This window comes from Vibrio sp. T9 (genome assembly GCF_003123985.1).
GTDB classification, from domain to species: Bacteria; Pseudomonadota; Gammaproteobacteria; order Enterobacterales; family Vibrionaceae; genus Vibrio; species Vibrio diabolicus.
Genome location: NZ_NIGY01000011.1, coordinates 1 through 57,671, shown reverse-complemented (window position 1 = coordinate 57,671; position 57,671 = coordinate 1). Strand labels below are relative to the sequence as shown.

Below are 57,671 nucleotides of genomic sequence, written 5' to 3'. Positions count from 1 at the left end.
ACCACAATGATTGGGTCTGATTTGTGGTTTTCAAGGCTACCAAAGTTACCCGCTTTGATATCTGACGGTAAAATGTGAAGTGAGTCGGTGATATGACCTTTTTTGAACTCGTCCTTTGTGCGGATATCCACTACAACGCCGTTTTCACGGTTCATAAGATGAGTCAGTTGGTTTACGTTGATTTCTTTGTATGCGGCTGTCGCTGACTTCACGATGTTCATGATAAAGGCGACAAGAAGACCTACCCAAACCAAAGATAGAATCATGTTCTGTTGGAAAAATTCAATGTACTCTTGCATGTCTTGAGCTCTTACGCTGTTGGCGGAAAAATAAAGCAGGAGTATAGCGGGGTTAAGCTTCTTAGGCGAGAGGGTTAAAATTTTCTAACGAATAATTGAGATCTCTATAAACCCTTTATGTTATTGCCATCCGTGCATTGGACTATGGTAGCTTGATTGTTTTTGCCTATTGGATTTATCGACTTAAGTGACTTTTGTTTTACCGAAAAAAGCGAACAATAGGTACTAACCAATCTTGTTCGATAATGCTTTAAATAAGCGCTGTTTCGGGTGCAAAAACAAGAATCAGAAGCGTAAGAAAACCGAACCTAGACTGGGGTGTACAAAGCGTATTAGGAATGACTATGCTTGTGGAACACGTTTGTCGGCACTGACTCGTTGTTCGCTTAACTTGTAAGATAGCAACAATAAATCGCAAACATTATTTGATCTTAACCTACAGTTTTGGTTAAAAAGTGTAGTAAAATTACGCTAGTTTTGTTTCAAGGTTAGATAGGGCAGCGAGGCCCTACGCCAAAAGTTACTTAAATTTGATGAGGTCATCACTATGTCAGCTAAGAAGCCACTGGCTCTAGTTATCCTTGACGGTTACGGTTACCGTGAAGACACAGCAAGTAACGCAATTGCGAATGCGAAAACACCAGTAATGGATGCTCTGATTGCGAATAACCCACACACTCTAATCTCTGCTTCAGGCATGGATGTTGGCCTTCCTGATGGTCAAATGGGTAACTCAGAAGTTGGTCACACTAACATTGGCGCAGGTCGCGTTGTATACCAAGATCTAACTCGTATCACTAAATCGATCGCTGACGGTGAGTTTGCTGAAACACCAGCGCTTGTTGAAGCAGTTGATGCTGCTGTTAAAGCAGAGAAAGTGGTACACATCATGGGTCTGATGTCTCCAGGTGGCGTACACTCTCATGAAGACCATATCTACGCAGCGGTTGAAATGGCAGCGGCTCGTGGCGCTGAGAAAATCTACCTACACTGTTTCCTAGACGGTCGTGACACGCCACCACGTAGTGCAGAAAACTCGCTACAACGTTTCCAAGATCTATTCGCGAAACTAGGTAAAGGTCGTGTTGCTTCTCTAGTAGGTCGCTACTACGCTATGGACCGTGACAACAACTGGGATCGCGTTCAAGTGGCTTACGATCTTCTGACTCAAGCGAAAGCTGAGTTTACAGCAGAAACCGCCGTTGCTGGTCTAGAAGCCGCTTACGCTCGTGAAGAGAACGATGAGTTCGTGAAAGCGACAGCAATTAAAGCGGAAGGAGAAGAAGACGCAATCATGCAAGACGGTGATGCGGTTATCTTCATGAACTACCGTGCTGACCGTGCTCGTCAAATCACTCGCGCATTCGTGCCTGACTTTGATGGTTTTGAGCGTGCGGTATTCCCGGCAGTTAACTTCGTTATGTTGACTCAATACGCGGCAGATATCCCTCTAGCAATCGCATTCCCACCAGCGTCTCTAGAAAACACGTACGGTGAGTGGCTGTCTAAGCAAGGTCAAACTCAGCTACGTATCTCTGAAACAGAGAAATACGCACACGTGACTTTCTTCTTCAACGGCGGTGTTGAAAACGAATTTGAAGGCGAAGAGCGCCAGCTTGTTGCTTCTCCAAAAGTAGCCACTTACGACCTTCAGCCAGAAATGAGCTCCCCTGAGCTTACAGAGAAACTGGTTGCGGCGATCAAGTCTGGTAAGTTCGACACTATCATCTGTAACTACCCGAACGCAGATATGGTTGGTCACACTGGCGTTTACGAAGCAGCTGAGAAAGCAATCGAAGCGCTAGATGAAAGTGTTGGCAAAGTAGTTGAAGCAATCAAAGAAGTTGGCGGTCAGCTACTGATCACTGCGGACCACGGTAACGCAGAAATGATGGTTGACCCAGAAACGGGTGGTACTCACACAGCGCACACTAACCTACCGGTTCCTCTTATTTACGTAGGTGATAAAGCGGTTGAGTTCAAAGAAGGCGGCAAACTGTCTGACCTTGCACCAACCATGCTTTCTCTAGCGGGTCTAGAAATCCCAGCAGAAATGACGGGTGAAGTGCTAGTTAAATAATTAACTGACAACTCAGAATGACAAAAGCCCGAGTTTAAACTCGGGCTTTTTTGTATCTGGCAACAAGGGCTGGTCTGTAAGGTTATTGAACCAAAATGCCAGCACCAATCACAGCTAGGGCTGCGCCCAACCATGCAAATCGATTTGGTCGGCGTTTAGTGTAAATCCAGAGTAGCGGTAGCAACATAATTGGCGTGGTTGAAGATAGCAGTGCAACCATACCTACATTTCCTTCTTGCAGTGCGTATAAGATCAGCGTCATGCCGACGGCCATCGCCAAGAAACCGTTAAGCGCAGTAATACCAAATATTCGCCAAGTAATGTGTTGTGTCGAGCGAGCGATTTTGACCCCCAGAACTAACAACATGCTGTGGGCGAAAAATGCACTGATCATTCGAATAGCAGAAGCCGCAACGGGGTCAATGCTGGTTTGCATTACTGGCTTGGCGATGATGCCGCCCGATGCTTGGCACATTGCTGCGGTTAAGCCAAGTCCAATGCCCACCCAGATGTTACCTTTAATGTCTTCCAAGACGTTATTCACTTGGCCTCTTCGACCAAAGAATATCGCCATCACCACGCCGCTAAATACCAATGATGCGCCCAGTAGTTCTATTGTGGTCATGACTTCGCTAAATAAGAAGTAGCCCAAAATGGCAGAGAATACCGCATGGCAGGAAAACAGTAGTCCGGCTTGTCTTGGTCCCATACGATTCAAGCACGCAAACAGAGCGGTATCACCGATGAAAATTCCAATCAGACCCGACGCCATCATTGGCGTTACATGTTCCCAAGAAACCGTTAACCAGCCGCCAGTTATCCAGGCCATTGTTGATAAGATCACGGCCGTACAGCCCATGCGCCAGCGGCTGTAAGAAAATGCGCCTAGGTGTTGTGCAGGAATGACAGAAATAAGGCTAGAAACTGCCCACAAAAAAGCGGCACATAAAGCAAGCCATTCGTAACCCATGATGTGTCGACGTCCTTGTAGATTTGAGGAGTCTTAATATGCACGAAATTTAATGAATGTAAAAGCTGCTCTGTGAGGGCAATAGTTGGCGAACAGCTCCATGACAGCAAGCTCTGTCACGGAGCTTATCGATTAAAACAGCACCAGAACTGCGCCATACACGATAAATAGACCAATCAAACCAAGAATCAGCCCCACTTTCGCCATGTCTTTGCTCTCGATTAGGCCTGTTGAATAAGCCAAAGAGTTTGGTGGCGTGGAAACCGGTAAGATCATGCCAAGTGATGCGGAGAATGCGACGACAACCAGTAAACCTTGTAGGCCACCAACCGCAATAAGGCTTGGCATGGATGTACCAATAGCGGCAGCAATAGGCATTAATAAGTTTGCCGTTGCGGTATTAGACATAAAGTTCGCCATTAACCAACATACGACCGATAGGGCAAAGACAACGGCAAATGGTGATAGTAAGCTGTAATCAATGGCGTGTGCCAATGCTTCGGCTAGACCCGTTTTGTCTAAGGCAATACCAATTGCGATACCACCGGCAACCAGCCATAGCACGTCCCAGTTAATCAGCTTGAGTTCTTCTTTTCCCATAATGCCCGTTAACGTGAACACCGCCAGCGGGATAATCGCAACAACATACGTGTTCATGCCGTGCACTTTTGTCGTCATCCAAAGCACAATGGTTAGTGCAAAAGTGATGTAGACGACGATCGCGCGCCAGCTCTTTTTGAATGTACCATCCAGCTTTAGTTTCATTTCTGGTTCGCTGGACGGAAACAGCTTCTGCAACAAAAACCAAGCAACAGTGAGTTGTATCAGCACAAATGGTAGGCCCATTGTCATCCAAGATAGGAAGTCTATGGCGTTTTCTCCGGTGAGGTATTGGAGCGCTATTGCGTTAGGTGGCGTGCCTATCGGAGTTGCAATGCCGCCAGTATTCGCGGCAATTGGAATGCACAGCACCAGCGCTTTAATCCCTAGATCCCCTTTAGGTGCAGAAGCGACGATTGGACCGAGCAGCGCCAACATCATGACCGTCGTGGCAGTGTTGGACATGAACATTGAAAAAACGGCGGTAATGAGCATCAAACCCAGCATGATGAACTTAGGTTGTGTGCCGAATGGTTTTAGTAGTACTCGGGCGAGATTGTTGTCGAGTTCGTATTTGGAAGCCGCGATGGCGAGGGCAAACCCACCCATAAAAAGAATAATGATCGGTGAAGAGAAGGCAGAGAAAATATCGGTGTAAGCAATTAACTCTCCCAAATCATGCCCCGCTGGTGGATTGCGAAATAGATGCAAACCTTTATCCGATATCATGATCAGTTCAAGAGCGATAATAAGAATGGACGTAGCAAAAACGGGTACCGGCTCAAGAACCCAAAGTAGGGCAGCAAGAAGAAAAATAGCCAACAGGCGATGCTGAATTAAAGTGAGATCATCAATAGGAATAGCATCAATCGGCATCATCAAAACACCGAGCGGAATTAAAAAGCACACCAGCAATTTCGCCAGCGTGTTTACACTCATCTTTGGCATTGGCTGCCCCTCTAAATATTCATCCTAAGTGCAGGATAATTGATTGTGGAATGAAGGTCTTAGAGGCAGGTATGAGTTTGAGAAATAGAGGCTAAATTTTGAACGGGATTTTGCTTTTTATCAATAAAAAGAGCCCTGGAGAAAGGGCTCTTTTAACGGGATTTTGCTTATTTTTTCAAGGCGTAAGGTGTGCCCATTACGGTTGGCTTACCGTTTTCCATGCTTGCGTCAAACTCAATCGCGTCTTTGGCAAACAGGTTAATAACAGTAGAACCCAGTTTGAAGCGGCCCATCTCTTCACCTTTTTTCAAGATCACGGCCTTGTCACCCTCAGCTGGGTAATCCCATTTGTAGACAGTATTGCCACGAGGCGGAGTGATCGTGCCAGCCCACACTTGCTCAATGCTGCCAACAATTGTCGCACCAACAAGCACTTGCGCCATTGGACCAAACTCAGTGTCAAAGATACACACCACACGCTCGTTACGTGCGAATAGATTTGGAACGTTTTCTGCCGTAAGTGGGTTTACCGAGAACAGGTCACCAGGCACGTAAATCATTTGGCGCAGTGTGCCGTCACACGGCATGTGTACACGATGGTAATCGCGCGGAGACAGGTACAGCGTAGCAAAAGATCCATCTTTAAATTCGTTTGCTAAATTCGCGTCACCGCCCAGCAGTTCTTGCGCTGAGAAGTGATGACCTTTTGCTTGGATAAGTTGACCATCTTCAATAGGGCCAAATTGGCTAACACAAGCGTCGGCTGGGTGAGTGATGACGTTTTCGCCTTCAGAAATTGGGCGTGCGCCCTCTTTTAGCTCACGAACGAAAAACTCGTTGAACGTTTTAAAATGCTTAGGATCTGAGTGCTTCGCCTCATCCATGTTCACATTGTATTGTTTGATAAACCAACGAATAACTGCTGTTGTTAGACCGCCAGCTTTTGCTGAAGCCAGTTTACCCATTAGGCGAGTGAGGCCGTGTTGTGGGATCCAGTACTGCAGTCCAACTTTAAACTTGTCCATCTTTAATTCCGATACTTCTGTTAGATTCGCGCTTTAGGGCGCGTGATGTTACTGAAATTTAATTTGCTTGTCAGTATTAGGTGAAGACTTTTTACACAGTTACAGTCTTAACTTAATTACAGATCGGCTTTCTTATTGCGTGAGTACTGACGGTTTGCTTTGTTTTCAACCATGCTTTCCAAAATGCGATGGTAGTTTTCAAAGCGAGTTTCGTTGATTTCCCCTTTCTCAACAGCTTCACGTAGAAGGCAGCCAGGGTCGTCATTGTGCTTACAATCTCTGAACTTACAACCGCCTAAGTATGGTCGGAATTCAACGAATGCTTTCGTTACTTCTTCTGCTTCCAAATGCCAAAGCCCAAATTCACGCACTCCAGGAGAGTCGATCAAGTCGCCACCCGTCGGAATATGATACAAGCGCGCTGCTGTCGTGGTGTGTTGGCCTAAACCTGAGTTCTCGGAAACTTCGCCTTCTTCCACTTCGCTCTCTAGTTCTGGCATTAACGCATTGACTAAGCTAGATTTCCCTACGCCTGATTGACCAACAAAGATATTAATTCGGTCACGCAGCAGAGTTTCTAATTCAGCAATGCCTTCTCCAGATTTCTTGCTGACCAGAAGCACTTTATAGCCAATGCGTTCATATTCTTTGAGCCATTCTTCATACATTGCACGATCATCGGCTTCTAGAAGATCGACTTTGTTTAAGATCAGCAATGGTGCGATATTCAGTGTTTCTGATGCTACGAGGTAACGGTCAATAATATTCAGTGATAGCTCGGGCAGTACCGAGGAGACAATGACCATTTGATCAATATTGGCAGCTACGGGCTTTAGGCCATCGTAGTAATCTGGCCGAGTGAGCACTGAAGAACGAGGTTCTACCGCTTCAACAACGCCAGAAATGCCAGCCATAGACTCCAAGCCTTCGCGCCATAAAACTCGATCGCCAGATACTAAAGATTCGATACCACGGCGAAGGTTACAGCGTTGAATCTCGCCTGTTTCAAGGTCTTCAATATCCGCATGCTGGCCAAAACGAGTGATCACGAGACCTTGTTTGCTTGCGCCTAGCATGTTTTCATCCCACTGGATGGACTCTTCTTGCTTTTTTAAACGCTTTTGTTGGTTGCTGCGTACGCGTCGCACTTGACCTTTGGTTAACTTTTTCTTCTTTGCCACAATTCTGTACTTTATGTGAATTTACTCAAATGGTTGAGCCGTGATCTTGGCTCTGAGTGAGTATCGTGTTTCCCGTATTTTGAGGTATAGTACCTCTTTTATCGATAAACAAATAGGCGGCGTAACCATGTCCTTTAGCGATCAAAACCTAATTTGGGTTGATTTAGAGATGACAGGGCTTGATCCTGAAACGCACAAAATCATTGAAATTGCTTCTATTGTCACGGATAGCGAACTAAATATTTTGGCTGAAGGTCCAGTATTAGCGATTCATCAGCCGGAAGAAGAGCTAGCGAAAATGGACGATTGGTGCACCAATACGCATACGGCAAGCGGCTTGGTGGAACGCGTTCGCAACAGTAAAATCTCAGAACAAGATGCGGTCGCACAAACCATTGAATTCTTAGAAAAATGGGTGCCGAAAGGGGCGTCGCCAATATGTGGTAACAGCATTGGGCAGGATCGTCGCTTCTTGTACAAACACATGCCGGAGTTAGAAGAGTTCTTTCATTACCGATATGTTGACGTCAGCACTCTTAAAGAATTGGCGCGTCGTTGGCAACCTGAAGTATTAAATGGGTTCACAAAACAGGGAACACATTTGGCCTTGGACGACATTCGCGAGTCGATTGCAGAACTTAAGTACTATCGTGGTACTATTTTCAAGATTTAACTGTTAAGGTTGCGATCCAAATTGTTGTAATTTATATCGCTTTTGATTGCTTTTTCATCGTTCAGTAAAAAAATAAAGTTTTTTTGAAGGAAGGACTTGCATCACAAAAAAATGCTCTTATAATTCGCAGCCCTAAACAGCGGAAACGTTGTTGATGCGACACTAGCTCAGTTGGTAGAGCGCAACCTTGCCAAGGTTGAGGTCACGAGTTCGAACCTCGTGTGTCGCTCCAGTTTCATAGTTCTCACGGTACTTAACGGTGACACAATACGGACGCGGGGTGGAGCAGCTTGGTAGCTCGTCGGGCTCATAACCCGAAGGTCGTCGGTTCAAATCCGGCCCCCGCAACCAAATTCCATTAATAGCGACTGCTGTTAATATGCGACACTAGCTCAGTTGGTAGAGCGCAACCTTGCCAAGGTTGAGGTCACGAGTTCGAACCTCGTGTGTCGCTCCAGTTTCATAGTTCTCACGGTACTTAACGGTGACACAATACGGACGCGGGGTGGAGCAGCTTGGTAGCTCGTCGGGCTCATAACCCGAAGGTCGTCGGTTCAAATCCGGCCCCCGCAACCAAATTCCATTAATAGCGACTGCTGTTAATATGCGACACTAGCTCAGTTGGTAGAGCGCAACCTTGCCAAGGTTGAGGTCACGAGTTCGAACCTCGTGTGTCGCTCCAATATATAGCCCTCATCGTGCTTAACGGTGACGAAATGCGACACTAGCTCAGTTGGTAGAGCGCAACCTTGCCAAGGTTGAGGTCACGAGTTCGAACCTCGTGTGTCGCTCCAATATATAGCCTTCATCGTGCTTAACGGTGACAAAAGCGACACTAGCTCAGTTGGTAGAGCGCAACCTTGCCAAGGTTGAGGTCACGAGTTCGAACCTCGTGTGTCGCTCCAGTTTCTTTTTTATAAATGAAAGCAAAGCCTTCATCATCAACAAAGATGAAGCACTCGGACGCGGGGTGGAGCAGCTTGGTAGCTCGTCGGGCTCATAACCCGAAGGTCGTCGGTTCAAATCCGGCCCCCGCAACCAAATACAAGACGATAAATTGAATGCTTATTTATTAGCACAATCCTAAGTCGTCGACGGATGCGCCGCTTGATTCAATTCCTGCTTCTCGCAACCAATCACATCGCTCTTTTCATAATGCTGCGAAGCATGAATCCCCAAAAACTAAATTTTATCCGCATCATATGATGTCGGACGATTTCGTTTGTGTTTAAAACACGATATGAATCGGCTGGCGTACAAGCATGATGAGGTTCTGCATGTTTTATCTACTTTAATTAACAGAGTTATCCACATACGTCGTTCTGTGGATAAGTTAGTTGATAAAGTGTTTTTAGCTTGACTTTTTGCGATGGAGAAGAAAGATCTTTTCGCTGAAGGAAAGTCGAAATAATAACGAAATATTGATTAAGCCTTTGTTAAATAAGAGAAAAATAAGTTTTTTGTCGGATCGGATACGTTAAAATACGATCATTAACTGGTATTTTTTTGATCCTAGTCATTTCTCCAAGCTGTGTTTAACTTTTTTCTGCTAGCTTGTTTTTCTTGAATCTCAAATTTTTTTCCACATTACAAAATTGAGAACAAGGTCATGAATTGAACATGTAAAAGTGCTTTCAATCTCTTGCATATAGACTACGCACTATGCGTCTCTTGGTAGCCCCTTCTCGACTATTCTTATTAAGCGCTGCTTTTTCGTCTCTGTAGATGCTTTATTCTCAATGGGGAGTTGATTCAGTTGCTCGGCCAAAGCCCATTTGATGTGTTCATCAAGTAATTTATTTTCACCTTGTCGACTTTCTAACGCATCAATGACTCGTTGACTGTATTCTGCATTACCAAGTGCGACAGCAATATTACGCAGCCACTGTATATGACCAATGCGACGAATAGCGGAGCCTTCCATATTTTTTAGAAAAGTCGCTTCATCCCAGTTAAACATGTCTACGAGATCCGGGTTTTTGAAACTATCGCGACGATGGAAATCACTCTGCTCCGTTATGTCGGCGTAGCGATTCCATGGGCAAACCAATTGGCAGTCATCACAGCCATAAATGCGGTTACCCATTGGCTTGCGAAACTCTTCAGGGATCACGCCATCGAACTCGATGGTGAGGTAAGAGATGCAGCGTCTAGCATCAACAACTTTGTCTTCAACGATGGCTTGTGTTGGGCATGAGGTAATGCATGCTTTGCATTTACCGCACTGATCAACGCTTGGCTCGTCAACGGGAAGTGGCAAGTCGATAAGTAACTCGCCTAAAAAGAACCACGAGCCACAGTCTTGATCTAAAATCAGGGAATGTTTCCCTGTCCAGCCTAAGCCTGCTTTTTGGGCAAGTGGTCGCTCCAATATTGGTGCGGAGTCGACGAAAGGTCGATAACCATACTGACCAACTTCTTGTTCAATAAGTTTGCCAAGTTTATTCAGTTGTTTTCTGACGAGCTTGTGATAATCACGCCCTAATGCATAGCGACTAATATAGGCATGATTTTTATTCGCTAGGTTCGAAGCGAATTGTGCTTCTGGTGGTAGGTAGTCCATCCGAACGCTGATCACACGAACGGTTCCCGGGAGTAGCTCATTGGGTCTAGCTCGCATCATACCGTGACGAGCCATCCAGTCCATTGAGCCGTGATAGCCTGCATCGAGCCATTTTTGCAGTGCGGCTTCATGCTCACTCAGATCAACGTCGCAGATCCCAACTTTTTGGAAGCCGAGCTCTTTTCCCCAAATTTTGATTTGTTGTGCGAGTTGTTCGTAGTTCATGCTAACCACCGGAATAAAAGGGGGGCGGATCTTAACGGATCTCTGGCTTTGGTGCTACCCAGTTAGGGACGTTTTTGATGCTGTGAATACTGCTTATTGAAGTCATTTGCATATATTCTAAATCTAGGTCGATACTAAGGTGATTAAGATACCGTTCCTTGGATACTTTTTTCGCACATATGACATTTGAAAGCTTGTCTCTCAAAACCAACACGGTTTACTATTCCTGTTCTTTTGATTTTTATATAGTCAACGATCATTAGTTAGAGAAGCATCAATGAGCACGAAACAATTCAATTTAAAAGATGAGCACGAAACGGTTGCACTAGGTACCGCTCTGGCTCACCTTTGTTCGCAACAAACCACAATTTATCTGCATGGTGATTTGGGTGCAGGTAAAACAACCTTTAGTCGTGGTTTTGTCCGTGCTCTTGGCCATCAAGGTAACGTGAAAAGCCCAACTTATACTCTAGTCGAACCGTATCAGTTGGATCAGTGGCAAGTGTACCATTTCGATCTTTATCGTCTTGCGGATCCTGAAGAGCTTGAGTTCATGGGGATTCGAGATTACTTCACAGATGATGCAATTTGCTTGGTTGAATGGCCTGAAAAAGGGCATGGTTTGTTGCCACAACCGGATCTTGATGTGAACATTCGCTACCAAGGTGAGCAGCGTGTAGCCGAACTAACAGCTAATAATGATTATGGTGTGCAGTTACTCAGTCGATTGGAGCTATGTTGAGTTTTTCAAATTTTAGAGTAGTGGCGACGTTTGTCGCCACTTTTCTCCTTCTCATCCCCAATTTAGCATTTGCTAACGTCGTTAAGAGTTTTCGAGTTTGGCCTTCTCCTGATGAAACGCGTGTTGTCATCGATTTAGGCTCGGAAGCTGACTATTCCTATTTCTCTTTATCCGGACCGGATCGTCTTGTCGTGGATTTAAAAAGCACGACCATGCAGGCCAAACTGCCTGTTACTGTTACGGACAGCCCGGTTTTAAAGCTAGTTCGAAAAAGCTCTCCGCCAGAGAAGGGCACCTATCGTTTGGTGTTTGAACTGAAAAAGAGCGTTCAAGCGGAATTGTTTAAATTAAGCCCAACACCTGGCGGGCAATATGGTCACCGTTTGGTGATTGACCTGCCGCACGGTAAGAAAGCATCGACTTCAGCCTCTAAACCGAGCAAGCCAGCGGCGACCAGTAAAGACATGAGTTCAGTTCAACGAGCTCAAGAAGTCTTGATCGTTATCGACCCTGGTCACGGTGGTGAAGATCCTGGCTCTATTGGCCCTTCACGCCGTAAGTATGAAAAAGATGCAGTATTAAGTATTTCACGAAAAATCGCCGCTCAGCTCGATGCTACGCCTGGGATTAAAACGCGTATGACACGTACCGGAGATTACTTTGTGAATCTAAACCGTCGTGTGGCCATTGCCCGTGAAAATGATGCGCACTTACTGATTTCCATTCACGCTGATGCGTTTACCTCACCGAAGCCTCGCGGAGGTTCGGTTTTCGTACTGAATACTCGTCGTGCAAATACTGAAATTGCTCGCTGGGTTGAGAACCATGAGAAACAATCTGAAATATTAGGTGGTTCGGGTAATGCGTTCTTCACTAAGACCAAAGATCGTAACGTGAACCAAACTTTGTTGGACTTGCAGTTTAGTCATTCACAAAAAGAAGGGTATAAACTGGCAACAGAAATCCTTGGTGAGATGGGGCGTGTTGCGCACCTGCATAACACCAAACCGATTAATACTAGCCTTGCTGTTTTACGCTCTCCACAGATTCCGTCTGTATTAGTGGAAACGGGCTTTATTTCTAACCCAACAGAAGAGCGGTTGCTGTTTCAACGAGCGCACCAAGATAAGTTAGCTCAGGCGATCACCAAGGCGGTCGTTAAGTACTTAAAAGATAATCCACCAGAGGGTACGGTATTCTCGCCTTCAGCGAAGCCAATAGTGCATATCGTAAAACGTGGCGAGTCGTTATCGGTGATTGCGAATAAATATGGGCTTAGCTCTAAAGCGCTGATGTCGGCAAACAACTTGAAGTCGACTGGATTAGCAATTGGTCAGAAGCTCAAAATCCCTTCTGCTGGCACGATTAAAGTGCCAAGTAAACCGATTACTGTTGAGACAGAAACCATTATTCACAAGGTTAAGTCAGGTGAGTTCTTAGGTAAGATCGCGAGTCACTATAAAGTGAAGGTTTCAGATATCCGCCGTGAGAACAACTTGAAGTCAGATACCTTGTGGGTAGGACAGAAGTTGAAGATAACCGTCGCTGTCAAAGATAAGCCGATCCGTAAGCACAAAGTTTCTCGAGGTGAATACCTTGGTAAAATAGCGTCCAAATACGGCGTCAGCGTTTCGAGCATTCGTAAAGCGAACAACTTACGCTCCGATCAGCTGGCGGTTGGGCAAGTCCTTATCATTCCAAACAAATAGGTGAGCTTTTAACTCATTATGACGATTAAAATTTTGCCAGCTAGACTTGCAAACCAAATTGCAGCAGGGGAAGTGGTCGAAAGACCCGCCTCTGTGATTAAAGAACTGGTTGAAAATAGTCTTGATTCTGGCGCAACTCGAATCGATATCGATATCGAGAAAGGAGGCGCAAAGCTGATTCGTGTTCGTGATAACGGCAAAGGTATCGCGAAAGATGAACTCGGCTTAGCGCTCAGTCGTCATGCTACATCTAAGATACATACCTTGGATGATCTTGAAGCCATCATGAGTCTAGGTTTTCGTGGTGAAGCGTTAGCCAGTATTAGCTCAGTCTCGCGTCTGACACTCACATCGCGTCCTGCGGCACAAGAAGAAGCTTGGAGTGCCTACTCCGAAGGGCGTGATATGCAGGTGAAGCTTAAGCCTGCAGCGCACCCGATTGGTACGACTGTTGAGGTGTTGGATTTATTTTTTAATACTCCAGCGCGTCGCAAATTTCTGCGTACGGAGAAAACCGAATTTGCTCATATTGATGAGTTATTGAAACGCATTGCGTTAAGCCGCTTTGATGTCACCATCAATGTGCGCCATAACGGCAAGATCATTCGTCAATATCGTGCGGCGAAAAATCAGCTTCAAACCGAAAAACGTATTGCAGCTGTCTGCGGTAATGCGTTTGTGCGGCATATGCTCAGAATCGAGCTTGAGCATCAAGGATTAAAGCTACATGGTTGGATTACCACTCCAGAGGGAGCAAGGCAGCAAAGCGATTTACAGTATTGTTATGTGAATGGCCGAATGATGCGTGACAAATTAATCAATCACGCGATTCGTCAAAGCTATGAAATGAGCTTAAAGCCAGATCAGTTCGCTGCCTATGTGCTCTTTATTGAGTTAGACCCGCACCAGGTAGATGTGAATGTTCACCCCGCTAAGCATGAAGTGCGCTTTCACCAAGCTCGCTTAGTGCATGATTTCATCTATCAAGCTTTGGCGGATGCACTTGCGCAAAGCGCCGTGATTGATAAACCACAGGTTAATGAATCGGCATTTCATCGTGTGGAACCGACTGAGTCCGAAGAGGTTGAGCATTCGCCTGCGCCTGAAAAAGTGCAAAGGCCGACACCTTCACCAGTACCAGAGCGGGTTTATCAAGCGATAGAGAGTACACCGGCTTATCCTGGACGCAGTGATTATGAAGTGAAGCCTCGTAATAGCGGTCCTAGTGAAACCTCCGTGCGAGAGGCGCGCGTAGTGGAGTCATTCAAACGTAATGATTGGGTGGAATCCAAATCCGCACCAAAGCCGAATCACAGTAAAGAGCGCCATGTTGAGCCAGCACCAAGCAAGCAAGAAGTGCGCGCTTATCACGAGTTGTTGAAAACGCCAGAGTTTGAGTCTCAATCCGTAACGCCGATAGTGCCCCAAAAGGCAACTTCGCATGCATCACTTCCATCGATTAATGCATTAGGCAAAGCGCTAGTGATGGTCGATGAGCAATTTGTTTTGATGAGCAGTGACAGTGGGGCGGCGTTAGTCTCGTTACCTAGAGCGGAATTTTATCGTGTAAAAGGGCAGCTCACTCCAAGCGATGGCGCGCTTAAAGCACAGCCTTTACTCGTTCCTCTATCTATTAAGTTAGAGGCCGAGTTAGTGAAGCTGGCTCAAGATTATCAACAAGATTTGGCGTTACTTGGCATTCAATTGAAAGCGAGAAATGAGCAAGCCTTAATGGTGATGGGCGTTCCCGCGCCGCTACGTCAACAAAACTTACAAAATCTAGTACCAGATCTGTTATCTTACGCGCAATCTTGTGTGAAGGAAGGTATAGCAACGGCTCAGATGCTGTCTGAGTTGATAGATTGGCTCGCATTGCAGGTCACGACAGTGAAGAGTCACTATACTTTTTCTGAAGCAATTCAAATTATTGCGGAACTTGAACAGCTAAGAGATGGTCAATTGCCATTAGAAGATACAAAATTTGTATCCGCTGTTGATTTCTCTGCCACGATAGCCAAATTAAAACCATGACAGATAAACTACCTTTGGCGCTATTTTTAATGGGGCCAACTGCATCAGGCAAAACTGAGTTGGCGATTCGTCTTCGTCAAAAGTTCCCGGTTGAGATCATCAGTGTTGATTCTGCTTTGATCTATAAAGGGATGGATATCGGTACGGCGAAACCGGATGAAAAAGAGTTAAGTTTAGCGCCTCATCGCTTGATTGATATTTTGGATCCGAGCGAATCTTACTCTGTAGCCGACTTTCGTCGTGATGCATTGAAAGCGATGGATGATATTGTTGCAGAAGGAAAAATTCCACTCTTAGTGGGTGGGACAATGCTGTATTATAAGGCGCTACTTGAAGGTTTATCCCCACTTCCTGCTGCAAATCCTGAAATTCGTCAGCAAATTGAACAAGAAGCATTGACTAAAGGTTGGTCAGTGTTGCACGATGAACTCAAAGAGGTTGATCCTGTGTCAGCAGCGAGAATCCATCCCAATGATCCCCAACGTTTATCTCGGGCATTGGAAGTTTTTCGTATTTCAGGTAAAACTTTGACTGAATTGACTCAAACGAAAGGTGAAAGCCTGCCATACCGAGTCAAGCAGTTTGCAATAGCTCCCAAGGATAGGGCAGAACTTCACCGTCGAATTGAACTTCGTTTCGAAAAGATGATGGAAGCGGGCTTTGAAGAAGAAATGAAAGCGCTACATTCGCGAAAAGATCTTCACCCCGATCTTCCTTCCATACGATGCGTCGGTTACCGACAGATGTGGGAGTATTTAGATGGGGAGTGTACACGTGACGAAGCAGTATTTCGTGGCGTATGCGCGACTCGTCAATTGGCCAAGCGTCAAATCACCTGGTTACGCAGCTGGGATGACTTAACTTGGTTGGATAGCGAGAACATTGAACAGGCATTAGAAACGATGTCGGAAGCAATAGCATCTGATTGACATAGCTGTGTATAATGTGATCGTTTTTGCGTGAACGCACTCTCAAAGGATCTGTTGTTGGCGGTTTTTATACTATGCTGCTAATTACTTAGAGTGCATTTTTGATTCGTTTAGCTCAGATGCAAAAGCAGTATCTTTTGCATTGCACCACTAGCTAAATAATTACAACTACAAATTAAATAAGGAAAATAAAATGGCTAAGGGGCAATCTCTACAAGACCCATTTCTAAACGCGCTACGTCGTGAGCGTATCCCGGTATCTATCTACCTTGTGAATGGTATTAAACTACAAGGTCAGATCGAATCGTTCGATCAATTTGTGATCCTGCTGAAGAATACTGTTAACCAAATGGTGTACAAGCACGCGATCTCAACAGTTGTGCCGGCTCGTCCAGTGAGCCATCACAGCGGTGAACGTCCACAAGGTGAGCGTCCACAAGAGAAATCAGAAGATTAATTCTTCATCGAGTATTTTTAAAATAAGGAGTTGATTGCTTGTTTGACCGTTATGAATCCGGTGAGCGAGCCGTACTTGTTCATATCAACTTCACGCAAGAAGGTGAATGGGAAGATCTGGCTGAGTTCGAAATGCTGGTTTCTTCTGCTGGGGTAGAGGCGCTACAAGTGGTAACTGGTAGTCGTCAATCCCCACACCCGAAATACTATGTCGGAGAGGGTAAGGCCCAAGAGATTGCTACTGCGGTACAGTCGACAGGTGCCGAAATTGTGATTTTTAATCACGCCCTCTCTCCTGCCCAAGAACGTAACCTCGAAGCACTGTGCCAATGTCGAGTTCTCGACCGCACTGGTCTTATTCTCGATATCTTTGCTCAACGAGCTCGAACACACGAAGGTAAGCTACAGGTAGAGCTGGCTCAACTTCGTCATATCTCTACTCGTTTGATTCGTGGTTGGACGCACCTTGAAAGGCAGAAAGGGGGTATCGGTTTACGTGGCCCGGGTGAAACCCAGCTGGAAACCGACCGTCGCTTATTGCGTGACAGAATCAAAGCCATCCTGCGACGCTTAGACAAAGTAGCGAAGCAGCGTGAACAAGGGCGCCGCGCCCGAAATCGAGCTGAAATCCCAACGGTTTCACTTGTGGGTTACACCAACGCGGGTAAGTCGACACTCTTCAACCGTATTACAGAAGCTGGCGTGTATGCCGCTGATCAACTATTTGCTACTTTGGACCCGACTTTACGTAAGATAGAGTTAGCAGATGTTGGGCCTGCCATTTTGGCAGACACGGTTGGTTTTATTCGACATTTGCCTCACGACTTGGTTGCGGCCTTCAAGGCAACCTTGCAGGAAACGCAAGAAGCTGACATTTTGTTACATGTTGTTGATGCCAGTGATGAGCGTTTTCGTGAGAATATTCAAGCTGTTCATGAAGTACTAGAAGAGATCGACGCACATGAAGTGCCGACTCTGGTTGTCATGAACAAAATCGACAATCTAGATTCGCAGAAACCACGTATAGAACGAGACGAGGAAGGCGTACCTCGCGCAGTTTGGGTTTCAGCAATGGATGGGTTGGGCATTGATGTCCTGTTTGAGGCACTGACGGAACGTCTGGCGTCACAAATGGTCGAGCATCAGTTGCGAATTCCTCCACAGTATCAAGGACGATTCCGTAGTACCTTCTTCCAAATGAAGTGTATTCAACGTGAGGAATATGACCAGGATGGTAACTTGTTGATCGATATTCGAATGCAGCAAGTAGATTGGTCTAGACTTGAAAAAAGAGAAGGGGCAGTTTTGACTGGCTTTATAGTCACTTAAAGGACTGCTACAGTATAACGTCATATCAAATGATGGAGCTTTCTAATGGCGTGGAATGAGCCTGGAAATAACAACGGCAACAATGGCCGCGATAATGACCCTTGGGGTAATAATAATCGTGGTGGCCAGCGTCCTGGTGGCCGAGATCAAGGTCCGCCAGATTTAGATGAAGTGTTCAATAAACTGAGTCAAAAACTGGGTGGCAAGTTTGGTAAAAAAGGCGGCGGTGGTTCTCCAATCGGCGGCGGTGGTGGTAGTGCAATTGGCTTTGGCGTGATTGCTCTTATTGCTGTTGCAGTTTGGTTCTTCGCTGGTTTTTACACCATCGGTGAAGCAGAGCGTGGTGTTGTGCTGCGTTTAGGTAAATACGATCGTATCGTAGACCCAGGCCTTAACTGGCGCCCTCGTTTTATTGATGAATACGAAGCGGTAAACGTACAAGCGATTCGTTCACTACGTGCATCTGGTCTAATGCTGACTAAAGATGAAAACGTCGTAACAGTCGCGATGGATGTTCAGTACCGAGTGACTGACCCGTACAAATACTTGTACCGTGTAACCAATGCGGACGATAGCTTGCGTCAAGCCACGGATTCTGCACTACGTGCAGTAATTGGTGATTCATTGATGGATAGCATTCTAACCAGTGGTCGTCAGCAAATTCGTCAAACTACGCAAGAAACACTGAACCAAATCATTGATAGCTATGATATGGGTCTGGTACTTGTTGACGTAAACTTCCAGTCTGCGCGTCCACCAGAGCAAGTGAAAGATGCGTTTGACGATGCAATCGCAGCTCGTGAGGATGAAGAGCGTTTCATCCGGGAGGCGGAAGCTTATAAAAACGAGATTCTGCCGAAGGCAACGGGTCGTGCTGAACGTTTGAAGAAAGAAGCACAAGGTTACAATGAGCGTGTCACTAACGAGGCTCTTGGTCAGGTAGCACAGTTCGAAAAACTACTACCAGAATACCAAGCGGCACCAGGTGTAACGCGTGACCGTCTGTACATTGACGCAATGGAAGAAGTGTACTCAAGCACTTCGAAAGTGTTGATTGACTCGGAATCAAGCGGCAATCTTCTGTACCTTCCAATCGATAAGTTGGCGGGCCAAGAAGGTCAGGCAGACACAAAACGTAAATCGAAGTCATCTTCAACCTACGATCAAATTCAACTGGAGTCTGAGCGTACACAAGAAGACACTTCGAACACGCAGTCTCGTTCAACAGGTTCACGTCAAGGGAGATACTAAGAATGCGTAAGTTAATGATCCCTGTATTGGTAATCGCACTGGCATTAATGTTGATGTCTTTGTTTGTGATTCCTGAAGGTGAGCGCGGTATCGTGGTTCGATTTGGTCGTGTTCTTAAAGACAACAACGACATCACTCGAATTTACGAGCCTGGTTTGCATTTCAAGATGCCTCTGTTTGACCGTGTGAAACAACTTGATGCACGTATCCAAACGATGGATGGCCGTGCAGACCGTTTCGTAACGTCTGAGAAAAAAGACGTTATTATTGATACCTACGTGAAGTGGCGTATTGAAGACTTTGGTCGTTACTACCTAGCGACAGGCGGTGGTAATTCGCTAACGGCGGAGGCACTACTTGAGCGTAAAGTAACGGATGTGCTTCGTTCTGAAATCGGTGCTCGTGAAATCAAACAGATTGTATCTGGTCCACGTAACGATGATGTACTACCAGAAGATGCAAGTGCAGATGTTGTCGCAACTGAAGCGGCACGTGAAGCGCTTGAGATTGATGGTGAACGTGACCTAATCATGTCTGAAGTATTGAAAGACACGCGTGAAAGCGCGATGAAAGACTTGGGTGTTCGTGTTGTTGATTTCCGCATGAAGAAAATCAACCTGCCTGATGAAATCAGTGAGTCTATCTACCGCCGTATGCGTGCAGAGCGTGAGTCTGTAGCTCGTAAGCACCGTTCTCAAGGTCGTGAGAAAGCAGAAGTTATTCGTGCTCAAGCTGAGCTAGAAGTGGCAACCATTCTAGCTGAAGCTGATAAGACTGCTCGTGTAACACGAGGTGAAGCGGATGCAGAAGCAGCGAAGATTTATGCTGAAGCATACAACAAAGACCCTGAATTCTTTAGCTTCCTACGTTCGCTACGTGCGTATGAGAAGTCCTTCAGCTCTAAGAGCGATATCCTGGTACTTGATCCGAAGAGTGAGTTCTTCCAATACATGAACCAGTCGAAGGGCAGCATGGAGAAATAATCTCAGCGTCAAATGAAACAAAAGGCTCCTTAGGGAGCCTTTTTTGTATCTGATGCTAAGTGCTAGCTCATCATTATGGCGATTACGGCTCCAGCAACTACTAGGCAGCCACCGATGCGTCGTAGCTGATTGTTGGGCTGTTCACTTAATTGAGCCACCATATTCCGCCAACCGTTTGGAGCAATGAGTGGTCCAATGCCTTCCACGATCAAGACGAGCCCAATCGCCAACCATATGGATTCAGACATACCGCTTTCCAGTCGAATAAAGAAAACTAAATACTATCAGTGATATGCTGATTTCAAAATGAGCAAAGCAGCAAGATGGACATTCTGGTAGCAACTCTGTGAACAAAAAATGACTGCAAGAAGCGTGATTCGGTGCTAGAATCCATTTTTAACTAGCAATCAGACTTGGAAAGATGGGAAATAACGTAGTCGTTCTAGGCACCCAATGGGGTGACGAAGGTAAAGGTAAAATCGTAGACCTTTTAACTGAAGATGCAAAATACGTGGTACGCTACCAAGGCGGTCACAACGCAGGTCATACTCTCGTAATTGACGGTGAAAAAACCGTTCTTCACTTAATTCCATCAGGTATCCTTCGCGATAACGTAAAATGTGTTATCGGTAACGGTGTTGTACTATCACCTGAAGCTCTACTTAAAGAAATGAAACCTCTTGAAGAGCGCGGTATTCCAGTACGCGAGCGTCTTTTCATTTCTGAAGCATGTCCGCTAATTCTTCCTTACCACGTTGCAATGGACCAAGCTCGCGAAATCGCTCGCGGTAAAAAAGCTATCGGTACAACAGGTCGTGGTATCGGTCCAGCATACGAAGATAAAGTTGCTCGTCGCGGTCTACGCGTTGGAGACCTATTCGATATGGAATCGTTCGCTGAGAAGCTAAAAGAAGTCATGGAGTTCCATAACTTCCAACTAGTTAACTTCTACAAAGCTGAACCAGTAAGCTATGAAGCTGTGCTTGAAGAAGCAAAAGGCTACGCAGAGCTACTTACTTCAATGGTTATCGACGTAACTGATGAACTAGACGCAGCACGTAAGCGCGGCGATAAGATCATGTTCGAAGGTGCACAAGGTACGCTACTTGATATCGACCACGGTACTTACCCATACGTAACGTCTTCTAACACGACTGCTGGTGGTGTTGCTGCAGGTTCAGGTTTTGGTCCTCGTCACATCGGTTACATCTTGGGTATCGCGAAAGCGTACTGTACTCGCGTTGGTGCAGGTCCATTCCCGACAGAACTATACGATGGTCTAGATAAGCAAGATCCAATTGGTAAGCACTTAGGTGAAGTTGGCCACGAGTTCGGTGCGACAACTGGTCGTCTACGTCGTACAGGTTGGTTCGATGCTGTTGCTATGCGTCGTGCGATCCAAATCAACTCTGTATCTGGTTTCTGTCTAACTAAACTAGACGTACTAGATGGTCTAGAAGAGCTAAAAATCTGTACTGGTTACAAGATGGAAGATGGCTCTGTGCTAGAAGTTTCTCCGATGGCTGCTGAAGCATTCGAAAAAGCAACGCCAATCTACGAAACAATGCCTGGTTGGTCTGAGAACACATTCGGTGCTAAAGCGCTAGAAGATCTACCACAAGCGGCTCTTAACTACATCAAGCGTATTGAAGAGCTAACAGGTGTGCCTGTAGATATCATTTCAACAGGTCCTGACCGCAACGAAACTATCATCAAGGTTCATCCATTCGAAGCTTAATTGATAGCCGTTAAAGATTGCAAAAGCCGACCTTCTGGTCGGCTTTTTTGTATCTGAACAAAAAACGGCAGTGATTCTCATATGGCAAATTTTTGCCGCTGAGTCTAAGTCAGAGGCAAAAATTGTCTAAAGCTTAGCTGGTTTTTGCCGATAAGGTTATCAAGCAGAGGAGATCCTTCATCGATCTTTGGTTTCTTAGATACCTTAAAGAGTACGTTTATGAAGTTACGAACAGTGGCTGCTTCACTGTTATTGACCTTGGTAGCTACCACAGCGAAAGCCAATGTTGCTGATGTGGGGGCGCCAGTTCCTATCTACACCGAAGCAGAGCTGATAAAGCTTATTGAGCAAAATAAGCACTTACAACGTGTGCGCGCTGATAACTGCCAGCTGGTGGAGGATATCGTTGCTCGTGCGACTCGAATTAACTTGCCCGCTTATGAATTTCTGTACGGCGACATGTTGGCGTGGGGTGTGTGTGTCGAGCAAGATGTCGAACTGGGGCTTTACTACATCGAAAATGCAGCACATCAGGGATTACCTGCCGCGCTAGAGCAGATTGGCCGATACTATTCGCGTGGCACTTTAGTGCAGCAAGATAAAGAACGAGCAATTCCTTACTTGCGAGAAGCCGCCTCAATGGGAAACCTAAATGCGCGTATTCATTTAGCCGAATTACTCCTGCGTGATTACGGCAGCCCACTTGATTACGAAGATGCGTATCGTTGGCTATATAACTCTGTGACAGCAGATAAGCGGCAGCATAAGCGCATCACTGTATTGAGAAACGGCCTTGAACAGCGCATGCCACAAAACGTTATTGCTCGAGCTAAACGGCGAGATACCTTTTGGTAACGTCCTATCAAGGCAAACAACTTCATACAACAAAGCCCACATAATGTGGGCTTTGTTGTTTTCCCGAAGAGTAATCTTGAGCGATTAAACGACTTTGTGTGGACCGAAGCATTCGTAATGGAATTGCTCTTCTGGTACGCCAAGTTCTAATAGCTGTTTCGCTACGTGCTGCATAAATCCTACAGGGCCACAGAAGTACACCTGCACTTTATCTTGCTTTAATGCAGCTTCAATTTCATACAGATTGACAAAGCCCGTGAAGTGGAAGTCTTCACCTAGCTTGTCTTCTGCCGTTGGTTGGTTATACCAAATGAGCGCGTTCATATTTTCTTTTTCTGCAACGAGCTGGTTTACGTGTTGCTTGAAAGCATGCTGTTGGCCATTTTCGGTTGCATGAACCCAAGTTACAGGTGCTTGATGTGCTGAGAGACTTTCTAGCATGGACAGCGTTGGCGTCAGTCCTACACCAGCAGAAATTAGAACAACGGGTGTTTGTGGTTCGGCATCCATAAAGAAATCACCGGCAGGGGCCGCAAGCTGCACTTTTTCGCCAATGTTCAGGCTGTCGTGCAGGTAGTTCGACACTTTTCCGCCTTCTTCACGTTTTACTGAGATACGGTAGTTGTTCTCTTGGACCGCAGAAGATAGGCTATATTGGCGAATTTCTTGGTTTTCTAACTGGTCACTGTTGATATAGATGCCAAGATATTGTCCCGGTTTATACGGTGCCACTTTTTGGCCATCGGTTGGCTTAAACACAAAGCTGCAAATGTGTTCGCTCTCGATTTGTTTATCGACTAACTCAAATTCGCGTAGACCGCGCCAACCGCCTTCCAAAGCTTCATTTTGTTGGTAAATTTGTTCTTCGCGCTGAATAAATACATTCGCAAGTACGCCGTAAGCCTCAGCCCAAGCATCCAACACTTCCTGACCTGGATTAAACAACTCATCAATCGTCGCAAGTAAGTGTTTACCAACGATTTGGTACTGATCTTCTGTGATCAAAAAGCTCGTGTGTTTATGCGCAATTTTTTCTACTGCGCCAAGTAGGGCTGGCAAATTTTCAATATTGGCAGCATAGGCGCAGATGGCGTTGAATAGCGCTTCACGCTGATCGCCGTTACGCTGGTTACTCATGTTAAAAATATCTTTCAACTCAGGGTTATGAGTAAACATACGTTCATAAAAGTGTGCGGTCAGTTTTGGTCCCGTTTCGGCGATAAGTGGTGCGGTCGCTTTGACGATCTCGATGGTTTGATTGCTGAGCATATGGGCTTCCTACTTTAAGTTGTATTTATAATGCATGTTTAAAGTTGTATCTCAAATGTATCTTTCGATCAAGAAAAGATTTACACTTTTATCGATAGCTCAAGTTTGGCGTTTTAGTGTCACCAGCGAGTTATTGAGTCGCACTTTGGGAGAGAATATGCAGTTAACGAGCTTTACTGATTATGCGTTGAGAACCTTAATTTTCTTGGCTTCGTTGCCGGAAGATGAGTTAACTAATATCACTGAAGTGACGGATTTATTTGGTGTGTCACGTAACCATATGGTCAAAGTTATCAACCGTTTAGGGCAACTAGGTTATGTCCACACCGTGCGTGGAAAAAACGGTGGTATTCGGCTGATGAAACCTGCTTCTGAAATCACAGTAGGTGGTGTCGTGCGAGATTTAGAGCCGTTAGATTTGGTCAATTGCGGCGTAGATTTTTGCCATATTACCCCTGCCTGTCGCCTCAAAGATAAATTGGCAAAAGCAAAAAGTGCCTTCTTGGCGGAGCTGGATGATTGCACGATCGAATCCTTGCTTAGCGATAATTCTGAGTTGTTGATCTTACTGGCTCGTCCTTAACTCATTTGCACGTCTAGAGTCGATCTCGATCATTCTTTTTTCAAAGCAATTCTGTAGCTTATCGAGAGACTCAGATATACTAGCCATATACCTTCCTTGCTAGATAGGCGTGCCTATGTCAGACAATATTCCAAACGATCCTTTTGCAGATCGTGAATCCAAAAATTACGAAAATCCAATTCCAAGCCGAGAGTTTATCATCGAGTTTCTAGAGCAAGCGGGCGTTCCAATGAATCGCAATGACTTGTTTGAGGCACTAAAGCTTGAGGGCGAAGAGCAATATGAAGGGTTGCGTCGTCGGCTACGTGCGATGGAGCGAGATGGTCAACTGGTGTTTACCCGCCGTCAGTGCTACGCATTGCCTGAAAAACTTGAAATGGTGAAAGGTTACGTGATTGGTCATCGTGATGGCCACGGTTGGGTGCGTCCAGAAGGCAGCGTCGGCAAGGATGATGATATTCTGTTACCGCACCATCAAATGAAGAACATCATCCACGGTGACTTTGTTTTAGTGCAACCTACAGACAACAGCAAGCGCGGTCGTCGTGAAGGGCGCTTGGTTCGAGTGTTAGAGGAGCGTAATGATCAAATCGTCGGTCGTTTCTTCCTCGAATATGGTTATTCCTATGTTGTCCCTGATGACTCGCGTATCAGCCAAGATATTCTGATCCCAAATGAGCACAAAGCGGGTGCACGCATGGGTAACGTGGTCGTGATTGAAATTACTGATCGTGGCTCACGCTCACGTGGCATGATGGGTAAAGTGGTTGAAGTACTTGGTGAAAATATGGCACCAGGTATGGAAACGCAAATTGCGATTCGTACACACCAAATTCCTCACGAGTGGCCAGAGGCCGTCGATAAACAAATCGAAAACTTAGGCGAAGAAGTACCGGAAGAAGCCAAAGTTGGTCGTGTGGATCTACGTGAGTTACCACTTGTGACCATTGACGGCGAAGACGCGCGAGACTTTGATGATGCTGTTTACTGTGAGAAGAACAAAGAAGGTGGTTGGCGTTTATGGGTAGCGATTGCTGACGTCAGTTACTACGTTCGTCCTGACTCTGCGCTGGATAAAGAAGCCATCAACCGTGGTAACTCGGTGTACTTCCCTTCGCAAGTAGTGCCAATGCTACCGGAAGTGCTGTCGAACGGCCTATGTTCGCTTAACCCGCAAGTAGATCGCTTGTGTATGGTGTGCGAAATGACCATTTCCGATACTGGTAAGCTGTCTGGTTACAAGCATTACGAGGCGGTGATGAACTCGCACGCTCGCCTCACTTACAGCAAAGTGAGCGCGATTTTAGAAGGAGATGAGGAACTACGTGAGCGTTACCAGCCGCTTGTTTCTCATCTAGAAGAGCTGCATAAGATGTACAAAGTGCTGAAAGAAGCACGAGATCAGCGCGGTGCAATCGAATTTGAAACCGTTGAAACCAAGTTTATCTTCAATGCGGAACGTAAAATCGAAAGCATTGAGCCAGTAATTCGTAATGACGCGCACAAGATCATCGAAGAATGTATGATTTTAGCCAACATTGCTTCGGCATCGCTGGTAGAAAAAGCGAAAGAGCCTGCGCTCTATCGTATCCACGAATCTCCAGGTGAATTACGCCTGCAAGGTTTCCGTGACTTCTTAAGTGAACTTGGTCTTGAGCTAAAAGGTGGTTTAGAGCCTTCACCAACGGACTATGCTGATCTCGCACGTCAAATCTCTGGGCGTCAAGATCAAGAGTTGATTCAGACCATGCTGCTACGCTCAATGAAGCAAGCGGTATACAACGCAGATAACGCAGGGCACTTTGGGTTGGCATTGAAACGCTATGCGCACTTTACGTCGCCAATTCGCCGTTACCCTGACTTGTTACTTCACCGTGCAATCAAGTATCTGATTGCTAAAGAAGAAGGTCGTAATCAAGATCGCTGGACACCAACTGGTGGCTACCATTACTCGTTTGACGACATGGATTTTTACGGCGAACAATGTTCGATGACAGAGCGCCGTGCTGATGATGCAACACGTGATGTTGCGGATTGGTTGAAGTGTGAATACATGCAAGACCACGTCGGTGACGAACTAGACGGCGTGATTGCTAATGTCACTAGCTTTGGCTTCTTTGTACGTTTAACGGATTTGCACATCGATGGTTTGGTGCATATTTCTACCCTTGCGAACGACTACTATCAATTTGACCCGATTGGTCAACGACTTATTGGTGAAAGTTTCGGTAACATCTATCGCTTAGGTGATGCAGTAAAAGTAAAAGTACTGGCTGTTAACCTCGATGATAAGCAAATTGACTTTGAATTGGTCGAAACAAGTCGTAAGCTACGCGGTGAAGGTAAGACTGCGAAGAAACGCGCAGCGGAAGCAAAACGCAAAGCGAAAGATAAAAAACGTGCTGCGACTCGCTCTTCATCGAAAGAAGGTGGCGCGCCTCGCGCAGTTCCTGCGATAGAGCCAACTAAGCGTCCAGAAGAAACGGGCGCAGTGAGTAAGCGCAATGGCCCCAAACGTGATGACGCCGAAGGCAAAAAGAAGCCTAAAGTGAAAAAAGCACGTAAAAAAAAGCCACACAGTAAGCCGAAGAAAACCAAGCGCACTAAAAAAGAGGCGTAGTAGGCTGAAGCGCCAGCTCAGTTCAAACTCGGCTGGCGCAGGCAATACGACCCGAACAACAGGTTAAACAATGAGTAACGAATTTATCTACGGCATTCACGCAGTGAAAGCGGTATTGGAGCGCGAACCAGAGCGTTTTATCGAGGCATACGTTTTAAAAGGTCGTCAAGATGATCGCCTAATGCCAATCCTAAATGATCTTCAGGTTTGTGGTGTCTCTATTCAACAAATGACGCGTAAAACTCTGGATGATAAAGCGCGTGGTGCAAATCACCAAGGCATCATTGCTCGCGTAAAACCAGCAAAACAGCTGAACGAGAACGACATTGATGACATCTTAGCTCAGCATGAATCACCGCTACTGTTAGTGCTGGATGGTGTGACGGACCCGCACAACCTTGGTGCGTGTTTGCGTAACGCAGATGCGGCAGGCGCTGCGGCGATCATCGTACCGAAAGATCGTTCTGCACCAATGAATGCAACGGTAAGTAAAGTAGCATGTGGCGCTGCAGAGGTTGTGCCTTTGATTCGTGTAACCAACCTTGCACGTACAATGCGTACGCTACAGGAAAAAGGGATTTGGTTTGTGGGTACGGCTGGTGAAGCTACGCACGACATTTATCAAGCTAAGCTCACTGGTCCTCTTGCTATCGTGATGGGTGCTGAAGGTGATGGTATGCGTCGTCTTACTCGCGAAACCTGCGATGATTTAATTAAGATCCCTATGGCGGGCAGTGTATCAAGCTTGAACGTATCAGTGGCTTCTGGTATCTGTTTGTTTGAAGCGGTTCGTCAGCGTTTGGCTGCCCAAAAATAAGGCGAGCACACTAAGCGTCGCTGAGTGTGACACTGAGTGACATCAAGATTAAGCACACAGGATGGGGAACCATCCTGTGTTATTTTAGCTAGGGAATTTATGACCCAACAAGATATTAAACTGATTGCTTTTGATCTGGATGGAACACTGCTTGATAGCGTGCCAGATCTTGCCGTAGCGGCCGATCAAGCAGTTCAGGCGTTAGGCTATCCTTCTGTATCAGAAGAGCAGGTGCGTGATTACGTTGGTAATGGTGCTGATATATTGATTGGACGTGCATTAAGCCAAAGCATGACCATCAGCAGTGATTTGAGTGATGAGCTGCGTGCTAAAGCGCGTGAGCTGTTTGATGAATACTACAAGCAAAGCGGCCATAAGCTAAGTCACCTTTACCCAACAGTAAAAGAGACGCTTGAAGAGCTACACCAAGCTGGTTTTACGATGGCGATTGTGACGAACAAGCCCTCGAAATTCGTACCAGAAATTCTAGAGCAGCATGACATCGCCAAGTACTTCGTAGACGTATTAGGTGGTGACGCGTTTCCAGAGAAAAAACCAAACCCGGTGGCGCTGAACTGGCTAATGGAAAAGCACCAGGTAAAACCAGCAGAGATGCTGATGGTTGGGGATTCGAAAAACGATATCTTGGCGGCGAAAAATGCGGGTTGTGCTTCATTTGGTTTAACTTACGGTTATAACCATGGCGAGCCCATTTCAGCTTCGAACCCTGACGTAGTGGCGAACCGCCTCGCGGAATTACTGGAAGTCGTCGCTGTTTCTGCATAACGGCAACAAAAGATCTTCCAAAATACTTGTTAATGAGTACACTGAGTAAACCGTGCGCTAAAAGCCGCACGGTTTTTCATTTTAATTAGATTAAGAAGTCAAAGGAATCATTCTAATGAGCAAACCCATTGTATTGAGTGGTGTTCAACCGTCAGGTGAACTAAGTATCGGTAACTACTTGGGTGCTCTACGTCAATGGCAGCAGATGCAAGACGATTATGATTGCCAATATTGTGTAGTAGACCTTCATGCGATTACGGTTCGTCAGGATCCTAAAGCCCTACATGAAGCGACATTAGACGCACTGGCAATTTGTCTGGCAGTTGGTGTTGATCCGAAGAAGAGCACGCTATTTGTTCAGTCACACGTACCAGAGCATGCTCAACTTGGTTGGCTTCTTAACTGTTACACGCAAATGGGTGAGCTGAGCCGTATGACTCAGTTTAAAGACAAATCGGCACGTTACGCGAATGACGTAAACGTGGGTCTGTTTGATTACCCTGTGTTGATGGCAGCAGATATTTTGCTTTACGGCGCACACCAAGTACCAGTTGGTAGCGATCAGAAACAGCACCTTGAGTTAGCACGTGATATCGCAACGCGTTTCAACAACATCTACTCACCAGAAAGTCCGATTTTTACCGTTCCTGAGCCGTACATTCCAACAGTCAATGCACGTGTGATGAGTCTTCAAGACGCGACGAAGAAAATGTCGAAGTCAGATGATAACCGTAAGAACGTGATTACTCTGCTTGAAGAGCCAAAGTCGATCATCAAGAAGATCAACAAGGCGCAAACAGACACCGAAACCCCACCAAGCATTCGCCATGATATCGAGAACAAAGCGGGTATCGCGAACCTAATGGGACTTTACTCTGCGGCGACAGGAATGAGCTTTGAAGAGATCGAAGCCAAGTACAAAGGCGTAGAAATGTATGGTCCATTTAAGAAAGATGTTGGCGAGGCGGTTGTAGCAATGCTTGAGCCAATTCAAGCAGAATACCATCGTATTCGCGCTGATCGTGCTTACATGGATGAGGTAATGCAGCAAGGTGCTGAAAAAGCCTCGGCTCGCGCTGCTGAAACGCTGAAGAAAGCATACAAAGCGGTAGGCTTTGTCGCTCGCCCATAGTCGCTAAGAATAGATTACAAAAGCTCCACGTTGGTGGAGCTTTTTTTATGCTTTTTACTGGAATGGCGTGTCTTTCATGCAACGTTCCATATCGTAATATTCAACACGTCCTCGAGCTCCTAAAAAGGCGGACTTCACCACCATGCCTCTATCAATGAAGTAACTGAGCTGCACGCATGATATATCGTAGCTAAGTTCTTTAATTCTCGCTGGGATCCAGTAGGTTCCTGGTGTTCTTAGACGCTGGGTAAAAGTAATAACACCCTCGTCACTGACCTCTAACTCTTCAATTCCATCCAGCTCATTTTTGGCTGATTCGATGATGTTTTGATTCGCGGTAGGTTGAAGTGGCTCACTGGCGGTCAATTGACATCCCGTTATCAAGCCAAGTAAGAAGAGAGCTAGCGCACTGCGTTGAATTTTTTTCATTTATCGTTCCTGGGTTTACAGCTAATGAGATCTTAATGTCTCGCGCAGGTGTTATATCTTTTGTGTATGAATTTGGCTAGTGAATAAGGAGAAGTTATTGAGCAAATGAGGAAAATTTTGAAGTATGAGGGTCATTCGTAAGAAAAAGCCGAGCGAATAATAGGTGACTTAAGTTTAGACATGGCTATAAAAATGAAAATCAAAGCTTTCTAAATTAGTGATTAATTATATTTTCATTTATAACAAAGTGAGCTTGGTTAATAAGCCACTTCACGAGCGATGTATTTTCTACTCCTTAACATGAAGTGAAAAAATAAACTGAGTAATTAATCTAAATTTTGATTTGTTTATCAATAGCGTTCTGTATTTATTACAAAAAATGTTTGAATGGGATGTTCTGGCATATTTTCTTACATTCACATGTGATTCATTTCACGGCTTTAATTGCTCATTCTTATTTATTTCATAAATAAACCTGATAGTAGACGCAAATGGTAGGCTCTGATCAGAGCTAAGTTTGCATTTACATAAATATCAGGTATGACAATGGACACGTTAATCAAACCCTCAATACTCGCACTAACCATCGCCAGTGCACTTAGCGCAAACGCGAACGCAGAGATTATTATTTCCCAGTATGTGGAAGGCGGCGCTTATAATAAAGCGGTCGAGATCGCCAATACAGGTGATACTGCGGTGACACTCACAGGCTATGAATTAGCAAAATCTTCGAATGGTGGCGGCTCGTGGGGCAGCACTCTTGATCTTAGTGACGTAACGTTACAAGCGAAGCAAGTGTATGTGCTTGCTCATGGCGATGCGAGCGAAGCAATAAAGGCGGTTGCGGATTACACTGATAAAAATGTAGCGAACTTTAACGGCGACGATCCGTTGGCACTTCTTAAAGATGGGGAAGTGCACGATATATTAGGTGTGATGGGGGACGTGGATTTCGCTAAAGACACCACGTTAGTTCGTAACAGTGATGCGCTTACACCTTCAACTACCTACCAATCCACTCAGTGGACAGCCTTACCTAAAGATAATATTGATGGTTTAGGAGAATTAAATACAACTGAGCCACCTGCGCCATTTGCTTGTGAAGTAGATGGACAAGAACCAGCCTTTACCACCATCCAAGAGATTCAAGGTGAAGGTGCTTCTTCTCCATTTATTGATGGCTACCCTTACATCACGACCGAAGATCACTTCGTAACTGGTGTGGTCAGTGCGGTAACAACAGGCTTAACTAAAGGCTTCTACCTGCAAGCACTTGAGAATGATGGCAACGACAAGACATCTGAAGGTTTGTTTATTCACACTGATGTTGCCGATACAGAGCTGAAAGCCGGTGATGTTGTTTGTGTGAAAGGGAAAGTACAAGAGTACTACAGCAACACTCAGCTTTCTTCTGATGCAAACAGTTATGTAAAAACAGGCACATCAAACGCCTCTTTGGTTACTCCGTTAACGATTAAGGAAGGGGAAACACTACGTGATGCACTAGAGCGTCATGAAGGTATGCAAGTTGAGCTCAACTCGGCTAGCGAACTTTTCGTTACTCGTAACTTTTCTTACGATTATGACTCTCGACGCAACAACATGATGTTGTCTCATGAAGCACCGTTGTTTAAGCCGACTCAATTGCATACAGCAGAGAGTGACGCTGCGGTTGCCCTTGCCAAAGAGAATGCGGCCAACCGTATTTACTTGGAATCGGATAGCAAAGCGCCAAATGGTCAAATCCCATATTTCCCAACGTTTGCACAAGATCTTGACCAAAATGGCTCTTCAGAGCAGCACATTCGCCTAGGCTCTCGTGTCGAAGGCCTGCAAGGTGTCGTGGCTTACAGCTACAACGAGTACCGCCTAATTGCGACCAATGAAGTTGATAGCAGCAACTTTGTCACGTCAGGTGATGACTTTGACGTTGCGCGTAAAGCGGCGCCAGCCATTGCCGATTCTGATTTACGAGTGGCGAGCTTTAACGTTCTTAACTACTTCACTTCGGTTGCTGACAGCGGTCACGACAACCCAACCGGGCAAAATCGTGGCGCGACAAACCTTGATGAGTTCTTGATCCAGCAAGCGAAAATCGTTTCAGCAATGAATAAGATGGACGCGGACATCATTGGCTTGATGGAAGTAGAAAACAACGGCTTTGGTGATGGTAGTGCTATCCAAAACTTGGTTGATGCTTTAAACGCTGAGATTGATGACGTGGAAGATCATTACACGTATGTCGAAATCGAAGAGCAAGACAAATACCAAGAGGAATACTTTGGCAGTGATGCGATCATGGTTGCGATCTTATATCGTGCTAACGCAGTAGCACCAAAAGAAGCAGCAAAAGTCATTGTGACGCCAGAGCAACACATTGCAGAGAACACCATTACTCGTAAAGAGGGCACTGAAAGTAACCCTGCATACGACAAATATCAACGCCATAGCTTATTACAGACCTTTACAGTGAAAGAGACTGGCGAAGATCTTTCAGTGGTCGTGAACCACTTTAAATCGAAAGGTTCTGAATGTATTGAAGAGTGGATTGCTGGTGTAGAAGACTCAGAACCCGTGGATCTGCAAGGTAACTGCAACAACTTCCGTGTTTCTGCTGCGAAAGTCGTTGGTGAAGCGCTTAAAGATATTGATGGCGATGTGCTCGTCATGGGCGATTTGAACGCTTACGGCAAAGAAGATCCGTTACTTACCCTCACTGATTACTCACAAGAGAAATACGGCCGTGATATCTACACTGCCGCTTACACAACCATTGGTGGCGGTGAGCTTCAAGTAGAGAAAACCAAGATTGAAAAAGGCTACGGTCTGCACAATTTAAACACCTTGCTGCATGGCGCTGATACGTTCTCGTACACCTATTCAGGTGAGTTGGGGAACTTGGACCATGCATTGGCAAGCAGTAGTTTAGCGCAAAAAGTGGTGGCGATTGAAGATTGGCACATCAACTCACTAGAAAGTAACTTGTTTGAATACAGCAGCAAATACACGGGTGACATGCCGAAGTACAAAGATGCGTTCTCAGCGTCTGATCATGATCCAGTGATTATTGCTATTGATTTGCCAGATGATGATATCGATTTACCGAAAACGGGTGAAAACTTAGCTATTGATGTACGTCTACCACCAACTGCGGTTGCGGGCGATATTGTGACAGTGAACTTAACAGCATCCACACAAGCGGCCGCGACAAGCAGTGATGCAAAAGTTTACTCGGCTAGCCAAACCTTGACTCAAACTGACATTGACGCACGCAGCGTGAATATTGAGTTTGAACAAGCGCCAGAACAAGGTAATTACCAGTTAGAAGAGAAAGTGACAGACTCGACAGGCAACGTCGTTAAGTTTAGCTCTGTTCGTGATGTCTCAATGACGCAAACCGAAACGGGTGCAGAAGGTTCGAAGGATTCAGATGGTGGTTCGTTTGGTTTTGGCGCGCTACTCGCGATGCTTGGGCTTGGCTTACTACGTCGCCGCAACTAAGCCAGCTGTCTCCTGAAATACAGCTGTAAAGACCAAAGGCCAGCCGATGCTGGCCTTTTTATTGCACAAAGACTTGCCTTTCTAGTTTGGTGTTGCAAAATACCGCCCTTAATTGTCGCAAACCAGACAATCATCTCTTAAGTCTTGCCTAAACGGATTGGAGCAGCTGACACTCTATGTTGTTGATCATCGATAACTACGATTCTTTCACTTACAACCTCTACCAATACTTTTGCGAGCTTGGTGCAGACGTAAAAGTCGTGCGTAACGATGAAATCGACATTCAAGGGATTGAAGCGTTGAACCCAACTCACTTGGTGATCTCACCTGGACCGTGTACGCCAAACGAGGCAGGTATCTCTCTACAAGCTATAGAATACTTCGCTGGTAAGCTTCCAATATTGGGTGTTTGCCTTGGTCATCAAGCGATAGCGCAAGTGTTTGGTGGGGAAGTCGTGCGCGCCCGACAAGTGATGCATGGGAAAACGTCACCTATTCGTCACAATGGTCGCAGTGTGTTTAAAAACCTGAATAACCCACTCACCGTAACCCGTTATCACTCTCTCGTGGTGAAAAACGGTACGTTACCCGATGTGTTTGAACTGACCGCATGGACTGAGCTGCCGGATGGAAGTATGGACGAAATCATGGGTTACCAACATAAAGCTCTGCCAATTGACGCAGTGCAGTTTCACCCAGAATCGATCAAAACAGAGCAAGGTCACGAGTTGCTCGCGAACTTTTTAGCACGTAAAGCGATCTGATCGCGATCACTTTTCTTAACAAATCATTCATCTTTTTGCCGAGGTGAGTGGATTGCAAAACTATGCGGTTCATTCTGGCCTCTTTGTCTATTCATGTCTTTTTAAACCTTCTATCCCCTGTATTACATAACATTTATAAAAAATCGCTTCTCTATTTTACTTTCTTGATGCATAAATAGTCACAAGCAGTGATTAATGGAAGTTGCTTTCGAGAACGAAAAGAATAAATCACTATTGAAATGGTTAATTAAATGTAAATACAATGCCGCAATAGCTTAAATGCAAAACATTATTTGCTGGCAAAGAGAGCCGGTTAAATTCGCTTATCTGCTACGCATGCGGTATCAAGAAGGAATGTGCAATGACAACGGAAATTAAAGTAGAGCGCGGTTTATTCGATGAGGTAATGGTACCTTGCTATAACCCGATGGAAATGATCCCTGTTAAAGGTGAAGGTTCACGTGTTTGGGATCAGGAAGGTAATGAATATATCGACTTTGCTGGTGGTATTGCAGTGAGCTGTCTTGGCCATTGTCATCCAGTAATGGTAAACGCATTAACAGAGCAAGCTAACAAGCTGTGGCACTTAAGTAACGTGATGACGAACGAACCAGCACTTCGTCTGGCGAAAAAGCTAACAGAAGTGAGCTTTGCTGAGCGCGTATTCTTTGCTAACTCTGGCGCAGAAGCGAACGAAGCGGCACTTAAGCTGGCACGTCGTTACGCTGCTGACGTACATGGCGCTGAGAAATCAGAAATCATTGCATTCAAACAAGGTTTCCACGGTCGTACGTTCTTCACCGTAACGGTTGGTGGTCAAGCGGCTTACTCTGACGGTTTTGGTCCTAAGCCTGGTGACGTTACCCACTTACCTTACAATGATATCGAAGCACTACAGGCACACATGTCTGATCGCACATGTGCGGTGATGATGGAGCCGCTACAAGGTGAAGGCGGTATCGTGCCACCAACGCCTGAGTTTGCTCAAGCAGTACGTGAGCTGTGTGACAAACACAACGCGCTACTGATCTTCGATGAAGTGCAAACCGGTAATGGTCGTACAGGTAACTTCTACGCTTACCAAGGTTTAGGTATTACACCTGATATTCTAAGCACCGCGAAATCACTCGGTGGCGGTTTCCCAATCGGTGCAATGCTGACTACTGCAAAATTAGCAGAGCACATGAAAGTCGGTACGCACGGTTCAACATACGGCGGTAACCCACTCGCGTGTGCTGTAGCAGAAGCAGTTGTGAACGAAGTTACTAAGCCTGAAGTGTTGGCTGGTGTGCTAGAACGCGAAGCGATGTTCCGCGAAGGTCTAGAGAAGATCAATGCTAAGTACAACATCTTCTCAGAAGTGCGCGGTCAAGGCCTATTGCTTGGCGCTGCACTGAATGAAGAATGGCAAGGCCGCGCACGTGATGTTCTCGTCGCTGCAGGCAAACAAGGTCTAATGGTATTGGTTGCGGGTGCCAATGTCGTACGTTTCACACCATCACTCGTTATCACACAACAAGAAATTGAAGAAGGCTTGGCGAAACTGGATAAAGCGATCGCGACTTTAGTTTAAGCGCGATATCAGTTTCAACGTCAACGCAGACACCCCCGTCAAGGATCTCTGATGGGGGAATTGTTCCTACAATATAGTTAGGATCTTCTTGCATCTGGAGGGAGTATTGATGCTAGTAGTTCGCCCTATCGCGATGTCGGATTATGACGCGCTGCACACTTGTGCGGTGGAGTCTGGTCACGGATTTACATCTCTACCGGTTAACGAAGAACTGTTAACCAATCGAATCAAACACTCAGAGTACAGCTTTGGTAAGCCAGATGTGGCAGAACCAGGTGATGAAGGCTATTTGATGGTCGGCTTTGACTCTGAAACGGGTGAGGTTGCGGGTACCACCGGAATCGAAGCATCTATCGGCTGGGATGTCCCATTTTACTCGTATCACATTAGTAAAGTGGTGCACTCGTCACCAAAGCTTGGCGTCAATAATGTCGTCAAACTGCTTACTTTTGGTAATAACTACACGGGTAACAGCGAAATTTGTACCTTGTTCTTGCGTGAGAAATTCCGCCAAGGTCTGAATGGTCGTCTAATGTCGAAGTGTCGTTTCCTCATGATGGCTGAGCACCCAGAGCGTTTCTCTGAAACGATCTTTGCGGAGATGCGTGGCGTTTCAGACGACGCAGGCAACTCGCCGTTCTGGCAATGGTTACAAGAGCATTTCTTCTCCATCGATTTCACGCTTGCGGATTACCTGACAGGTATCGGCAAGAAAGGCTTTATTGCTGACTTAATGCCGAAGCTGCCTATCTATATCAACCTCTTGAGTCCAGAAGCGCAAGCGGTCATTGGCCAAGTGCATGACAACACTCGCCCAGCATTAAAGCTGCTTGAGCGTGAAGGCTTCACTAACCGTGGCTACGTGGATATTTTCGATGCGGGTCCAACCGTTGAATGTGACTTACGCAATATTGAATCGGTACGTCACTCGTTCCGTGCGCAAGTGAAAATTGCACAACATAGCAGTACGCAAGACTTCTTGATGTGCAACTCATCGTTCGAAAACTTCCGCGCAGCAGTCACCAAAGCGGCGTATGACGCTGAAACAAAAAGCGTCATGATCGCACCAGACGTTGCGGATGCACTTTTGGTTGAGGAAGGGGATTTTGTTCGCCTTCTTCCGCAGTAACAGACGACAGAATTTAAGGATAGAAACAATGACACATTGGATTGCAGGTGAATGGGTACAAGGTCAGGGTGAAGCATTTACGTCTCTGTCACCTTACAACCAAGAAGTGATCTGGCAAGGCAACGGTGCAACGGCAGAGCAGGTGAATCAAGCGGTATCTGCAGCGCGTGAAGCGTTTATTGACTGGAAAAAACGCCCATTTGCAGAGCGTGAAGCGATCGTGTTGGCTTTTGCTGAGAAAGTAAAAGAGAACAGCGAGAAAATCGCCGAAGTCATTGCCAAAGAAACTGGTAAGCCAATTTGGGAAACGCGCACTGAAGCAGCGGCAATGGCAGGTAAAATTGCAATCTCTATTCGTGCTTACCATGACCGCACCGGTGAAGCGAGCCGTGAAGCGGCGGGCAACCAAATTGTGTTACGTCATCGCCCACTCGGCGTGATGGCGGTATTTGGGCCATATAACTTCCCTGGTCACTTACCAAATGGTCACATTGTGCCTGCGTTACTAGCGGGTAACACCGTTGTGTTCAAGCCATCCGAGCAAACGCCTTGGACTGGCGAGCTAGCTATGAAACTTTGGGAAGAAGCAGGTCTGCCGAAAGGCGTGATCAACCTTGTCCAAGGTGCGAAAGAAACCGGCATTGCGCTTGCTGATGCGAAAGGCATTGATGGTGTACTGTTCACGGGCAGCGCGAACACGGGGCATGTATTGCACCGTCAATTTGCGGGTCAACCAGGCAAGATGTTAGCACTAGAAATGGGTGGTAATAACCCGATGGTGATCTCTGATAAATATGGTGATTTGGATGCCACGGTGTACACCATCATCCAGTCAGCGTTTATCAGTGCTGGTCAACGTTGTACGTGTGCTCGTCGTTTGTACGTGCCATTGGGTGAGAAAGGTGATGCGCTCATCACGAAACTGGTTGAAGCGACGAAGAATATTCGCGTAGACCAACCATTTGCAGAGCCTGCGCCATTTATGGGGCCGCAAATCTCCGTTGCCGCAGCCAAGTTCATTCTCGATGCACAAGCGAACCTACAATCACTTGGTGGTGAAAGCTTGATTGAAGCTAAAGCAGGAGAGGCGGCGTTTGTTTCTCCCGGCATTATTGATGTAACGAACATTGCTGAGCTACCAGATGAAGAGTACTTCGGTCCACTTCTGCAAGTGGTGCGTTACGAAGGGCTAGAAAAAGCCGTAGAACTGGCGAATGACACGCGCTTTGGTCTCTCTGCTGGTTTAGTTTCAACTGACGACCAAGAATGGGAATACTTCGTTGACCATATTCGTGCTGGGATCGTGAACCGTAACCGCCAGCTCACAGGTGCAAGTGGTGATGCGCCATTTGGTGGTCCTGGTGCGTCAGGTAACCTACGTCCAAGCGCTTATTACGCAGCAGACTACTGTGCGTACCCGATGGCATCAATGGAAGGTCAAGAGACTATCTTGCCTGCAACATTAAGCCCAGGTGTGGCGCTATAAGTTTTAATAACAGAGTCGCAACCATGTATTGCGGCTCACTTTGCCGGCGAATCATTTAGGTATGGGTTGTAGTGATCGTTGGCAGAACACGGAAAGTGAGCAAAGACTCGGAAAAGCGTGTTGACTGACTGGCATTTACCGTCACAGGTTGATGGCTGCTCGTTCATTATTCTGGACAACTTTTCGTTGTGAACGAGCAGTCAACTTCCGCTTACCTTTTAACTCTACATCTCGTAACAAGGAGTCGTTATGACGCCCGATGTGTTATTTGAATCGCTATGGCAAGATTACATTCAACGTCTTTGCCCTTCTGCTGCGAAAGTACATCAGCTGCTTCAAGAAGATGAGCCTCTGATTAATGATCATATAGCTTTACGTACCTTCAATATTGCGCCTCTTGGTATCGAAACCTTAGCTAAACCTTTTGTAGCCATTGGCTATCAGGCATGTGGTGACTACGTTTTCGAAAGTAAAAAGCTGGTTGCTAAGCACTATGAACACCCTGATCCGAAGCAACCTAAAGTCTTTATTAGTGAGCTAAAAGTTGAGGAGTGTTCACCTGAGCTGCAAGAGATTGTGAAAAAGCTGGTGGCACAAGTCGATGCAGGCAAGCTGAACGATAGCGCATTCTTACATGGTGGACGCTTATGGGATTTAAGCTTTGCTGACTACCAAACGTTGGCTAAAGAAAGTGAGTACGCATCTTGGTTGGCGGCGCATGGTTACGGCGCAAACCACTTCACGGTGAGCGTTAACCAACTCAATGAATACGAAGAAGTGAAGCAAGTAAACGATCACTTACGTACGGCCGGATTTACCATTAATGAAAACGGCGGGGAAGTGAAGGGCACTCCTGATGTGCTGCTAGAACAATCATCGACCATGGCGGATAAAGTGGCGGTTCGCTTTAGCGAAGGCACTGAAATTATCCCTGGTGGCTTTTACGAGTTTGCTAAGCGCTACCCGATGGAAAACGGTGAGCTGTACCCAGGTTTTGTGGCGGCTTCAGCGGACAAAATCTTTGAAAGTACGAATGGCTAACTTTTAGGGTTAACCTTTCGGCTAACCAACTTGCTCATTAGTCTTTTGTTGCTCTGAGCTTAATGTGGTTACAAGACAAATAAAAAGCCACCAATGTCGCCATTGGTGGCTTTTATAATTTTGTTCGCGTCACTCTGGTTTGAGATTAACGAGTACCGTAAACCACGATAGTTTTACCGTGCGCAGAGATTAAGTTCTGCTCTTCTAACATTTTCAAGATACGACCTACTGTCTCACGAGAACAGCCAACGATTTGACCGATTTCTTGACGAGTGATCTTGATTTGCATGCCGTCTGGGTGAGTCATTGCGTCTGGTTGTTTTGCAAGGTTCAGAAGCGTCTGAGCGATACGACCAGTTACGTCTAGGAACGCCAGGTCACCCACTTTTTGGCTAGTTACTTGAAGACGACGAGCCATCTGCGCAGAAAGGCGCATTAGGATGTCTGGGTTTACTTGGATAAGCTGACGGAATTTCTTGAAAGAAATTTCAGCAACTTCACAAGGAGATTTAGCACGAACCCAAGCTGTGCGCTCTTGGTCTTCCTCGAATAGACCAAGTTCACCAATAAAGTCTCCTTGGTTTAGGTAAGAAAGGATCATCTCCTTACCTTCTTCGTCTTTGATAAGAACCGCAACAGAACCTTTAACGATGTAGTACAAAGTTTCTGCCTTTTCGCCCGCGTGAATTAGCGTGCTCTTTGAAGGGTACTTATGAATATGACAGTGTGAAAGAAACCACTCTAATGTTGGGTCGGTTTGAGGTTTACCTAGAACCATAATATCTCACTTCCTCTGCAGGGTACGCTTGCGCTATCCATATTTTAGCTAAGCCTGAATTAGGCCTACTAGAATAAGAGCACTTTTTATATGCTGCAAGCTCTCTTGTGTTTCGGTAAGAAATAGTATCCTTTTTCGAAAACGATTTCTTGATTTTAATCGTGCCATGATTGAGATTTTGTAAGCAAAACTGTGCACATGATCACGGTATGAAAAGTAAACATCTTCGCAGGCAGGTTTTTAGCCAATTTTCCCTGTTTCGATGAGCTGTTGTAGGATAGGCCGAACTATGAGCTCCATTGCAAAGCTCATCTTACCGCCTGGCACGACAATCGTGTTGTGGCGTGACATGAATGAGCCATCAATCATAGCCAGGAGATATGGGAAGTCGACTTTCTTTATCCCACGCAAGCGAATTACGACAAAGCTCTCATCCAGGCTTGGGATACCCTTCGCATTAAGGGGGTTGGAGGTATCGACCGTTGGGACGCGCTGAAAGTTAATATGAGTGCGAGAAAATTGCGGAGTGATGTAGTTAAGATAATCGTCCATCGAGCGCACGATAGAATCCATTACTGCTTCTCGTGAATGACCGCGGTCACGAGTATCACGCACAAACTTTTGGATCCACTCTAAGTTTACGATTGGTACCATACCAATCAAGAAATCCACATGCTGCGCAACATTAACATCGCCATCCACAACACCGCCGTGCAAGCCTTCATAGAAGAGAACGTCACTGTTCTCCGGTAAGTCCTGCCACGGTGTGAATGTACCAGGCATTTGATTATAAGGTACGGCCTCGTCAAAGGTGTGTAGGTAGCGACGTACGCTGCCTGCGCCATCGTGACCATATTTACGGAAAAACTCTTCCAATCCTGGAAAGTCATTAGCTTGAGGGCCAAAGTAGCTAATGTGTCGACCTTGCTCGCGCGCTTTACGGATTTCTATATCCATTTCAGGGCGAGTAAAGCGATGGAAGCTGTCGCCTTCAACCCATGCGGGTTTAACGTTCATCATATTGAACATCTTACGGAAGGCTTCAGATGTAGTGGTCGTGCCGGCACCGGATGAACCAGTAACCGCAATAATTGGGTGTTTAGCTGACATGACAAACCTTGTCGAAAATTACTTACCTGTAATGTGCAGTAGGCTGCTACTGCACGGTCGATAACCCACTATAGCACGTAACAATGCCTTGTCATTGAGTGGGGTACGGTAAAATGTGAAGGGTCTAAAATTTTGTTTTTACCTGAATATCGACGGTTTCGTGCAGTTCAGAGAACACGATAACCGCTTCGCCTTTTTCTAATTGAGTTTTTACTTGATCCACTTTGTCTTGCAAAGAAACCTCGACGGTTCCGTAATCCGTGCCTTCACGTAAGACGAATTCACGAATTAAGTTTTCCAATGTTTCTGGCGCAATGTCTTGCCATGGAATGATCATAAATACCTCGAACTTTTATGATGAGCGGCTAGTTTACTGCTTTCGCTGCTTGGATACAGCAGAAAGGTAATCTGCGGCAATACTTTCGTAATATGCTGGCAGCGCTTCTTCCAACCAAAATTTCGGCTTGAGCGCTGAACCTGTAAGGAAACCAACATGCCCACCGTGCTCAAAGAGACGGTAATCAATATTATCTGGCAGAACAAATTTCGGGATCACATCGTCGGTCATGAATGGATCGTCTTTGGCGTGAATGATCAGTGTCGGTAGCGTGATCTGTTGTAATTTACTTAAGCCAGAACATTGATCGTAATAATCTTGTGCGTCTTTAAAACCGTGCAGTGGTGCCGTGATCAAATCATCGAATTCATACAATCGTGTGACACGTTTTATTGAGTTGTAGGACAAAGCGAGCTCGCCATGCAACAAGTGATGTTTTTGCAGCGCGTTGCGTTTGAGTGAAGAGAGTAGGTAACGGCGATACACTTTCGAAAAGCCTTGTTCAATACGGTTCGCACACGCTGCTAGGTCTAAAGGCGCTGAGATAATGGTCGCCGCATTCAAAATGGGGTGGTCTTTGTATTGGGCTAAATAATTCGCCAACATGTTACCGCCAAGAGAAATACCGACCGCAACTTTGGGGTTATCAGGAAAGCGTTGCTCAAGGTGCTCTAAGAAGTGGCGGGCGTCAGTCACTTCACCAGAATGATAGGCGCGAGCTTTCTTGTTTGGCTTACCGCTACAACCGCGGAAATGCATCATCACCGACAGCCATCCGGATTGAGCAAACGCATTCATTAGGCCATTGGCGTAAGGGCTATAGAAGCAGCCTTCTAGTCCATGAAATAAAACAAAAATCGGCTTTTTTTGCGCAGGTTCTTGGGTTGGGTCCTCGCTCCATGCGAGATCGAGAAAATCGCCATCGGATGTATCGAGGGTTTGCCAAATCGGCGTAAACAACGCTTTTTTGCGAATAAAACGCGGTAAAAGCGTTTGAAGATGCGGGTTTTTGATCCCGGCGGCTGCGAAAAATTGTGTCATACCTAACTGCTCTTATGCGGTTCTTCGGTGTCAGTTGAAGAACTTATTAATATAATCCTTTATAAAGATTATAGGTATTCTACAGATTTATGGGCGTTTTGGTGGGTGAATGTTTGGCACCGGAATAGCAAAGGCCTGTTGCAAATGCTCACCACCAAGTTGACGACAGTATCTCAGCGTGAGTGGGGCGCCATCATTTTTGACCAGCGTGAGCGAGTTAATGCAGTTCACCAAATCCGCTTGTTGCTGCTTTTCTAGTTGCAGCTCAAACTGTAAGGTTTCACGATATAAAGCGTCATTGACTTGAGACTTAAGATGGCGACGTAAGTCGCGAAAAGAGTGCAGTAAGGTTTCGCTTCGGCCCAGACAGCTTTGTACCAGAGGCCAGTCTTTTTCTTGGAAAATGAGTTGCTGCTCATCGAGCCATCTGAGCAGCAGGAGTAGGTTCACGTTGCCGTGATAATTGTTCTGCAATGATAAACACGCTTCTTTCACTTCTCGCACACCATAAAACTGCAGACTGAACTGCCAAAGGTGTTCTAGGGTGAGTGTGTATTCAGCGTGTTGATTACTCATTGATTAAACTCTAGCTCCATCTGCTCCAGTTCTTCCTGAGCAGACATCCATTCCATTTCAATTTCTTCGAGCTCTGCCTTACTAGAAGCTTGAAGAGCCAGCACTTGGTTAAGTTTAGCTTTATTTTCGGCTTCATACAGTGAGTTATCTGCCAATTGTTCTTCAGCTTCGGCCAGTGCAGCACCTAACTTATCCATTTTATTTTCTAATTGTGTCAGCGTTTTGCGAATTGGCGCCGTCTGCTTACGAAATTCTGCATCACGACGTTTCTGCTCTTTTTTCGCTGCCGCGCTGTTGGCGCTATCTTTGGCTGGCTGTGCGGCTTGTGCTTCTTTGCGTTCTGCTCTTTGTTGCTCGGTTAACCACTTGTAGTAGTCGTTTAAGTCACCATCGAACGGCGCAACTTGACGATCGTGCACCAAGTACAAGTCATCGGTTGTAGCACGCAATAGGTAACGGTCGTGCGAAACAATCACCATTGCACCTTCGAACGTTTGCAGTGCCATCGTCAATGCCTGACGCATGTCCAAATCCAAGTGGTTGGTTGGTTCATCAAGTAGCAACAGGTTTGGCTTTTGCCACACAATTAAGGCCAGCACTAAACGGGCTTTTTCACCACCCGAAAACGGCGCGACTTTCTCCAGTGCTTTGTCGCCTTGGAAGCCAAAGCTGCCCAGGTAATCACGTAGCTGTTGTTCGGTTTGATCCGGCGCGATCTGCATCATGTGTTGCAGCGGCGTTTCCTCTGGGTGCAGCGTTTCTAATTGATGCTGAGCAAAGTAACCTATTTTTACGCCTTGTGAGTAAGTCAGATCGCCACCTTGCGCGTTAAGCTCGCCAGAGAGCAATTTGATCAAGGTCGATTTACCTGCGCCATTACGGCCGAGTAGACCAATGCGACTGCCAGGAACCAAGTTCAAGCGGATCTTCTCTAAGATCAGGTTGTCACCGTAGCCTGCCGATACTTCATCCATCATCATGATTGGGTTTGGCAGCGCCGCGGGCTCACGGAATTGGAAGCTAAATGGGTTATCGAATTGAGCGGGTAACACTTTCTCCATGCGCTCCAAAGCTTTAATACGGCTTTGAGCCTGGCGTGCTTTAGAGGCTTTATAACGGAAACGGTCGATGTAGCTTTGCATGTGCGACATCTGTTTCTGTTGCTTCTCGAACATCGCTTGCTGCAGCACCATTTTTTGCGCTCGTTGGTTTTCGAACGACGAATAGTTACCCGTGTATTCGTTCAATTGTTGGTTTTCGATGTGGATAATACGGCCAACAATTGGGTCAAGGAAGTCACGGTCGTGCGAGATCAGGATCAGTGTGCCTGGGTAGTTTTGTAGCCAACGTTCAAGCCACATAACTGCGTCTAAGTCCAAGTGGTTGGTTGGCTCATCGAGTAGCAATAAGTCAGAACGGCACAATAGCGCTTGAGCTAAGTTAAGGCGCATACGCCAACCACCAGAGAATTGAGTCAAACTCCAACTCATTTGCTCTTGACTGAAACCTAAACCGTCGAGCAATTCTGCCGCGCGAGCGCGAATGCTATAACCGCCGATGGTTTCAATTTTACCGTGGATCTCGGCAACCAAGGTGCCGTTGTCTTGTGCTTCCGCTTCAGCCAACTGCTTTTCGAGCGCTCGGTACTCGCGATCACCATCAATGACGTATTCCAGTGCAGTGCGCTCTAGCGCAGGCGTTTCCTGTGCGACCCAGGCCAACTCCCAATGTTGAGGTTGGCTAAATGAGCCTGCATCAATCGACAGTTCATCTTTCAGCAATGCAAATAGCGTTGATTTACCGCAGCCGTTTTTACCCACAAGGCCGACTTTATCGCCAGGATGGATAGTCGCTGAAGCTTGATCTAAAAGAGGTTTACCGCCACGCAGTAACTGAATATCAGAGAAGGTAATCATAAAGTTTTCATTCACTTTGCGCAGTGCGCGTTGCTTGGTTACATAGCGAAGTGGTTTCAATCGTTTTTAAAGCCACTTGGGTATATATCTAGCGGTGAATAGTAGGGGTATTGGCCGGAAAAGTCGATTGATTCGCTTTAATTGCATTATGCTGTACAAAAAAGTATAACAATTTGATAACGGATAAAAATAACCACAAGGACGACCATTTGGCTGTTGCACCGTCTATTCTCCCAAGAGTTCTGGTCATTTATGCTCATCCAGAGCCACATAACTCGATTGCTAATCAAGTGATGATTAAAAAAGCTCAGTCGCTTGAGCACGTCACTGTGCACGATCTTTACGGTGTTTACCCTGACTTCTTTATTGATGTGAATTATGAACATGAGTTGTTGCTCACGCATGATGTGATCGTGTTTCATCACCCGCTTTATATGTATTCATGCCCAGCCCTGTTAAAAGAGTGGTTGGACCGAGTGCTGGGCAAAGGTTTTGCTTTTGGCGGAGGTTCGGCGCTGGAGGGAAAATACTGGCGCAGTGTGATTACAACGGGGGGGAAAGAAGAGGCCTTTAGCGCGAAGGGGTACAACAAATATCCATTAGAGCAAATCTTACAACCGTTTGAACTGACGGCCGCCTTGTGTCAAATGCACTGGATTGAACCTTTGGTGTTGTATTGGTCGCGTAATGTCTCGGATATTGAGCGGTATGAGCACGCCGAATTGTATCGTCGGTGGTTGAACAACCCACTTGAAAACTGGGAAGTAACAGACCAAGGAGGTCAGTATGGCGATAACCAGTGAGTTTCTTCAAAGTAGCGTGGTCTTTCTCTCGGCTGCGGTTATCGCGGTGCCGATTGCTCAGCGTCTCGGACTTGGCTCGGTTTTAGGTTATTTACTTGCCGGTGTGTTGATTGGCCCTTGGGGTCTTGGCTTAATCAGTGATGTTGATGCTATTTTGCACTTTGCTGAACTTGGGGTCGTGTTGTTACTGTTCTTGATCGGCCTTGAACTAAATCCTAAAAAACTGTGGCAAATGCGAGGACCGATTCTAGGTTTAGGCGGCGCGCAGGTGGTGGTTACGACCGCCGTGCTCGGCAGTGTCGTCAGTATGTTCGGCGTAAGCATGCAAGTGAGTTTGGTTATTGGGATGGGGTTGGCGCTGTCCTCGACGGCAATTGCTCTTAAAGTGATTGAAGAGCAAGGGCTCAATGGCACCGAAACGGGTCAGTCTGGTTTTGCGGTATTGCTCTTTCAAGATATTGCCGTGATCCCAATGTTGGCAATGTTGCCCTTGCTTGCTGGCGGGCAGAGTGGCGGTAGTTGGTTGGATGTCTTCACGGTATTAGGCAGTGTGGTGGCCCTGTTGATTGGTGGTCATTTCTTATTGCGTCCACTATTTCGTTTTGTTGTGATGAGCGGCGTTCGTGAGCTCTTTACCGTCGCCGCACTATTGGTCGTGCTTGGGATTTCTGTCGTGATGCAAAAGCTCGGGCTTTCTATGGCCCTAGGGACTTTCTTAGCCGGCGTTCTGCTGGCTGAGAGTGAGTATCGACATGAATTGGAAATCGCTATCGAGCCGTTTAAAGGTTTGTTGTTGGGTTTGTTCTTCATCGCGGTTGGCATGGCGGTAAATTTGGGGTTATTGGCATTACACCCTTTAGAGATTCTGGGCGCGGTGGTGGCTTTGGTCGTGGTTAAGGGCTTGGTTTTGTATGCATTGGCGAGAGCTGCCCGTGTCGGAGCCAAAGCGAGAAGCCGTATGGCCGCGATTTTAAGCCAAGGTGGTGAGTTTGCCTTTGTCATATTTACCGCAGCGAGCCAAGAGGGCATTTTATCCAAAGAGCAAGTGGCGTTTTTGTTGGTGGTGGTCAGTCTATCCATGGTGACGACACCACTTTTGCTGATGGGACAAAAAAAATGGTTTGCTCATACCCTGAATCAAGAAGAAGAGGGCATGACCACGAAAGTAGTGGATCGTCGGCCACGTGTGATCATTGCAGGCTTTGGACGTTTCGGTCAGATCGTCGGACGTTTAATGTATGCCAATAAAATCAAAGTGACGGTATTAGAAAGTGATGCCAGCCAAATTCACCTACTGCGCAAGTATGGTTACAAAGTGTTTTATGGCGATGCTACCCAAATTGATCTTTTGCGGGCTGCTGGCGCAGATAAAGCAGAAGCATTGGTCATTTGTACCGATTCACCTGATGAGGTGATGGCCATCGTTGATATCTGCCGCGTGCACTTCCCGAAACTTAAGTTGCTAGCCCGAGCAAGAAGCCGTGTCGAGGCGTATCAGTTAATGAGCCACGGAGTCGAGAATTACTCTCGTGAAACATTTTTAGGGGCATTGGATCTCGGTCGTCAAGCGCTCGTAGAACTTGGTATGCACCCTTATCAAGCAAAGCGGGCAGAAGCACATTTTCGTAAGTTAGATAATGCTATGCTTAAGGACTTATTGCCTCAGCACAATGAAGATAAGAAATTGGCTCAGAGAGCGAAAGAGGCACGCAAAGAGCTAGAAGAAATTTTTGGTCGTGAGATGGAGAGCGACCATCAGTCACCTAATCATTGGAAGTAGTACTTGAGCCAAGACTCAAGCTAAGGAAATAGCGTGAAAATCAAGAAACGTTTTATTGCCGGCGCTAGCTGCCCAAATTGCAGCCAGCAAGATACCCTGCGCTGGTGGATTGAAAATAATATCGAGTTAGTTGAGTGTGTCGAGTGTGAGTTTACTGAGCAGCGTAAACCGCAATCTGTAGAGAAAAATAAACACTCAGATCAGGAAATGATCGGAATTTTTAAGCCTGAATAATTGAACTTCGATAATTGATCCCCATAATACACCCAGATATCTCAGTACTTAACCCCATTCAGGTTAAGTCAATTAATCTCCCTGGAGTTAGTATGAAAATTGAAAAGAACGTTGTTGCAAGCCTTGCATACAAAGTAATGATGGAAGACGGTGTCGTTGTTGATCAATCAACAGCAGAAGCGCCTCTAGATTACCTTCACGGTCACAACAACCTAATCACTGGTCTTGAAAAAGAGCTTGAAGGTAAAGTGGCTGGCGACAAGTTCTCAGTAACGGTAGCTCCTGAAGAAGCTTACGGCGAGCACAACGATGCGCTAGTACAACGCGTTCCTGCGGACGTATTCCAAGGCGTTGACCAAATCGAAGTGGGCATGCGCTTCCTGGCTGACACTGACCAAGGTCCAATCCCTGTAGAAGTAACAGAAGTTGATGGCAACGAAGTGGTTGTTGACGGTAACCATATGCTAGCTGGTCAAACACTAACTTTCGAAGTAGAAGTTATGTCTACACGTGAAGCAACAGCAGAAGAGATCGAACACGGTCATATCCATCAAGCTGGTGGTTGTGGTCATGACCATGATCACGATGATGAAGGCTGCTGTGGCGGCGGCAGCTGTGGTTCTCACTAATCACAAGCTCCTTCACTAGATAATCTTATCTAGTAAAGCTTTGAAAAGCGCAAGTTGAGGTTTCAACTTGCGCTTTTTGTTTATCTAAGGTGTAGTGCATAGAAGAAAAGAACAACTCATGGAAAAAGCGATGACAAAACCTTTCTCGATTGCGATTCATGGTGGCGCAGGCACCATTTTACGTGAACAGATGAGCAATGAACTTCAGCAATCGATCTTGGCTGATTTGGAAGCGTCGGTAAAAGCTGGCCATCAAATTCTAGAGAAAGGCGGCGACGCTTTGGATGCGGTTGTTGCTGCAGTAAAAGTATTGGAAGACTCGCCTAACTTTAATGCGGGTAAAGGCTCGGTGCTGACCAACAACGAAATGGTAGAAATGGATGCCTCTGTCATGGATGGTCGAAACCAAGCCGCAGGCGCGGTCGCTGGTGTTCGTCATATCAAGAATCCAATTGAGCTCGCTCGTGACGTAATGCGAAACAGCAATCACGTGTTGTTGGTGGGTGAGGGCGCAGAGAAGTTTGCTTTTGAACAAGGCCATGAGTATACCGAACAGGATTACTTCTTTACTGATCGCCGTTATGAGCAGTTGCTGTCTATGCGTGAGAAAGGGCTGTTTGCTTTGTCGGAATCTCGCTACCCAGATGATCGTAAACATGGCACCGTCGGAGCCGTAGCGTTGGACCAACAAGGCAACTTAGCCGCTGCAACCAGCACGGGTGGCGTAACGAATAAGCAATACAATCGAGTTGGGGATTCGGCTTTGATAGGCTGCGGCACGGTGGCCGAAAATGGCGTCGTCGCGGTCTCGACTACGGGTGTCGGTGAGTTTTTTATCCGTAAACGTGTCGCAGAAGACGTCGCCGCGCGGATGCGTTACTTACAAGAAGATATTCATACTGCTTGTGAGCATATTATTCAGGGGGAACTGAAAGAGATGGGCGGCGAAGGCGGTTTAATCGCAATTGACGCGCAAGGTGAGCTGCACTTTGCGATGAACAGCTCTGGTATGTACCGAGCTGGCATCAACACTCAAGGCGAGTTGAGCGTCAAAATCTACGCTGACGAATAGCTTCCTCTTGAGTGCCTCTTAAGTAATCAATACAACAAAGCCCAGAACACGTTCTGGGCTTTATGCTATTTGAGCCTGCATTTTAATAATGCGGTGGTGGGGTTTCTTCTGACGGATCGGCTAAATTCGACGAGTCCATATTTTTTACTTTACCTACCACATATTTCATCTGATCGAGCATCTTGGTAATTTGCAGTTGCTGCTGCGATAAGGCACCGTTCAGATCTTCAATAGTCTGTTCTTGGAACGCAAGCTGACATTCTAAGTCATTAATGCGTGCTTCCAATTGCTGAATGATTTTTTCTGTCATGATCCGTTCTCTAACTGCCAAGCTTGGGCAATACCTGCTGAAGTAGCAGTAATTACGCGTTGTTTTGAATCAAAGGCTGCATCATACACGACCGCACGGGGAGGGCGAGTGTCTTTTTTGGGCTCCACTTCAAATCCACTCATTCGTTGTCCGGTTTGAGTATCCCATATTGAAACGCGGCCAGAAGGCGTTCCTGTCACTAACTGAGTTCCGTCATCAGAAAATCGCGCAGTAGAGAAGATCAATTGGCGCGACCAACTGCTCAACTGTGTGACTTCTTGTCCAGTTTTTAAATCCCAAATTACCGCTTGGTTTCCGCCATCGGATGTCATTGCTAACTTGCCATCTCGTTGCAGGGCAACACGAACAACCCGTTGTTCATGTTCGAAGGTCCGCAGCACTTGTCCGGTTTCGGTGTCCCACAAATACGCTTTGTAGTCATTACCACCAGTCAGTGCGAATCGGCCATTAGGAGAAATGGCGACGGAATTGACTTTTTCACGATGCGCAAGGAACTCCAAGCGACGTCCGGTGACTAAGTTGACGTAAATTGCTTTACCGTTGGATAACCCGAGCAGAACTTGCTCACCGTTACTGGTGATATCAACGTCGCGAATGAGCGCATCAGAAATAGACCAAAGGCCTTCGGATTGCGTCCAGCCTAAGTCCCAAACTGCGAAGTTCATTTGGCTCGCTGTGACTGCATAGCGACCATTGTCTGAGATACGAATATGGGATACCACGTTGGCATCGGCATCGAGCTCACCCAGGTTGGCTAGTTGTTCATTTTGCTCTAGGTCCCACAACATCAAATGGTGTTGCTGAGAATAGAGCAGAGCAAATCGTCCATCTCTGCTAAGTGCGAAGCTCGTCGCACCCTGAGGCTCTATCGGCCAACGGTGCACTTCACGCTCGGCGAAAAAGCAACCATTTAACGTGGTGATGACAATTAAATATAGGAATAAATGAGAAATTCTTTGCATCACATCTAATAATCCGGTTTGTGTCTTAAGACATATAGCTAGTATATTGGTATAACGATTGTCTTCACTAGTCTCATAGAAGATTTGTGCACAACAACCAATGGCAAAGCCATTATTGGGAGAATTTAATGAAATCAGTTTTAAAAGTGTCGCTACTTGCTGCAACAGTTATGCTAGCGGTAGGTTGTCAGAAAGAAGAAACTAAAACAGAAGCCGCACCTCAAGCAGAACAAGTTCAAGCAGAAACCGGTAAAGCGGTTCACTTTAAAACCGACGACGATAAAGCGGCATACGCAATCGGTGTTTCATTTGCTAACTACCTAAGCACAAGCATCGACAAGCCAAGCGAAATCGGCATTAATCTTAACAAAGACTTGGTACTAAAAGGTATCGAAGACGTCTTCAAAGGCAATGCTGAATTGAATGAAGAAGAAACACGTGCAGCACTAGAATCTCTAGATAAGCGTGTTGCTGAAAAGATGCAAGCACAAGCGGCTGAGAAAGCAGCTGAAGCAAAAAAAGCTGGCGATGATTTCCGTGCTGAGTTCGAGAAGCAAGAAGGCGTAGTGAAGACAGATACAGGTCTTCTATACCAAGTTATTACTCCTGCTGAAGGTGAGAAGCCAAAAGACACTGATACGGTTCAAGTACACTACAAAGGTACGCTAATCGATGGTACGCAATTTGATAGCTCTTACGATCGTGGTGAACCTGCAACATTCCCACTTAACCGTGTAATCCCAGGTTGGACAGAAGGTGTTCAGCTAATGCCTGTGGGTTCTAAATTCAAATTCGTTATCCCGCCAGAGCTAGCATACGGTGATCAAGACACACCAAGCATTCCTGCTAACTCAACGCTAGTATTTGAAGTTGAGCTGCTAAAAGTCGAGAACGACAACGCAGAGCAATAACAATAAGCCGCGATAAGTTATTGAAAAAGGTCCGTTTAACGGGCCTTTTTTGTTCTAGGTCACTAGTTGGTGAGTTTGCTAGGTTGATTTTCAAATTTTCTGATAAACTTACACCAATTTGTTGATTTTTCGCTCGAAGGCTTATGACAACTACAGAAACAATAAACGCGGAGATGTTGCTCGAAATGGAATCCGTTAACGTGATGCCGTTTACCGAGCACGACAAAATCATTTTAAGATCTTATGAGGCGGTCGTTGATGGTATCGCCAGCCTGATAGGTCCCTTTTGTGAAATCGTTCTTCACTCGCTAGAAGACTTAAATACCTCTGCAATTAAAATCGCTAACGGTGAAAACACGGGTCGTCAAGTCGGCTCACCGATCACTGATTTAGCGCTTAAAATGCTAAAAGACATCGAAGGCTCGGAGCGCAACTTCTCACGTTCGTACTTTACCCGTGCAAAAGGTGGCGTGTTGATGAAGTCGATCACTGTTGCCATTCGTAATGGTGAAAATCGCGTGATTGGTTTGTTGTGTATCAACGTCAACTTGGACGCGCCTTTCTCGCAAGTCCTTCAATCTTTCATGCCAACGCAAGAAGCAAAAGAAGCGGCTTCCTCGGTTAACTTTGCTAGTGACGTAGAAGAGCTGGTGGACCAAACTGTTGAACGCACCATCGAAGAGATCAATGCGGATAAATCCGTATCGAACAACACCAAGAATCGCCAAATCGTGATGGAATTGTACGACAAAGGCATCTTCGATATTAAAGATGCCATCAACCGCGTTGCAGATCGTCTTAACATTTCAAAACACACCGTCTACTTATACATTCGTCAACGTAAAACCGAGGACGATGAAAAGTGAGTAAGCTGACTTACACGTTGGTGGTGAACGGTCCTGTTTACGGTAGCCAGTCAGCACGCAGTGCTTATCAGTTCGCCAAGGCGGTGATTGAGCAAGGCCATCAGTTAGTGAGCGTTTTCTTTTATCAAGAGGGCGTGACCAATGGTACTGCTTTGAGTGTGCCTGCCAACGACGAATTTGATCTCAATAAGGCATGGCAATCTTTGGCAAAAGAGCATGGTGTTCGTCTAGAAACTTGTGTTGCTGCGGCTTTGCGTCGCGGGATCGTAAGTGAAGAAGAAGCGAATCAACATGGTTTGGTCCAGAGCAATCTAGCGGAAGGTTTTGAGCAAGCCGGCTTAGGTAGCTTAGCCGAAGCGATGTTAACCCAAGACAGAGTGGTACAGTTTTGAGTCAGCTAACTTATCTATTTCGTAGTGCGCCGCATGGCAGTGCGGCTGGTCGTGAAGGTGTGGATGCACTGTTAGCTGCATCGGCTTACTGTGAAGATATCAGCGTCATTTTCATGGGAGATGGGGTTTACCAGCTTCTACTAGGACAAGAACCGAGTAAGATCTTGAGCAAAGATTATGCGCCGATGCTGAAGCTTTTCGATTTATACGATATTGAACAAGTCTTTGTGTGCTCAGAGTCATTAGCTCAGCGAGGTTTGGCTCAAGCGGACTTAGTCATTGAAGCTCAAGCGTTAAGCTCAGAGCAGCTCAAAGATAAGTTGCAACACGCTGGCAAGCTACTGTCGTTCTGAGGAAGTTATGTTACACATCATAAAAACGGTCTCTGCTCTAGAAGACGCCATGCCCTTATGTAATGTACAGGATGACATCTTACTTATAGAAGATGCCGTGTACGCTGCTAACTCGCAGCATAAAGCGTTTTCCCACCTAAAAAACCGCAGTGTATTTGTGCTAGAGAGCGATATTCACGCTCGCGGTATTGCGAATCGTATCAGTCCATCACTGACGATCGTGAATTACTCAGGCTTCGTTGAGCTCACAGTTAAACAGGATAAATCGCTTACTTGGGATTGAACGTGATTTACTGTCGCTAAAGCTTTACGGATGAATTGTCCTAATTGAACAAAAAAGATCCGTATATTTCTTGACACACCTCTCACTGCTGCATAGAATTTTGCGTCCCTAACTGCAATGGTAGTTGGGGATAGATTTTTCACAAAGCTTACTTTCAAGTAAATCAGGAGCTAGTTAATGGCAACTATTAACCAGTTGGTACGTAAGCCTCGTGCAAAGCAAGTTGTTAAAAGCAACGTGCCTGCACTAGAAGCGTGCCCACAAAAACGTGGTGTATGTACTCGTGTTTACACTACTACACCTAAAAAACCTAACTCAGCACTTCGTAAAGTTTGTCGTGTACGTCTGACAAACGGCTTCGAAGTTACATCGTACATCGGCGGTGAAGGTCACAACCTTCAAGAGCACAGTGTTGTACTAATCCGTGGCGGTCGTGTAAAAGACCTTCCGGGTGTACGTTACCACACTGTTCGCGGTGCACTTGACTGTGCTGGCGTTAACGACCGTAAACAAGGTCGTTCTAAGTACGGTGTGAAGCGTCCTAAGTCTTAATGGATTCCGTTAAGTAAGGCCAAACACTAAATTATTTTTAATTTTTTGAAAAAACTGAAAAGTTTTGGATAAAACCTGAAGAAGACAACGGAGATAAATCCATGCCACGTCGTCGCGTCATTGGTCAGCGTAAGATCCTTCCAGATCCAAAATTCAAATCTGAATTGCTGGCAAAATTCGTTAACATCCTAATGGTTGACGGTAAAAAATCTACTGCAGAGAAAATCGTTTACACTGCACTAGATGCTATGGCTGAAAAGTCTGGTAAAGACCACTTAGCTATTTTTGAAGAAGCTCTTGAAAACGTACGCCCTGCGGTAGAGGTTAAATCTCGCCGTGTTGGTGGTTCAACTTACCAAGTACCTGTAGAAGTACGTCCGGTTCGCCGTAACGCACTTGCTATGCGTTGGTTGGTTGAAGCTGCGCGCAAGCGTGGTGAAAAATCTATGGCTCAACGCCTAGCAGCTGAAATGCTAGACGCGTCTGAGAACAAAGGTACTGCGGTTAAGAAACGTGAAGACGTTCACCGCATGGCTGACGCAAACAAAGCGTTCGCTCATTACCGCTGGTAGTACCTTCTGTGCTGCGAGGTTCTCTCGCAGCACTTTTCTATACTCTAAGGTACACCTTAGTAAGAGGATACAATCGTGGCTCGTAAAACTCCTATTGAGCGCTACCGTAATATCGGTATCTGTGCTCACGTAGATGCAGGAAAAACAACCACAACTGAGCGTATTCTGTTCTACACTGGCCTTTCTCACAAAATCGGCGAAGTTCACGATGGTGCAGCAACCATGGACTGGATGGAGCAGGAGCAGGAACGTGGTATCACTATCACATCCGCTGCGACTACTACATTCTGGCGTGGTATGGAAGCACAGTTCCCTGAGCATCGCGTAAACATCATTGATACCCCTGGACACGTTGACTTTACTATCGAAGTAGAGCGTTCTCTTCGTGTACTTGATGGTGCTGTGGTTGTGTTCTGTGGCTCATCTGGTGTTGAACCTCAGTCTGAAACTGTATGGCGTCAAGCAGACAAATACCACGTTCCACGTTTGGTATTTGTAAACAAGATGGACCGTGCGGGCGCAGACTTCCTACGCGTTGTGGACCAAATTAAAAATCGTCTTGGTGCGAACCCTGTTCCAATCCAACTGAACGTTGGTGCAGAAGATGAGTTCAGAGGTGTCATCGACCTTATCAAGATGAAGATGATCAACTGGAATGAAGCCGATCAAGGCACTTCGTTTACTTACGAAGACATCCCAGCTGACATGATCGAACTTGCTGAAGAGTGGCGCAACCACATGGTTGAATCCGCTGCTGAAGCTAGCGAAGAGCTGATGGACAAGTACCTTGAAGAAGGTGAATTGACTGAAGCTGAGCTCAAACAAGCTCTACGTACTCGTACACTAAACAACGAAATCGTATTGGCCACTTGTGGTAGTGCGTTTAAGAACAAAGGTGTTCAAGCGGTACTAGATGCAGTGATCGAGTTCTTGCCATCGCCAGTTGACGTACCTGCAATTAAAGGTGTTGACGAAAGAGAAAATGAAGTTGAGCGTCACGCTGACGACAACGAACCATTCTCTGCGCTAGCATTTAAGATCGCGACTGACCCATTCGTGGGTACGCTAACGTTCATGCGTGTTTACTCTGGTGTTGTAAACTCCGGCGACGCTGTTTACAACTCTGTCAAAGAGAAGAAAGAGCGTTTCGGTCGTATCGTTCAGATGCATGCGAATAAGCGTGAAGAAGTGAAAGAAGTTCGCGCTGGTGATATCGCTGCTGCTATCGGTCTGAAAGACGTAACAACAGGTGACACACTGTGTGATCAGAACCACAAAGTGATTCTAGAGCGCATGGAGTTCCCTGAACCAGTTATTCAGATTGCTGTAGAACCTCGTTCTAAGGCAGACCAAGAGAAAATGGCTATCGCGCTAGGTAAACTGGCTGCGGAAGATCCATCATTCCGCGTGGAAACGGACGACGAATCAGGTCAGACTCTGATCTCAGGTATGGGTGAACTTCACCTAGACATTATCGTTGATCGTATGAAGCGTGAATTCAGCGTTGATTGTAACGTTGGTAAACCTCAGGTTGCTTACCGTGAAACCATTCGTGGTACAGCGGAAGTTGAAGGTAAGTTTGTTCGTCAATCAGGTGGTCGTGGTCAATACGGTCATGTGTGGGTCAAACTTGAGCCTTCTGAACCTGGCGAAGGTTTCGTATTCGTAGACGAAATCGTGGGTGGTGTGATTCCTAAGGAATACATCAGTTCGGTATCGAAAGGTATCGAGGAACAAATGAATAGTGGTGTTCTAGCGGGTTACCCTGTACTAGATATTAAAGCTACACTATTTGATGGTTCTTACCACGATGTAGACTCAAGCGAGATGGCGTTTAAGATCGCTGGCTCGATGGCATTCAAGAAAGGTGCACTAGAAGCACAACCTGTGATTCTAGAACCAATGATGAATGTCGAAGTAACCACTCCGGAAGACTGGATGGGTGACGTTGTTGGTGACCTAAACCGTCGTCGCGGTATCATTGAAGGCATGGACGAAGGTGTGGCTGGTCTTAAGATCATCCGTGCTCAAGTACCACTATCTGAAATGTTCGGTTACGCAACTGATCTACGTTCTGCAACTCAAGGCCGTGCGTCTTACTCTATGGAGTTTCACGAGTACGCTGAAGTGCCGAAAAACTTCGCAGATAAAATTATTGCAGAGCGTGGTTACTAATTGACGATTGAACTACAAAAAGTTTACGACTTTTTGCGAGATCAGGGCGTCCAAATATTGCGCTAACGGGCGTTGGCGCATAAAATAACAATTTCTGGCGCGTCGTCGATCAATAATGATCACGACGAATCATAACTAGGAAGGAACACGATCGTGTCTAAAGAAAAATTTGAACGTACGAAACCGCACGTTAACGTTGGTACTATCGGCCACGTTGACCACGGTAAAACAACTCTAACTGCAGCTATCTGTACTACTCTTGCTAAAGTTTACGGCGGTGT

54 protein-coding genes and 8 tRNA genes (1 of these 62 running past the window's edge) are annotated in these 57,671 nt (G+C 46.0%); 45 read left to right on the top strand and 17 right to left on the bottom strand.

The annotated features are described in order from the left end of the window. On the bottom strand, window positions 1–299 hold the 5' portion of the coding sequence (locus CBX98_RS20760) for a rhodanese-like domain-containing protein (protein ID WP_005395399.1). The gene continues 136 nt to the left of window position 1, outside the view; only the first 299 of its 435 coding nucleotides appear in the window; the start codon lies at window positions 297–299; its stop codon lies off the left edge, out of view. Window positions 300–846: 547 nt separating this feature from the next. Here CBX98_RS20760 and gpmM point away from each other — a divergent pair. Then, window positions 847–2,379: a 2,3-bisphosphoglycerate-independent phosphoglycerate mutase gene (gene gpmM, locus CBX98_RS20755; RefSeq protein WP_109170179.1), complete on the top strand. Its 1,533-nt coding sequence runs from the start codon at window positions 847–849 to the stop codon at window positions 2,377–2,379. A gap of 82 nt (window positions 2,380–2,461) precedes the next feature. Here the strand turns inward: gpmM and CBX98_RS20750 are convergent, their stop codons facing one another. From CBX98_RS20750 to rsgA, 4 genes are all read right to left on the bottom strand, one after another. Then, window positions 2,462–3,349, bottom strand: coding sequence for a DMT family transporter (locus CBX98_RS20750; RefSeq protein WP_109170178.1), 888 nt, complete (start codon window positions 3,347–3,349; stop codon window positions 2,462–2,464). Window positions 3,350–3,481: 132 nt separating this feature from the next. Next, window positions 3,482–4,897 carry an SLC13 family permease gene (locus CBX98_RS20745; protein WP_012841332.1) on the bottom strand — a complete coding sequence of 472 codons (1,416 nt, stop codon included), beginning with the start codon at window positions 4,895–4,897 and terminating at the stop codon, window positions 3,482–3,484. A 167-nt stretch (window positions 4,898–5,064) separates the two neighbouring features. Beyond that, a complete protein-coding gene (gene asd, locus CBX98_RS20740) occupies window positions 5,065–5,922 on the bottom strand; it encodes an archaetidylserine decarboxylase (protein ID WP_005395389.1) in 858 nt (285 codons plus the stop codon). Window positions 5,923–6,038: 116 nt separating this feature from the next. Continuing rightward, window positions 6,039–7,103: a small ribosomal subunit biogenesis GTPase RsgA gene (gene rsgA / locus CBX98_RS20735; protein WP_109170177.1), complete on the bottom strand. Its 1,065-nt coding sequence runs from the start codon at window positions 7,101–7,103 to the stop codon at window positions 6,039–6,041. 127 nt (window positions 7,104–7,230) lie between these two features. Between rsgA and orn the strand changes: the two genes are divergently transcribed. From orn to CBX98_RS20690, 9 genes are all read left to right on the top strand, one after another. After that, complete coding sequence (orn, locus tag CBX98_RS20730; protein ID WP_005395387.1) at window positions 7,231–7,776, top strand: oligoribonuclease; 546 nt, start codon at window positions 7,231–7,233, stop codon at window positions 7,774–7,776. 156 nt (window positions 7,777–7,932) lie between these two features. Next, a tRNA-Gly gene (locus CBX98_RS20725) sits at window positions 7,933–8,008 on the top strand. A 42-nt stretch (window positions 8,009–8,050) separates the two neighbouring features. Then, window positions 8,051–8,127 (top strand) — tRNA-Met (locus CBX98_RS20720). Window positions 8,128–8,157: 30 nt separating this feature from the next. Then, window positions 8,158–8,233, top strand: a tRNA-Gly gene (locus CBX98_RS20715). 42 nt (window positions 8,234–8,275) lie between these two features. After that, window positions 8,276–8,352, top strand: a tRNA-Met gene (locus CBX98_RS20710). 30 nt (window positions 8,353–8,382) lie between these two features. Further along, window positions 8,383–8,458, top strand: a tRNA-Gly gene (locus tag CBX98_RS20705). A gap of 36 nt (window positions 8,459–8,494) precedes the next feature. Then, window positions 8,495–8,570, top strand: a tRNA-Gly gene (locus CBX98_RS20700). A 35-nt stretch (window positions 8,571–8,605) separates the two neighbouring features. Continuing rightward, window positions 8,606–8,681 (top strand) — tRNA-Gly (locus CBX98_RS20695). 59 nt (window positions 8,682–8,740) lie between these two features. Continuing rightward, window positions 8,741–8,817 (top strand) — tRNA-Met (locus CBX98_RS20690). 619 nt (window positions 8,818–9,436) lie between these two features. Here the strand turns inward: CBX98_RS20690 and queG are convergent. Further along, window positions 9,437–10,564, bottom strand: coding sequence for a tRNA epoxyqueuosine(34) reductase QueG (gene queG, locus CBX98_RS20685; RefSeq protein WP_005395385.1), 1,128 nt, complete (start codon window positions 10,562–10,564; stop codon window positions 9,437–9,439). A gap of 277 nt (window positions 10,565–10,841) precedes the next feature. Here queG and tsaE point away from each other — a divergent pair, with 277 nt between their 5' ends. From tsaE to hflC, 8 genes are all read left to right on the top strand, one after another. Then, on the top strand, window positions 10,842–11,306 hold the full coding sequence (gene tsaE / locus CBX98_RS20675) for a tRNA (adenosine(37)-N6)-threonylcarbamoyltransferase complex ATPase subunit type 1 TsaE (protein ID WP_005395381.1): 465 nt from the start codon (window positions 10,842–10,844) through the stop codon (window positions 11,304–11,306). After that, on the top strand, window positions 11,300–13,015 hold the full coding sequence (locus tag CBX98_RS20670; RefSeq protein ID WP_109170176.1) for an N-acetylmuramoyl-L-alanine amidase: 1,716 nt from the start codon (window positions 11,300–11,302) through the stop codon (window positions 13,013–13,015). Before tsaE ends, CBX98_RS20670 begins: the two co-directional genes overlap by 7 nt. A gap of 18 nt (window positions 13,016–13,033) precedes the next feature. Continuing rightward, complete coding sequence (gene mutL / locus CBX98_RS20665; RefSeq protein ID WP_109170175.1) at window positions 13,034–15,046, top strand: DNA mismatch repair endonuclease MutL; 2,013 nt, start codon at window positions 13,034–13,036, stop codon at window positions 15,044–15,046. After that, window positions 15,043–15,975 (top strand): tRNA (adenosine(37)-N6)-dimethylallyltransferase MiaA, encoded by a 933-nt coding sequence (miaA, locus tag CBX98_RS20660; protein WP_005395375.1) that lies wholly within the window; start codon window positions 15,043–15,045, stop codon window positions 15,973–15,975. Before mutL ends, miaA begins: the two co-directional genes overlap by 4 nt. Window positions 15,976–16,168: 193 nt before the next feature. After that, the gene (gene hfq, locus CBX98_RS20655) at window positions 16,169–16,432 is read left to right on the top strand and encodes an RNA chaperone Hfq (protein ID WP_005381379.1); all 264 of its coding nucleotides are present in this window, start codon (window positions 16,169–16,171) and stop codon (window positions 16,430–16,432) included. A 38-nt stretch (window positions 16,433–16,470) separates the two neighbouring features. After that, on the top strand, window positions 16,471–17,760 hold the full coding sequence (gene hflX, locus CBX98_RS20650; protein ID WP_005381380.1) for a ribosome rescue GTPase HflX: 1,290 nt from the start codon (window positions 16,471–16,473) through the stop codon (window positions 17,758–17,760). 45 nt (window positions 17,761–17,805) lie between these two features. Continuing rightward, window positions 17,806–19,011, top strand: coding sequence for an FtsH protease activity modulator HflK (gene hflK, locus CBX98_RS20645; protein ID WP_005395374.1), 1,206 nt, complete (start codon window positions 17,806–17,808; stop codon window positions 19,009–19,011). Window positions 19,012–19,013: 2 nt separating this feature from the next. Beyond that, entirely contained in the window at window positions 19,014–19,994 is a 981-nt protein-coding gene (gene hflC / locus CBX98_RS20640; RefSeq protein ID WP_005381382.1) for a protease modulator HflC, read from the top strand. Between the two features lie 62 nt (window positions 19,995–20,056). On the opposite strand, the gene CBX98_RS20635 is transcribed toward hflC, so the two are convergent. After that, the gene (locus tag CBX98_RS20635; RefSeq protein ID WP_005381383.1) at window positions 20,057–20,242 is read right to left on the bottom strand and encodes a DUF2065 domain-containing protein; all 186 of its coding nucleotides are present in this window, start codon (window positions 20,240–20,242) and stop codon (window positions 20,057–20,059) included. 173 nt (window positions 20,243–20,415) lie between these two features. Here CBX98_RS20635 and CBX98_RS20630 point away from each other — a divergent pair, with 173 nt between their 5' ends. Then, window positions 20,416–21,732: an adenylosuccinate synthase gene (locus CBX98_RS20630; protein WP_005395372.1), complete on the top strand. Its 1,317-nt coding sequence runs from the start codon at window positions 20,416–20,418 to the stop codon at window positions 21,730–21,732. A 219-nt stretch (window positions 21,733–21,951) separates the two neighbouring features. Then, window positions 21,952–22,587, top strand: a complete 636-nt coding sequence (locus CBX98_RS20620; protein WP_005387944.1) for a tetratricopeptide repeat protein — start codon at window positions 21,952–21,954, stop codon at window positions 22,585–22,587. An 84-nt stretch (window positions 22,588–22,671) separates the two neighbouring features. Here CBX98_RS20620 and hmpA read toward each other — a convergent pair whose 3' ends face one another. Continuing rightward, window positions 22,672–23,856: an NO-inducible flavohemoprotein gene (hmpA, locus tag CBX98_RS20615; protein ID WP_109170174.1), complete on the bottom strand. Its 1,185-nt coding sequence runs from the start codon at window positions 23,854–23,856 to the stop codon at window positions 22,672–22,674. Between the two features lie 157 nt (window positions 23,857–24,013). Between hmpA and nsrR the strand changes: the two genes are divergently transcribed. The 5 genes from nsrR to trpS all read left to right on the top strand — a co-directional run bounded on the left by nsrR (window position 24,014) and on the right by trpS (window position 29,794). After that, on the top strand, window positions 24,014–24,439 hold the full coding sequence (nsrR, locus tag CBX98_RS20610; RefSeq protein WP_005387939.1) for a nitric oxide-sensing transcriptional repressor NsrR: 426 nt from the start codon (window positions 24,014–24,016) through the stop codon (window positions 24,437–24,439). Window positions 24,440–24,554: 115 nt separating this feature from the next. Beyond that, window positions 24,555–27,059, top strand: coding sequence for a ribonuclease R (gene rnr / locus CBX98_RS20605; RefSeq protein WP_109170173.1), 2,505 nt, complete (start codon window positions 24,555–24,557; stop codon window positions 27,057–27,059). A 70-nt stretch (window positions 27,060–27,129) separates the two neighbouring features. Next, window positions 27,130–27,876, top strand: a complete 747-nt coding sequence (gene rlmB / locus CBX98_RS20600) for a 23S rRNA (guanosine(2251)-2'-O)-methyltransferase RlmB (protein ID WP_005395369.1) — start codon at window positions 27,130–27,132, stop codon at window positions 27,874–27,876. Window positions 27,877–27,975: 99 nt separating this feature from the next. Next, the gene (locus CBX98_RS20595; protein WP_005395368.1) at window positions 27,976–28,662 is read left to right on the top strand and encodes a phosphoglycolate phosphatase; all 687 of its coding nucleotides are present in this window, start codon (window positions 27,976–27,978) and stop codon (window positions 28,660–28,662) included. A 115-nt stretch (window positions 28,663–28,777) separates the two neighbouring features. Next, window positions 28,778–29,794 (top strand): tryptophan--tRNA ligase, encoded by a 1,017-nt coding sequence (trpS, locus tag CBX98_RS20590; RefSeq protein ID WP_053807770.1) that lies wholly within the window; start codon window positions 28,778–28,780, stop codon window positions 29,792–29,794. A 54-nt stretch (window positions 29,795–29,848) separates the two neighbouring features. On the opposite strand, the gene CBX98_RS20585 is transcribed toward trpS, so the two are convergent. Beyond that, window positions 29,849–30,223 carry a hypothetical protein gene (locus CBX98_RS20585; protein ID WP_012841336.1) on the bottom strand — a complete coding sequence of 125 codons (375 nt, stop codon included), beginning with the start codon at window positions 30,221–30,223 and terminating at the stop codon, window positions 29,849–29,851. A 546-nt stretch (window positions 30,224–30,769) separates the two neighbouring features. Here CBX98_RS20585 and CBX98_RS20580 point away from each other — a divergent pair. From CBX98_RS20580 to CBX98_RS20555, 6 genes are all read left to right on the top strand, one after another. Next, window positions 30,770–33,724: an ExeM/NucH family extracellular endonuclease gene (locus tag CBX98_RS20580; RefSeq protein WP_109170172.1), complete on the top strand. Its 2,955-nt coding sequence runs from the start codon at window positions 30,770–30,772 to the stop codon at window positions 33,722–33,724. 176 nt (window positions 33,725–33,900) lie between these two features. Next, a complete protein-coding gene (locus tag CBX98_RS20575) occupies window positions 33,901–34,488 on the top strand; it encodes an aminodeoxychorismate/anthranilate synthase component II (protein ID WP_109170171.1) in 588 nt (195 codons plus the stop codon). Between the two features lie 361 nt (window positions 34,489–34,849). After that, on the top strand, window positions 34,850–36,061 hold the full coding sequence (locus CBX98_RS20570; protein WP_005397689.1) for an aspartate aminotransferase family protein: 1,212 nt from the start codon (window positions 34,850–34,852) through the stop codon (window positions 36,059–36,061). A gap of 109 nt (window positions 36,062–36,170) precedes the next feature. Next, window positions 36,171–37,190, top strand: a complete 1,020-nt coding sequence (astA, locus tag CBX98_RS20565) for an arginine N-succinyltransferase (RefSeq protein WP_109170170.1) — start codon at window positions 36,171–36,173, stop codon at window positions 37,188–37,190. Window positions 37,191–37,218: 28 nt separating this feature from the next. After that, window positions 37,219–38,676 carry a succinylglutamate-semialdehyde dehydrogenase gene (astD, locus tag CBX98_RS20560; RefSeq protein ID WP_005397684.1) on the top strand — a complete coding sequence of 486 codons (1,458 nt, stop codon included), beginning with the start codon at window positions 37,219–37,221 and terminating at the stop codon, window positions 38,674–38,676. A 249-nt stretch (window positions 38,677–38,925) separates the two neighbouring features. Beyond that, entirely contained in the window at window positions 38,926–39,717 is a 792-nt protein-coding gene (locus CBX98_RS20555; protein WP_109170169.1) for a DUF1338 domain-containing protein, read from the top strand. A gap of 145 nt (window positions 39,718–39,862) precedes the next feature. Here CBX98_RS20555 and crp read toward each other — a convergent pair whose 3' ends face one another. The 6 genes from crp to CBX98_RS20525 form a co-directional block, all read right to left on the bottom strand. After that, window positions 39,863–40,495 carry a cAMP-activated global transcriptional regulator CRP gene (crp, locus tag CBX98_RS20550; protein ID WP_005381432.1) on the bottom strand — a complete coding sequence of 211 codons (633 nt, stop codon included), beginning with the start codon at window positions 40,493–40,495 and terminating at the stop codon, window positions 39,863–39,865. 240 nt (window positions 40,496–40,735) lie between these two features. Further along, a complete protein-coding gene (locus tag CBX98_RS20545) occupies window positions 40,736–41,605 on the bottom strand; it encodes a phosphoribulokinase (protein ID WP_005397679.1) in 870 nt (289 codons plus the stop codon). 124 nt (window positions 41,606–41,729) lie between these two features. Continuing rightward, on the bottom strand, window positions 41,730–41,942 hold the full coding sequence (locus CBX98_RS20540) for a YheU family protein (protein WP_005397677.1): 213 nt from the start codon (window positions 41,940–41,942) through the stop codon (window positions 41,730–41,732). Window positions 41,943–41,975: 33 nt separating this feature from the next. Continuing rightward, window positions 41,976–42,983, bottom strand: a complete 1,008-nt coding sequence (locus CBX98_RS20535; RefSeq protein WP_046874535.1) for a hydrolase — start codon at window positions 42,981–42,983, stop codon at window positions 41,976–41,978. Window positions 42,984–43,070: 87 nt separating this feature from the next. After that, a complete protein-coding gene (locus tag CBX98_RS20530; protein ID WP_005397673.1) occupies window positions 43,071–43,559 on the bottom strand; it encodes a TIGR02444 family protein in 489 nt (162 codons plus the stop codon). After that, complete coding sequence (locus CBX98_RS20525; RefSeq protein WP_031780646.1) at window positions 43,556–45,475, bottom strand: ABC transporter ATP-binding protein; 1,920 nt, start codon at window positions 45,473–45,475, stop codon at window positions 43,556–43,558. The genes CBX98_RS20530 and CBX98_RS20525 overlap by 4 nt, the downstream gene beginning before the upstream one ends. A 209-nt stretch (window positions 45,476–45,684) precedes the next feature. On the opposite strand from CBX98_RS20525, the gene kefG reads away from it, so the two are divergent. From kefG to CBX98_RS20500, 5 genes are all read left to right on the top strand, one after another. Next, window positions 45,685–46,278 (top strand): glutathione-regulated potassium-efflux system ancillary protein KefG, encoded by a 594-nt coding sequence (kefG, locus tag CBX98_RS20520; RefSeq protein ID WP_109170168.1) that lies wholly within the window; start codon window positions 45,685–45,687, stop codon window positions 46,276–46,278. Next, a complete protein-coding gene (gene kefB / locus CBX98_RS20515; protein WP_046874533.1) occupies window positions 46,262–48,058 on the top strand; it encodes a glutathione-regulated potassium-efflux system protein KefB in 1,797 nt (598 codons plus the stop codon). Before kefG ends, kefB begins: the two co-directional genes overlap by 17 nt. A 33-nt stretch (window positions 48,059–48,091) precedes the next feature. Further along, the gene (locus tag CBX98_RS20510) at window positions 48,092–48,292 is read left to right on the top strand and encodes a YheV family putative zinc ribbon protein (RefSeq protein WP_005381449.1); all 201 of its coding nucleotides are present in this window, start codon (window positions 48,092–48,094) and stop codon (window positions 48,290–48,292) included. A 92-nt stretch (window positions 48,293–48,384) separates the two neighbouring features. Next, on the top strand, window positions 48,385–48,921 hold the full coding sequence (gene slyD / locus CBX98_RS20505; RefSeq protein WP_005397664.1) for a peptidylprolyl isomerase: 537 nt from the start codon (window positions 48,385–48,387) through the stop codon (window positions 48,919–48,921). A 130-nt stretch (window positions 48,922–49,051) separates the two neighbouring features. After that, window positions 49,052–49,993, top strand: coding sequence for an isoaspartyl peptidase/L-asparaginase (locus CBX98_RS20500; RefSeq protein WP_109170190.1), 942 nt, complete (start codon window positions 49,052–49,054; stop codon window positions 49,991–49,993). Window positions 49,994–50,075: 82 nt separating this feature from the next. Here the strand turns inward: CBX98_RS20500 and CBX98_RS20495 are convergent, their stop codons facing one another. Both CBX98_RS20495 and CBX98_RS20490 read right to left on the bottom strand, forming a co-directional pair. Continuing rightward, window positions 50,076–50,303 carry a SlyX family protein gene (locus CBX98_RS20495; RefSeq protein ID WP_005381455.1) on the bottom strand — a complete coding sequence of 76 codons (228 nt, stop codon included), beginning with the start codon at window positions 50,301–50,303 and terminating at the stop codon, window positions 50,076–50,078. After that, window positions 50,300–51,286 (bottom strand): PQQ-binding-like beta-propeller repeat protein, encoded by a 987-nt coding sequence (locus CBX98_RS20490; protein WP_109170167.1) that lies wholly within the window; start codon window positions 51,284–51,286, stop codon window positions 50,300–50,302. The genes CBX98_RS20495 and CBX98_RS20490 overlap by 4 nt, the downstream gene beginning before the upstream one ends. Window positions 51,287–51,414: 128 nt before the next feature. Here CBX98_RS20490 and fkpA point away from each other — a divergent pair, with 128 nt between their 5' ends. The 9 genes from fkpA to CBX98_RS20445 all read left to right on the top strand — a co-directional run. Then, window positions 51,415–52,197 carry an FKBP-type peptidyl-prolyl cis-trans isomerase gene (gene fkpA, locus CBX98_RS20485; protein ID WP_005397659.1) on the top strand — a complete coding sequence of 261 codons (783 nt, stop codon included), beginning with the start codon at window positions 51,415–51,417 and terminating at the stop codon, window positions 52,195–52,197. Window positions 52,198–52,340: 143 nt separating this feature from the next. Then, window positions 52,341–53,063, top strand: coding sequence for a transcriptional regulator (locus CBX98_RS20480; RefSeq protein ID WP_031780643.1), 723 nt, complete (start codon window positions 52,341–52,343; stop codon window positions 53,061–53,063). Beyond that, window positions 53,060–53,455 carry a sulfurtransferase complex subunit TusD gene (gene tusD, locus CBX98_RS20475; RefSeq protein WP_046874531.1) on the top strand — a complete coding sequence of 132 codons (396 nt, stop codon included), beginning with the start codon at window positions 53,060–53,062 and terminating at the stop codon, window positions 53,453–53,455. The genes CBX98_RS20480 and tusD overlap by 4 nt, the downstream gene beginning before the upstream one ends. Continuing rightward, a complete protein-coding gene (gene tusC / locus CBX98_RS20470) occupies window positions 53,452–53,808 on the top strand; it encodes a sulfurtransferase complex subunit TusC (protein ID WP_005397648.1) in 357 nt (118 codons plus the stop codon). The genes tusD and tusC overlap by 4 nt, the downstream gene beginning before the upstream one ends. 7 nt (window positions 53,809–53,815) lie before the next feature. Continuing rightward, window positions 53,816–54,091: a sulfurtransferase complex subunit TusB gene (gene tusB / locus CBX98_RS20465; RefSeq protein ID WP_047010412.1), complete on the top strand. Its 276-nt coding sequence runs from the start codon at window positions 53,816–53,818 to the stop codon at window positions 54,089–54,091. Between the two features lie 177 nt (window positions 54,092–54,268). After that, window positions 54,269–54,643 carry a 30S ribosomal protein S12 gene (rpsL, locus tag CBX98_RS20460; RefSeq protein ID WP_004399892.1) on the top strand — a complete coding sequence of 125 codons (375 nt, stop codon included), beginning with the start codon at window positions 54,269–54,271 and terminating at the stop codon, window positions 54,641–54,643. Window positions 54,644–54,744: 101 nt separating this feature from the next. Further along, a complete protein-coding gene (gene rpsG / locus CBX98_RS20455) occupies window positions 54,745–55,215 on the top strand; it encodes a 30S ribosomal protein S7 (protein WP_005382796.1) in 471 nt (156 codons plus the stop codon). A 75-nt stretch (window positions 55,216–55,290) separates the two neighbouring features. After that, on the top strand, window positions 55,291–57,390 hold the full coding sequence (fusA, locus tag CBX98_RS20450; RefSeq protein ID WP_109170166.1) for an elongation factor G: 2,100 nt from the start codon (window positions 55,291–55,293) through the stop codon (window positions 57,388–57,390). Window positions 57,391–57,543: 153 nt separating this feature from the next. Next, window positions 57,544–57,671, top strand: a 128-nt coding sequence (locus tag CBX98_RS20445) for a GTP-binding protein (protein WP_227484038.1), incomplete at its 3' end; no start/stop codon positions are given.

Bases quoted from the DNA above. Each gene is read 5' to 3' on its own strand.
- gpmM (WP_109170179.1), top strand. From the start codon at position 847: ATGTCAGCTAAGAAGCCACTGGCTCTAGTTATCCTTGACGGTTACGGT.
- CBX98_RS20750 (WP_109170178.1), bottom strand. From the start codon at position 3,349: ATGGGTTACGAATGGCTTGCTTTATGTGCCGCTTTTTTGTGGGCAGTT.
- CBX98_RS20745 (WP_012841332.1), bottom strand. From the start codon at position 4,897: ATGCCAAAGATGAGTGTAAACACGCTGGCGAAATTGCTGGTGTGCTTT.
- asd (WP_005395389.1), bottom strand. From the start codon at position 5,922: ATGGACAAGTTTAAAGTTGGACTGCAGTACTGGATCCCACAACACGGC.
- orn (WP_005395387.1), top strand. From the start codon at position 7,231: ATGTCCTTTAGCGATCAAAACCTAATTTGGGTTGATTTAGAGATGACA.
- queG (WP_005395385.1), bottom strand. From the start codon at position 10,564: ATGAACTACGAACAACTCGCACAACAAATCAAAATTTGGGGAAAAGAG.
- tsaE (WP_005395381.1), top strand. From the start codon at position 10,842: ATGAGCACGAAACAATTCAATTTAAAAGATGAGCACGAAACGGTTGCA.
- CBX98_RS20670 (WP_109170176.1), top strand. From the start codon at position 11,300: ATGTTGAGTTTTTCAAATTTTAGAGTAGTGGCGACGTTTGTCGCCACT.
- mutL (WP_109170175.1), top strand. From the start codon at position 13,034: ATGACGATTAAAATTTTGCCAGCTAGACTTGCAAACCAAATTGCAGCA.
- miaA (WP_005395375.1), top strand. From the start codon at position 15,043: ATGACAGATAAACTACCTTTGGCGCTATTTTTAATGGGGCCAACTGCA.
- hfq (WP_005381379.1), top strand. From the start codon at position 16,169: ATGGCTAAGGGGCAATCTCTACAAGACCCATTTCTAAACGCGCTACGT.
- hflK (WP_005395374.1), top strand. From the start codon at position 17,806: ATGGCGTGGAATGAGCCTGGAAATAACAACGGCAACAATGGCCGCGAT.
- hflC (WP_005381382.1), top strand. From the start codon at position 19,014: ATGCGTAAGTTAATGATCCCTGTATTGGTAATCGCACTGGCATTAATG.
- CBX98_RS20635 (WP_005381383.1), bottom strand. From the start codon at position 20,242: ATGTCTGAATCCATATGGTTGGCGATTGGGCTCGTCTTGATCGTGGAA.
- CBX98_RS20630 (WP_005395372.1), top strand. From the start codon at position 20,416: ATGGGAAATAACGTAGTCGTTCTAGGCACCCAATGGGGTGACGAAGGT.
- CBX98_RS20620 (WP_005387944.1), top strand. From the start codon at position 21,952: ATGAAGTTACGAACAGTGGCTGCTTCACTGTTATTGACCTTGGTAGCT.
- hmpA (WP_109170174.1), bottom strand. From the start codon at position 23,856: ATGCTCAGCAATCAAACCATCGAGATCGTCAAAGCGACCGCACCACTT.
- nsrR (WP_005387939.1), top strand. From the start codon at position 24,014: ATGCAGTTAACGAGCTTTACTGATTATGCGTTGAGAACCTTAATTTTC.
- rnr (WP_109170173.1), top strand. From the start codon at position 24,555: ATGTCAGACAATATTCCAAACGATCCTTTTGCAGATCGTGAATCCAAA.
- rlmB (WP_005395369.1), top strand. From the start codon at position 27,130: ATGAGTAACGAATTTATCTACGGCATTCACGCAGTGAAAGCGGTATTG.
- CBX98_RS20595 (WP_005395368.1), top strand. From the start codon at position 27,976: ATGACCCAACAAGATATTAAACTGATTGCTTTTGATCTGGATGGAACA.
- trpS (WP_053807770.1), top strand. From the start codon at position 28,778: ATGAGCAAACCCATTGTATTGAGTGGTGTTCAACCGTCAGGTGAACTA.
- CBX98_RS20585 (WP_012841336.1), bottom strand. From the start codon at position 30,223: ATGAAAAAAATTCAACGCAGTGCGCTAGCTCTCTTCTTACTTGGCTTG.
- CBX98_RS20580 (WP_109170172.1), top strand. From the start codon at position 30,770: ATGGACACGTTAATCAAACCCTCAATACTCGCACTAACCATCGCCAGT.
- CBX98_RS20575 (WP_109170171.1), top strand. From the start codon at position 33,901: ATGTTGTTGATCATCGATAACTACGATTCTTTCACTTACAACCTCTAC.
- CBX98_RS20570 (WP_005397689.1), top strand. From the start codon at position 34,850: ATGACAACGGAAATTAAAGTAGAGCGCGGTTTATTCGATGAGGTAATG.
- astA (WP_109170170.1), top strand. From the start codon at position 36,171: ATGCTAGTAGTTCGCCCTATCGCGATGTCGGATTATGACGCGCTGCAC.
- astD (WP_005397684.1), top strand. From the start codon at position 37,219: ATGACACATTGGATTGCAGGTGAATGGGTACAAGGTCAGGGTGAAGCA.
- CBX98_RS20555 (WP_109170169.1), top strand. From the start codon at position 38,926: ATGACGCCCGATGTGTTATTTGAATCGCTATGGCAAGATTACATTCAA.
- crp (WP_005381432.1), bottom strand. From the start codon at position 40,495: ATGGTTCTAGGTAAACCTCAAACCGACCCAACATTAGAGTGGTTTCTT.
- CBX98_RS20545 (WP_005397679.1), bottom strand. From the start codon at position 41,605: ATGTCAGCTAAACACCCAATTATTGCGGTTACTGGTTCATCCGGTGCC.
- CBX98_RS20540 (WP_005397677.1), bottom strand. From the start codon at position 41,942: ATGATCATTCCATGGCAAGACATTGCGCCAGAAACATTGGAAAACTTA.
- CBX98_RS20535 (WP_046874535.1), bottom strand. From the start codon at position 42,983: ATGACACAATTTTTCGCAGCCGCCGGGATCAAAAACCCGCATCTTCAA.
- CBX98_RS20530 (WP_005397673.1), bottom strand. From the start codon at position 43,559: ATGAGTAATCAACACGCTGAATACACACTCACCCTAGAACACCTTTGG.
- CBX98_RS20525 (WP_031780646.1), bottom strand. From the start codon at position 45,475: ATGATTACCTTCTCTGATATTCAGTTACTGCGTGGCGGTAAACCTCTT.
- kefB (WP_046874533.1), top strand. From the start codon at position 46,262: ATGGCGATAACCAGTGAGTTTCTTCAAAGTAGCGTGGTCTTTCTCTCG.
- slyD (WP_005397664.1), top strand. From the start codon at position 48,385: ATGAAAATTGAAAAGAACGTTGTTGCAAGCCTTGCATACAAAGTAATG.
- CBX98_RS20500 (WP_109170190.1), top strand. From the start codon at position 49,052: ATGACAAAACCTTTCTCGATTGCGATTCATGGTGGCGCAGGCACCATT.
- CBX98_RS20495 (WP_005381455.1), bottom strand. From the start codon at position 50,303: ATGACAGAAAAAATCATTCAGCAATTGGAAGCACGCATTAATGACTTA.
- CBX98_RS20490 (WP_109170167.1), bottom strand. From the start codon at position 51,286: ATGCAAAGAATTTCTCATTTATTCCTATATTTAATTGTCATCACCACG.
- fkpA (WP_005397659.1), top strand. From the start codon at position 51,415: ATGAAATCAGTTTTAAAAGTGTCGCTACTTGCTGCAACAGTTATGCTA.
- CBX98_RS20480 (WP_031780643.1), top strand. From the start codon at position 52,341: ATGACAACTACAGAAACAATAAACGCGGAGATGTTGCTCGAAATGGAA.
- tusB (WP_047010412.1), top strand. From the start codon at position 53,816: ATGTTACACATCATAAAAACGGTCTCTGCTCTAGAAGACGCCATGCCC.
- rpsL (WP_004399892.1), top strand. From the start codon at position 54,269: ATGGCAACTATTAACCAGTTGGTACGTAAGCCTCGTGCAAAGCAAGTT.
- rpsG (WP_005382796.1), top strand. From the start codon at position 54,745: ATGCCACGTCGTCGCGTCATTGGTCAGCGTAAGATCCTTCCAGATCCA.